Here is a 57,331-nt window from a genome sequence, read left to right on the forward strand (position 1 = left end):
AATGAAAAAGATCATGAAATGCTCATNNTTTTTTTTATGCATTATTTTTTCTATTGATCCATGTTATAAAAATACTGTTCGCTAGCAATTTTGCCATCTTTTACTTCATATACACAAACCTCTTCCATTTGTTGTCTTCCACCTTCTTTAAAGGTACAATCAAAGCTCATTTTTGCAGTAAAAAAGTTTCCTGCAACTATTGGTTCTCCAATCTCACTTGAATGAAGGTTTTCAACGTTCTCATACCATTGTTTACTTTTATTCCAAACGTTTTCTTTCCCAGAAACAATTTCTCCTGGCATTCCTGGCATTTCTCTGCTAACTACATTATCAGCGTAAAGTTCTGTAACGCAGTCTAAGTTTTTACCTTCTCTGCACATATTAGCCCATTTTTGAGCAACTTCTTGTGTGTTCATAATATTTAGTTATTTGTTTCATTAAATATAGTAAAATTTTGATTTACAAAGTGTTAGCTTAGTGTTATTCTGGTGTTAAACAAAAAAGCATCCATTAAAACTTAATGGATGCTTTTATTTAAACTATATTTTATATTACGGATTAGTAGACCATAAAGCTGCACTTTTTAGCATAGCTCGTCTAGGTAATTTTAATCCAGCAACAACTAATTCTGCAAAATCTTCAGGCTGTAAGACACTGTCTTCTGAGTCTCTATTAGCAATACCAAGATCTATAGACATGTCTGATGCTATTGTACTTGGTGTTAATGTACATACTCTAATATTGTTTTTACGGACTTCTTTCATTAAAGATTCTGACATACCAATAACTGCAAATTTTGAAGCAGAATAGGCAGACGTACTAGCGTTTCCGTTTAATCCTGCAGTTGATGATACGTTAATTATATCACCTTCATTTTTATTAATTAAAATAGGCAATACTTCTTTAGTAACATAATACATACCTAAAAGGTTAGTTTGTATAATTTTTGTCCATTGGCTAACTTCCATATCATTAAAAGTTCCAAAAGCAGCAATACCTGCATTATTAACTAAAATATCTATAGTACCAAAGGTTTCAATAATTTTAGCAATACCAGTTTTAACTTCGTCATAATTACCAACATCAAAAATTGAATATGTGGCTTTCACTCCATAAGTTTCTAACTCAGTAACTGTCTCTTTTAGTGTGCTTTCTGTACGTCCAGTAATGGCTACGTCAATACCTTCTTTGGCAAATGCAATAGCTGTTGCTTTACCTAATCCTTTACCACCACCTGTGATTATTGCTTTTTTATTTTTTAAACTACTCATTGTATTTGTTTTATTGAGTCAAAATTAAACTAGTTTAAATGTACAGAAATCTAAAAACCGAAGCTAAGTTTTAATCAAGGTTAACATATAATTAATATTAAGGTTAATTAAAACTTTTGAGAAAAGTAAGCAATTAAAAATATCCAAGATAAGTATAGTGTAGTATAAAAGGTCGCATACATTAAAGAAAGGCCTAAGTTGTTTTTTGTAGTTTTAGATTTAGAAAACACTAATTTTAAAGCTCTAAAAAAGACCCAATATAACATAGCTAAAAGGATAAAAATAGAAAACCAAAATATAGCTTCTATTAAAATTAAAAACAGAAAAAGTAAAACTGAAGTTACTATCCAGAATAAAAACGATACGACAATACCAATAATAACATCTTCGGTATCAATAGTTGGTACTTGTATATCTGGAAACGAACCTGCTGAAGATATATAATCTCCGGATTTAAGTGTTTTAATTTTTGGGTAATTATCTTTTAGTTTGACGCCAGTATAAAGTCCATATGTCATAAATAAGATTAATACTGTTCCAATAATTGATAATGATAAATATAGGTTTAAAGTTACAGATCTGTTATAATTAATACCAGTTAGATATACTGTAAGAGCTGTAATAGTAATAACTATTAATGATACAATAAATACAGATTTACCTTTAAGATAGGTTTGTTTTGCTTTCAAGTATTAAATTTTTATTTAGTTGTTCTATAACTTCATTTCAAGATTTTGCCCCATAAAACATAAGTTCAATATATTATTCAAGATTAAATATAGGAAATAAAAAAAGAGGAATTTTACTTCCTCTTTAATATTGTTAAGCAACAGCTTCTTTATAAACCTTTAAGCAACGTTCTCTAGCTTCTTTATGATCTACTATAGGTTTGGGGTAAGTTAACTCTTGATAATCCGGAACCCATTGTTTAATATATTCATGTTGTTTGTCAAATTTGTCAATTTGTGTTGTAGGATTAAATATTCTGAAATAAGGAGAGGCATCAACACCAGACCCAGCAATCCATTGCCAGTTTCCAACATTACTGGACATGTCATAATCATGAAGTTTTTCGGCAAAATAAGCTTCTCCCCAACGCCAATCAATTAATAGGTGTTTACATAAAAAACTTCCAACCAACATACGTACACGATTGTGCATAAAACCAGTTTTATTAAGTTGTCGCATACCAGCATCAACTAAAGGGTAGCCTGTTTCACCTTTACACCAAGCTTTAAATTCGGTTTCATTATTTCTCCATTCGATTCTATCATATTTAGCTTTAAAAGCATCTTTATGAGTGTCTGGAAAATGCCAAAGTATTTGCATAAAAAATTCTCTCCAAATTAATTCTTGCCAGAAAATTTCATTGTCTTCAGCAATAGCTTTTTTAACCATTTTACGTACACTTACAGTCCCGAAACGTAAATGAGGTCCTAGTTTAGAGGTCGCATCTTTAGCAGGAAAATTACGTTTGTCTTCATATTCTTGGATTAATGTTGGTGTTACATTGTAATCCTCAATGTTTTGTGATGCGCTTTTAAAACCAATGTCACTTAACGTCAGATTTGGTAGTCTTGTATGCTCAATTAAATTATCTAAATGACGATTGGTGTAGTAAATAGTTAAATCATGAGATTTAAAAGTTTCTTTCCATAACCGCATGTATGGTGTATAAACCACATAAGGTTTTCCGTCTTTTTTAACGACCTCATCCTTTTCAAAAATGACTTGATCTTTATACGTTTTAAAGCTAATGTTATTTTTATCTAATAATTGTTTTATGTTTTTGTCTCTTTTAGTCGCATAAGGTTCATAGTCATGATTAGTAAAAACAGTGTCAATCGTAAACTGTTCTATTATGGTTTTAAAAGCGTCTTCTGGTGTATCATAATATATTGCTAAACTACTATTATGTTCACTTTGCAATGTATCACGCATGGTTTGTAGAGTATCAAAAATAAAATTGACTCTAGCATCATCCTCAGGTAATTGCTCTAAAATATTTTTATCAAAAATAAAAATAGGCAATACAGGAAGGTCTGATTTTAAAGCATTAAAAAAACCAACATTATCATCCAATCTTAAATCGCGTCTAAACCAAAAAATATTTACTGTAGTTGCCATGTATTAATATTTACCAAAAAGTTGTTCTAATTTTTCTGTTCTATATTTAAAAATCTCTTCTAATTTTGGTTTAACCAAAATAGGATGTGCCAATTGACCTAAAATGCCTAACGGAATTTTGTAGTCTATAATGTCTTCCATTTCTACACCACCATCAATTTCTTTAATAAAATGTTTATGATGCCATAGTGCATAAGGTCCAAAGCGTTGCTCGTCTACAAAATACTCGCCTTCTTTTATGTGTGTGATTTCAGTAACCCATTTTGTTTTAATGCCCAAAACAGGTGTAACAATGTATTGTATAATTTGTCCAGCAAACATTGGTCTATCTGCACCTGGTAAGATATCAAAACTCATGTAATCAGGAGTAATTGCTTTTAAATTTTTAGGATCAGATAAAAAATCCCAAGCTTGAGCTTTTGTAATTGGTAAATTCTGTTTTTTATGTAATCTGTAAATTTTCATGATACTACTGTTTAATTATTTATAAGAATATAGGCATTAAGAGAAGTTGCAATTAGCATCCAAATCATGTATGGTAAAAGTAAATAGCTTCGTTTTTTTAAATCTTTCTTATAATTGAAAAAGAAGAAAAATATAAGCACTGTAAGTAAACTTATGATTATTAACCCAACCAAAACCATATGCTGATTAAAAAATACGTAATTCCAGCTAACATTAAGTATAAATTGAATTACAAATAACAGTATTGGTAAATTAGTTTTTTTAGTGTTGAATAAATACGCAAGATATACCGAAAAACAGATCATTATTAGCGTCCAAGCTACACCAAACACCCAACCTGGAGGTGTCCAAGGTGCTTGGTTTAAATTAATATACCAATCTGTTAATGGACCATTACCCATTAACCAACTGCCAATAGCTAATCCACTAAAGTTGATAATTAAAAATAATACTAAGGCTTTAAATATTTTCATTTTAGATACTTAGTTATCTTAGAACTATTTGGTTTTGTAGTAGAGTAGTAGTAGTCCAACCATTGTCCTTCTGGACTTACTAAATACTTTTGAAAGTTCCATTTAACTGTAGAGCTCTTTTTTCCATTTTTTTCCTTTTTAGTTAACCAACTGTATAAAGAATGTTGTTGTCTACCTTTTACTGCTATCTTTTCTGTTATTAAAAAAGAAACACCATAATTTACTTGACAAAATGACTCAATAGTATCGGCAGTTCCAGGTTCTTGGCTTCCAAATTGGTTACAAGGAACACCAATAATTTGCAACTTGTTTTTGTGCAGGTCATAAAGGTCTTGCAAATCTTTATATTGTGGCGTAAAACCACACTTTGAAGCAACATTTACAAATAAAATATACTTGTCTTTAAACTGGTTCAAATCTATAGCTTTGCCTTGTAGGTTATTGATTTTTATATCGTAAATACTAGGTAGATTGTTATAGTCTATAGTTACTGAATTTTTGCTAAATAAGGTAGCAGCAAATGCTTTTAAAGGATTCATAAACAACTATATTTTAAAGCTTACTATCCCACAATCCATTTCAAATATTTGTCCTGATATTGAAGCTGATTTTTCTGAAGTTAAAAACTGAGCCATATCTGCTACCTCCTGTGGATTTAAAAACTTTTTAAGCGGATGTCTTTCCGTCATGTTTTCAATCATTTTATCATTACGAAGTAGTTTTGATGCTAAATCAGTATCTGTAACTGTTGGTGCAATAGCATTAATCCTAACTGTTGGCGCTAATTCTGCACCTACAGATTTTACTAAACCTTCAACAGCACTTTTAGAAGCAGCAACACTAGCATGAAAAGGCATACCTAATTTTGAAGCCACAGTACTAAATAATACTACAGATGGGTTTTGACCTTTTTTTAAAGGGTCGACATATTTTTGAATTGCTTTGACAGCACCAATAACATTAATTTCAAAATCCGCTCTAAAATCATCTAGTTTTAAACGACCAATAGGTTTTAAGTTTATGCTTCCTGGACAATAAATTAACGTGTCTACTTGATCAATCTCAGGTAAATTATCTGTTAAAATATCGCAAGAGTGATGTGCTAAGTTTTTATGACTAAAATCTGGAGCAGTACGACTAATGTTAGTGACTTTGTGAGTCTCTAAAAAAGTGTTAGTAATTGCTTTTCCTATGCCTTTACTACCACCAATAATGACTAAATGTTTCATAGCTTTTTTTTTAAATTAGGTATAAAAAAAGTGGTATTAATAAGATTGCTCTTATTAAATAATACCACTTAATATGTAATTTAATAGTTATCTACAACTTATGCAGCAGATGGTCTTCCTTTTAAACGCTTTTCAATTTTTTGTTTGATAGCGGTTAAATCTTTCATAATATCCATTAACTTAGGATCTTTGTTTTCTTTGTAAAGTTCATTTACTCCAAGGATTAAATCCTTAGCTTCTCTTGATGCAAGAATACGATCGCTAGTAGTGATAAATTTGTGCTTTCTTTCTGAAAATTCGATTGCTTTTTCTACGATACTCATAATGCTACTCTTTTAAATAATTTTGTAATTCGGCTATTTTTTCTGGTGTATTAAATTGTCCACCATAAAACGTCGTCACTGTTGCAGAAGATTCATCTTTAATACCTCGTGACGATACACATAAGTGTTTGGCATCAATAATAACCGCAACATCTTCTGTATTTAATGTTGCTTTTAGGTCTTCTGCTATTTGATTTGTTAACCGTTCTTGTACCTGAGGACGCTTAGCATAATACTGTACAATTCTGTTTAATTTTGATAAGCCTATAACTTTTCCTGAAGAAATATAAGCTACGTGAGCTTTACCTATAATGGGTACAAAGTGATGCTCGCAGTTGGAGTAGAAAGTGATATTTTTCTCCACCAACATTTGATTGTATTGGTATTTGTTGTCAAATAACGCAATTTTTGGTCTATTTTGAGGGTTTAATCCAGAAAATATTTCATCAACATACATTTTGGCAACTCGTTTTGGTGTTCCTTTTAACGAATCATCTGTTAAATCTAGTCCCAAAACATCCATTATTTCTTCAAAGAGAATAGCAATTCTTTCTTTTTTATCACTGTCTGAAAGCTTGAAAGCATCTGCTTTCATTGGTGTTTCAAGTCCAGTGTAAAGGTGATCGTCACCTATATCTTCATGATCAAAACCATTAAGGCTGTATTTGTCATGATCTACTACTGTGTTTTGTTTGTTCATTTTGTCTTTTTAATTGCTGTATTTGGTTTAACATGCCAAATCAAAGCAGGTTGTTTATTTATCTAACGTTTAGATATTTTGTTATGTGTAATCTGTTTTTGTCTAGAGCATTTAAAACGACCCTCTTCAAAAGGTCTTTTTTTACTATGTTTTGTGCTTCTACCTTGTACGCGTTGTCTCCACATTTTAAAGCTGCTCAATTTCATTTCACGACGCATTAATTTAATAACGTCTTGTTCTTTTAAACCAAATTGAAACTTGATAGCATCAAAAGTAGTACGGTCTTCCCAAGCCATTTCAATTATTCTGTCGGTTTCTTCTATTGTAAATTCTTTTTTCATTTAAAATGGCGAAAAATTGTATTGTTCGTCAAATTTCACTTTTTCATTCATCAATTTATTAAAAAACTTCTTATTTTCTCTAAAAGTTTTGTTATTTCTGAAATGAATAAATTTTCCATTTGAATGTATACTAGATCCGTTGGTCTTGTAAATTACTAATTTATAATACGGAATTGCCCAAGTAAAATTTTTTAATCCTTTGGTAATATGTATTAAAATACCTTTTGGTCTTAACTCTATATTACCATAATTAGTATCACTAACTGTATTCAAAATTGATGCCATATTTGGACTGACATCGTCCACAATCATTCTTTTAGATCCAATACCTTTTAATTTTATTATTTGTAAAAATGAAAATGGCTTACCAACTAAATTATTTATTAACTTGTTGTTATCTTTATTGTTATGTGTTGTGTTTAAAAGCAATTAATGTAATGTTATTTTTTATATATATCAAATATATAAAATGTTTAACCTTTATTCTAATTAGTTAAACAAAAATTAACATATTATTTGTTTATACAATTATAACAGTTACTTATTGTTAGGTATTAGGCGTTTACGGTCGTTAAGAGTATGTCGTAATAGTATGCGTTTACTTTCTTTTTTTACTAAAGTATTGTCTTTCATGTTCCAAAGTGTATCACTAGCAAATTTTCTTGTTTTTTTTTCGTTTACTATTGGAAAAGGATAATCTCTTCCTAATTGAAAATCTGTTAGTTGCTGATCAAAATATGTCATTGTACTTGGGTCATGTACAAACGCAGTGTCCAAATTTGCTAATTCGGGTACCCATTGTTTAATAAACAAACCTTCAGGATCATGCTCTAAGCTGTTTTTTAACGGATTATAAATACGTAACATATTTATACCAGTTTCGCCAGCTTGCATTTGTATTTGTGGATAATGTATGCCTGGTTCAAAATCTAAGAATAGACTTGCTAGATGTTCGCTCATGTCTTGCCAAGGTTGCCATAAGTTATGTGTGAAAAATGAAACGACTAAAGCACGCATTCTAAAATTTAAATAGCCAGTTTCTTGTAAACATCGCATGCAAGCATCTACTAACGGAAAACCTGTTTGTCCAGTTTTCCAGGCTTCTTGATGTTTTAAATTAACGGGTTTGTTAAGTTGATGATAGCCTTTGTTTACACTTTTAAACTCCATTTGATGTTCCATTTCAAACTTTTGTATAAAGTGTGCTTGCCAACGTAGTCTAGATACAAATGCGTTTAAGTGTCTTTTGTGTGTTTTGTGTTTTACAACGTCTGACGCACCATTTATAACTTGTTTAATGGATAAATTTCCCCAAGCGATGTAAGGAGATAGTCTACTACAACCTGTTCTGGCATCTAAGGGTTTTGAGATATGATACATGTAATTATGGTAACGACCATTATAAAACGATTTCATGTATTTTAATCCTGTTGTTGTGCCTCCTTTTTGAAATGTTTTTGAATATTTCGTTGTCACGGAAACAGTGTTTAGGCTGTCTTCAAGTGTTTCAATTTGATTGATGGTTAGTAGCTGGCTAGGTTTCGGTTGAAACTGAAACTCGGCTTGCATCATAAAATCATTCCATCGCTCGTACCAATTGTGCCTATTAGTTAGTCCACGTTGTACACCATTATTGTCGTTTTCTGTCCAAGTAATATTGTGCTTGGCTAGAAATTCCGCGAAAGCGATATCACGACTAAAAGTAGATAAAATACCAGTTTCTTTATGAGAAAAGATTTGGGTAATTGTGTAGTGGTTTTGTAGTTGCTTAATTAAGCTAATTATTGAGCTGTTGACTACTAAAATTTTAGAATTATAGGGTTGTAATTGTGTGTTTAAATCCTGTAAAGATTGTTTTACAAAATCCCAGTGACGTTGGCTGTAATGTTTGTCTTGCAATAAAAAATCTTCAAAAGTATAGAGTAGGAGCGTGTGCTGACCTGAGTTTAAAGCATTAGCAATGGCTTCGTTATCTTGTAGTCGAAGATCGCGTTTTAGCCATACGATGCTTAGGTTTTGTTTCATTTTTATTGATTTCTCTTTATTACTTCTCGATACAATTTGCTCGAACCTCACAAATCACTCGAAGTGACGTTGCGTTTTTAATGTTATTTTTATAAATATTTTTATGCAATTGTCACATCGCCTGATTTTTAGTTTTTCTCTAAAAATTGTATCGAGATGATTTTTAAAAACTATCAGGATTTTCAATAATTTGTTGTGCTTTGTCTTTAATTGCGCTTATTTGTTTTGCATCCATTTTATCTAATAGACTGTACATCATTTTCATCCTGAAATTATTGCCCAATTGTGGGCGTTTATCGTCAAGAAAATTCCAATACAAACTATTAAAAGGACAGGCTTTGTCGCCTAATTTTTCTTTTTTATTATAATAACAAGAGTCACAATAATTACTCATTTTATTAATATAGCTTCCGCTAGAGACATAAGGTTTGGTAGCTATTTTTCCGCCATCAGCAAACTGACTCATTCCTCTTGTGTTTGGTAATTGAACCCACTCTACAGCATCTACATAAATACCCAAATACCATGCGTCAACATCATCAGGATTAATTTGCGCTAGTAAAGCAAAATTACCTGTTACCATTAACCGTTGGATATGGTGTGCGTAACCATTATCTAAACTATTGGTTATGGCTTGTTTTAGGCAATTCATTTTTGTATTTCCTGTCCAGAAAAAAGCTGGTAAAGTATTAGTGTTTTCTAGATGGTTAAGTGTTTTGTATTCTGGCATTAAAGCCCAATACATGCCACGCATATATTCTCTCCAACCAATAATTTGTCTAATAAAACCTTCTACTTGGCTAATTGCTATGTCTTGACCATGTTTGCGCCAATAATTTAATACAGTATCGACTACGTTTTTAGGAGAAATTATTTTAAGGTTAATTGCAAACGATAATCTAGAGTGAAATAAATAGACTTGGTCTGTGTGCATAGCATCTTGGTAGTCGCCAAAATGAATCAATAGTTCTTCGCAGAAATATTTTAATTGGTCTAAGGCTTGTTCTCGGTTTATAGGATAGCTAAACGTTTTTGTTTCAAATTTACCAATGGTTTTAACCTCTTGCTTGTTTAGCAAAGTAACGATATCGTCTACCTTATTTTTATAATATTTATAACTTGGTATAGCATGCTCTCCTTTCCATTTATTACGGTTACTTTTATCGTAATTCCATTTGCCACCTTCAGGTTGGTCTGCAACCATTAGTATATCGTGTTTTTTACGCATGTCACGATAAAAGTTTTCCATTAAGTATTGTTTTTTACCTTTAAAAAACTGTTTTAAATCATGACGTTTGGTATAAAAATGCTCTGTTGAAACCGATTTAGTTTTAATGTCTAATGAGTTACTGAAATTTGATAATTGTTGATCGAAACGATACTCATCTGGTAATTGATACTCAAAGTTTGTAATGCTATGTTGTTTTATTAAGTAGTTAAGATTACTTGTTAAATCTTGCGTATTGTTTTTATCGTCAAGCTTAAAATATATCACTTCAAACCCACTGTTTTTTAAGTGGTTTGCAAAATTACGCATGGCAGCAAAAAAGCCAATTACTTTTTGGATGTGGTGTTTAACGTAGTCGGTTTCTTGACGCATTTCAAATAAACAATACGTGATGTTGTCAGGATTATCTTTATACCAACTGTGTTTGCTGTTAAGTTGGTCGCCAAGTATTAGTCTTAGTGTTTTCAAATGGTAAGTGTGTGTTTATTAATGATTACAGCTTGAGTAAAATACAATAACTAAAACAGCGTATCCTGTAACCATAAGCGTTGGTATTTTCCATTGGCATCGTAACGTTGGGCTTGAAGCTTGACATTAAAAACACGATCTCTTGGATCGTTACCAACACCTGCTACGTATATCCAATTTCCGTAGTTGCTGTGTACATCATAATCTATAAGTAAACTTTCAAAATAACTAGCTCCAATGCGCCAATCCAGTTGTAAAGTTTTAGCAAAATAGCTAGCCACATTTTGACGACCACGATTACTCATCCAGCCTGTTTTTTTAAGTTCAATCATATTGGCATTTACAAAAGGTTCTGGTGTATTGCCATCAATCCATTGTTGTATTTTACTTGAGTTAGAAGACCAAGAGTATTGTTTTTGTAATATGCCTTCTAATTTAAATATATGGTTGCCATGTTTTAAAGAGACGTATTTAAAATAGTCACGCCAAATCAGTTCAAAAATTAACCAATACGTTGATTGATTTTTAAAATGAAGTTGCTCAAAGCGCATGACTTCAAAATAAATTTGCTTAGCAGATAAACTTCCATTAGCTAACCAAGGCGAAAATTTGCTACTAAAATCTGTACCAATCAATCCGTTTCGCGTTTTTTTATAAAAGCCTAATTTTTTAGTTTTAAAAAAATAATGATTTAAACGCTTTAACGCTTCGGTTTGTCCTCCTTTAAACGGAAATGCACTGTTAGGTTGTGATGTAATGGACTCCAATCCTAAATCGTTTAAATCAGGAATAGTAGTGTTGTTGGTAATGTTTGTATTTTTCGCTTTCGCTGAAATTACCTCAGTTATAGGTCTGACCTTACAATGTTTTTCGCACTGTTTTCTAAATTGTGTAAAAACATTTGGCAAAGCTTCCGTTTGAAACGGAATATCTTCTGGATGAAATAAAAATTGATCAAAATCATCATTAAAAGTTACCGATTTTGGACAAGACCCTTTGACTTGGTTTATAACCGAAACTTCTTCTGAAGTCCATTCTTTCTGATAATAAACATCAGTAATAGTATAGTCTTTAATTAAGTTTGAAATGGCACGTTCTGGAGTTTCCGTGTAAACGAATAAAGGAATATTTAATTTGTTTAATTGTATTTTTAAATCTTTTACAGTTTCAATTAAAAATTGAGCTCTAAAACGCTCTGTTTTTTTAAAACCATAAGTTGTAGTTGCAAAATCTCTTGGATCAAAACAATAAATTGCCAGTACAGTTTCGCTATTATTTAAAGCTTTTGTTACCGAAATGTTATCGTGAGTTCTTAAATTATTTTTAAACCAAATTAGACTGGTTTTGTCTTGTTTGTTCTGCATTTTTGACTACAATATTTTACGTTCTCCCAATTCTTTTCCCATTTTTTTCTCCAACTAAATGGAAGCCCACAGGTTATACAGTTTTTAGATGGTAAATGTTGTTTTTTTACTCCTTTAGGCATTAGCTATTTTGTTAATCATACCTTTAAAAATAAAACCATGAAACGGTAAAACACTATACCAATACAATCTTCCTGCTAATCCACGAGGTCTGAATGTGGCACGTTGGTAGACTTTACCTTTTGCAACTTGAAACTCTAACCAAGCTTCTCCAGGTAATTTCATTTCGGCAAAAAGGATTAACCTTTTTTGGTCTTTATCTGCTAATAATACACGCCAAAAATCTAATGCATCACCAGTTTTAATATCTGTTTTATTAGTGCGTCCACGACGTAAACCAATACCACCAACAAGTTTGTCTAAAAAGCCTCTAATTTTCCATAAAAATGTACCATAATACCAACCGTTTTCTCCACCAATAGCCCAAATTTTTTCCAGAGTACGTTGTTCGTCAAGGACCTTTTGCTCTTTGATATCTTTAAAGCAACCATGTTTTGGTACTTTAAGGTATTTGGTTGAAGCACGTTTTTTAAATCGACTATTAATTAGTGCATCTTTCCAGCTTGAGATAATCTCATTACCTTCAATTTTAGCAAAAGCATATTTTATGGCTTTTTTGTAGCTTACAGGTTGAATATCTAAAATAGAATTGATATTACTTTTTTGACCAATTATTTCAATTCCCATACTATTTACCAATGACGATGCTAGTTTGTATGATGTTGAGGTCACAAAATACAACCAATAACTAGATAATTTTGGTGTCATTACAGGAACCGTTAATATGTATCGTTTAAGCTTTCTAGCTTCAGCAAATTGTAGTAGCATTTGCTTATAAGTCATGACTTCTGGTCCAAAAATATCGTGAGAGGTGTTATATAATTCGGTTTTACCTAAACCTTTAGTTAAAAAAGCTAATACATCTCTGACACCAATAGGTTGTGTTTTTGTGTTTAGCCATTTTGGAGCAATCATTACAGGTAGTTTTTCGACTAAATCTCTAATAATTTCAAAACTAGCACTACCAGATCCAACAATTATACCTGCTTTAAAAACGGTTAAAGCATAATGCTTGGATTGTAAAGTAGTTTCGACATTTTTTCTGGATAATAAATGTTTAGATAGTTTAGTGTCGTTTGTAATTCCGCTTAAGTAAATAACTTGTTTAACATTAGTCGTTTTAATATAATTTTTGAAATTTACAGCACAATCTTCTTCCATTTTATGAAACTGATCTACAGAATTTGACATAGAATGTATCAAATAATAAGCTGCATCAATATCTTTAGGAATATTAGTAAGTGTTTCTGGTTTTAAGAAATCAGCCTCAACAATATGAAGATTGTCTTCTTCAGGATATTGACGTTCGGTTCTTAATTTTCCTCTTACTGCACAAACAACAGTGTGACCTTGCTCTAGTAGTAACGGAATAATGCGCTTACCAATGTAGCCTGTTGCTCCTGTTACTAATATTCTCATGGTTTTAATTTTATATGGTTTGTTGTTCTTGATGTAATTTTTTATTCTTTAAAAATTACTAGAACTGACGTTGTGTCTTTCTATAGTTTTTCTTTCTTTTTTGGTCTTTGGTATTCTAAACGTTTTTCAAGTTTTGGTATGGCATAACCATCTAAACCATTAATTGCAGCAATATTGGCTTTAGATAAGTTTACAAAACCATCATCTTCCAATAGATCATCCTTAATATACACTCCGTTTATTTTACCTATAACAAGTATGGTATTATTTGCTTTAATAATGTAGTCTTCAACAAAACTCATATCAAGTTGTAAAGGTGAATTCTTTACAAAAGGAGCAGGACAATCATCTTTATATTCTGCTTGTAAATTGGTAACATCAAATTCAGAAATAGTACTATCATATTTAGCTGAGGTATGATGTGCATCTTCAAAATTATTTAACTGGATAGGGTTTATTGTGTATTTACCAGTCGTTTTAATATTATCATAGGTATTTCTAGTTACAGTTGTTGGTCTACAAAAAAAACCAAGCAAAGGTGGATTGCTGCCAACATGTGTTACAGAACTAAAAACAGCTACATTTTCTTGACCATCTGCAGATTTTGTGCCAATTAAATTAGCGCTTTTAAACCCTGAGCAGCTATTTATTAAATTTATTTTAAATAAATGCTCAAGGTTATCGATGTCTTGTCTGCTAAAATATGCCATTTAAAGATTTTTGAAATTGTTAATTTTTATGTCTTTTGCTTTTAAATCAAACATTAAATTGTACAATCCAAAAAAGGTTCTGTTTATATAAATGAAATGCTTAGACCCTCTGTTTCCGTTCATTTTTTTAAGTTCAGTACTTTTACTGTAGCGTTGTCCCATTTCTGAAATAGCATTGAAAAATTCTGGATCAGAAAAATCAAAGGTTTTTTCATGAAATGGTTTAGTGAACAAGCTTAATAACTCATGAAACATTGCCGAGAAAAACGCTAGTTCTTCTTCAGAATCGTCTTTTCTTAATATTTCTAATTCGTTCATTGTGTCTGTAAACAACGTTTTGTTGTTAATAACATTTGGCTTAGCAAGTTCAAAATAAGGAACGTAAAACTCTTCCGGAACAGTTTTCATGCAACCAAAATCTAAAGCAATTAAATCGCCTGATTTTGACACCAAAAAGTTTCCAGGATGAGGATCTGCATGTACTTTTTTAATAACATGCATTTGATACATATAAAAGTCCCAAAGCGCTTGCCCCAAAATATTCGCTTTGTTTTGATCTGTATTGTAGGCAGTAAATTCTGATAAATGCTCACCTTCCATCCAATCCATTGTGATGATTCTTTCTGAAGATAAATCTTCATAATACTCAGGAAATTTAAGATTAGGTATGTGCTTGCAAGCCTCTACAATTGCTTTACTTTGTTGAACTTCTAGAATGTAATTGGTTTCTTCAACTAATTTATTTTCAACTTCTTGGAAGTATTTATCCGAGTCTTTACCTTTAATATTAAACATTTTAATAGCTATAGGTTTTACCAAAGCCAAATCTGTAGCAATGCTATCTGCAACACCTGGATATTGAATTTTCACAGCAAGTTTTTTCCCATCCTTTTCGGCTAAATGCACTTGGCCAATACTGGCTGCATTTACAGAATTAAGATTAAAGGTGTCGTAAATTTGGCTTGGTAGTTTCCCGAAATATTTTTTAAATGTTTTGCTAACTAAAGGAGCTGATAATGGCGGAACAGAAAATTGTGCTAAAGAAAACTTCTCCACGTAAGCTTGTGGTAAAATACTTTTTTCCATGCTTAGCATTTGAGCAACTTTTAATGCACTTCCTTTAAGCTGTTTTAAACTATCATAAATGTCTTCAGCATTATTTTTGTTGAGTCTATCTTTAGCTTCAGCTTCAGTTTTGGTGATTTTGTCACCATAATATTTTATATAATTAACACCAACTTTTGCACCTGTAGTTACCAGCTTGGTCGCTCTAGATATTTTTGATGTTGGTATTTTGTCTATTGTTTTCAATAGTTTTAAATTTAAATGGGTTGATACTTAAAATAGTATCCTACAACACACTCTAATTATGAGTGTTATAATTAACTTGTTTTTACCTTTTCTTTAAAAATGAATTTCCCGAAGTCAATTAAACTTTTTAAAGGAGCAATGTTTAATACATCAAAGCTTGTGTTAACAGATTTTTCTATAAATATGTCTGTTTTTTCAAATGAAGCAGAAGTGTCATCCATCCAAAACTTTAAAGTTAATAGCAATTGAAGCCAAGCAGTTTCGGTTAAACCTCTGTCTTGTATTTTGTTTAATTGCTCTTGTTTAACATCAATTAATTCTATATCTAAATCTTTAATGTAATGTGTGAAACTTGTTTTTAGACCTGATAATACTTTATAATTTTTCAAGCTGTTTTTATGTTGATGTAATGCATAAATCACATAACTTCTGTTGGCTGTTAGGTTTTCAAAAAAAGTGAAGTAGAAGCTTAATAGTTTATTTCTTGGCTCAAAATTAGCATAATCCTCGCTTGCTTCAAGCGCTTTGTGTGTATTATCAAAAAAGGCTTGAAAGATACCTTTTTCAATAGCTTCAAAATTACCAAAGTATTCATAAAACTTAGCTTCGTCAAAATTATTTTGCTTCGCAAAAGCATAAATACTTTTAGGTTTATGATTGTGTTCAAGGACGTAATCCATGTAAAATGAGATAATGTCGTTTGAGCTAATTGTCTTTTTTTTTGCCATCATATAAAATTTTGATGGCATAAAGATACAAAATGTTTAACGATATTTTAATATGGTTAAACAAAATTTAACAAGACTTTGTGTGACCTTCAATTTGAGAGGTGAATTTTTGATATAAAAAACATCCTAAAGTAGCTTGTAAGAAGCTATTTTAGGATGCTAATGTAGATTTATATAAATAATATGTTTTAGGCGATTGCTTTATTAAAAATGTATTTCATTTCAGTAGCAATTTGTGTAGATCGCTCTAGATATTTTTCATCCTGTAACTCTGTATTATCGTATGCTTTAGGATCTTCAAATGTAATTGGTATGCGTTTTTCTGCTCCAGCAATAAATGGACAGCCACCATCTGCTTGAGAGCACGTCATTATTGCAGCAAAATTAGAGGTTGGATTAAATGTATCGTCATATGTTTTAGAAAATCCTATAATTGGCAGGCTATTATCATCAAATTTAATACTGTAAACAGGATTGTTGCTTTCGGCAATTATTTTAATATCAAAGCCTGTTTTAGCCAATGTATCTGCTACTTTAGGAAACAATGCTGTCGCTTCTGTACCTCCAGAATAACAAGCCACTTGGTTAATCTTAAAATAGTCTGCCATGACTTGTGCCCAAACTTGAGATAAATGACTACGTCTTGAGTTGTGCGTACAAATAAAATTAATGTTTATGGGTTGTTTATTCGCTTTTTTATCTTTAATAAAATCTATTAACGGTTGTAAAACAGCTTTACGTTGATCTGCTATAGTTTCAATAGTTAACGTGCTTATATAATCTTTGATTTTTGTGTTCATTTTAAATGAATTTTAGATACCAATAATTTTATTTCGTCTTTCTAATATGATGTTATCAAGCCAAACACCATTTAATTGTCCTATTTTTCTTTGTAGCCAATTTGTCTAAAATTATTATTTGTGTGCAATTTTAAACTAGCTATGTTATTAGGCATTATAATGGCTTGTAAGCTCCAGATGTAACAGTGTTAAGCCTACTATTTTAAATGGTTTATTTACTTGTGTAGTTTAACAACATCCAGATCCAGGCGCACAAGAGTTACCTGCTTGTATTTCAGAAAATTGTAATTTTTGTTTTGGCTCAGGTATACCACATTTGTCTTTAGCTAAACAGTCTGTTACTAATGACGTTAACTTAAATGTATTGTCTTGAAACTCTATTCCGAATTTTTGAATTGTTTGTTCGCCTTGAAATTCTACTTCAATATCTAAACCTTCTAGATTAAAAATGTTTTCTGATAATTGAATGATATTAACCAATTTTTCAGGATGTAATCTATGATCATAATCATCTGCATTCCATAACTGAAAATTAACCTTCTTTTCTTGTCTTACAGTACCACCACAGTCGATAAAATTTTTAGTTACTAGTCCCACTTCCGTGACATGAAAATGATTTGGTACTAAGCTGCCATCAGGTAATGTAAATGAAATAGTGTCTAATTTTGATAAGTGTGTTTTAATTTCTGATAATGTCATAATTTGTGTTTTTATTATGATTAATATATTTGTATTAGCAACAAGTATTGCTGTTTAAATCGTTGTCCAAAAATCCGTTTAATATGGTTTTCATTGCAGTCCAATTGTCTGTGTCAATACAATAACAAACACTTGTACCTTCAATAGTACCCTGAATTAAACCTAATTTTTTTAATTCTTTTAAATGCTGAGAGATTGTAGGTTGTGCCAAACCTATTTCTTCCACTAAATCACCACAAACGCAAGTATTAATTTTAAATAAATGCTGAATGATTGCAACTCTTGCTGGATGCCCAAAAGCTTTTGCAAATAGAGCAATTTGATTTTGTGAATCTGAAAATTTTTCGGTTTTAACTAATCCCATTTTTCTTTTATTAATTTGTACATCGCAATATTACGATTAATATATTAATTAGAAAAATTGTCTACTATTATTTTAAGATTTTATTAACAAACAAGGTTGTAGTTATGCTTAATTTTACGTTAATAAAAAATCAAAATATAACCATGAAAAAATTATTTACATTAATTATGGTATTGACGGTATCTTTTGCTGTTAATGCACAAATTGAGACGCCTCAACCCAGTCCGTTTCAAAAAATAGAACAAAAAGTTGGTCTTACAGATGTAACTTTAGAATATTCAAGACCATCTATGAGAGGTCGTGAAATATTTGGAAACCTAGTTCCTTTTGGAAAATTATGGAGAACAGGAGCAAATAATAATACAATAATTAACTTTGGTAGTGATGTTACAATAGGAGGAAAGGCCCTAAAAGCTGGATCTTATGCTGTATTTACAGTTCCTAACAAATCTAGTTGGGATGTTATTTTTTATAGTGATACAAATAATTGGGGAACACCAAAGACATTAGACGAATCTAAAGTTGTTGCAAAAGTATCTGCAGAAGTTTATAACTTACCTATGGATATTGAAACGTTTACAATATCATTTGACGATTTAACTAACGATTCTGCAATGTTAGGTATCATGTGGGAAAAAGCATATGTTGCTGTTAAAATTGATGTAGCAACTGATAAAACTGTTACAGATGCTATTAATAAAACCATGAATGGACCAAGTGCTAACGATTATTATGCTTCTGCACGTTACTATTTAGAATCTGGTAAAGATATTAAGCAAGCGGTTACTTGGATGAACAAGGCTATTGATATGTCTAAAGATTCTCCTAAGTTTTGGTGGTTACGTCAACAGTCTTTAATTAACGCTAAAGCTGGCGATAAAAAAGGTGCGATTAAAGCTGCAAAGCAGTCTTTAGAGTTGGCAACTAAAGCAGGTAATGCTGATTATGTAAAAATGAATACAGACTCATTAAAAGAATGGGGAGGAATGTAATCTATAGATTATAAAATATAAAAAGTGCAATCCATTGGGTTGCACTTTTTTTTTAATCTATTTCTTCAAGTTCAAAAATATCATGAACAGAAACGTTAAATACTTTAGATAATTTTAAAGCTAAAACTGTAGACGGTACGTATTTGTTTTTTTCCATAGCATTTATGGTTTGTCTACTAACGCCTATTTTATTTGCTAAATCTGCTTGTGTTAAATTATGAATAGCACGATGTACTTTAATTTTATTCGTCATAATTTCTAGATTTATATTTAAGAAAATTAAAACGTATTATAAAAAAAAATAAAGGTGTAAACATGTTAAAAATTAAAACTTCAAAAAAGGTCATATTGTATACTAATACAATTGCAAACATTAAAACTATATAATTAAATATAATAGCCCAAACTAAAGATGTTTTTCTTAATTGAAAAATAAATTCATCTTCTATTTTCTCTTTACTAAATCCTACCATTAAACCACCAACAATAATTAGTATTGCAACAATTTCATCTAAAATACCATTTTCGATTATTTTAAAGAAACCATTGTTACTGTCAAATAAGCTATCAGAATTATACAAAACCAATACATTAGTTTGTAATAATTCACCATCTAAAATAGTTTTGTAAAATACAATTCCTGTTAGTAAGCCTAATATTAAAATTACCCATCCTATAACTTTATAGTTGTTTGATAAAAGATAATGTGTTTTCATGTCTAAATTTTTTCACGTTTCAACAAATGTAAAGTTTATTTTACATTTAGATAAGTTTACATGTCTTTTTTGCAGTCTTAACAGTTTAATAATTTCAATTTTGAGCATAAAAAAACTGTAAAAATTAATTTACAGTTTTAAATTGTCATACTTAAATAGCTAATTAACTATTCCTGTTTTTATTGATTTCATCTTGAAGTTGACGTCTAACTTTTTGTTCTCGCTCTAGCGCATTACGTCTGTGTTCTTCAAATTCGTTTTCTGTTTCTTCTAATTTTAACTTAGCTTCTTTAGTAACAGAATTACTGTTTTTAAATTTATAAATAAAGAAGAATAAAAATGCTAATAAACCACCAATAATAGACCAAAGTAAAGTATTGTAACCAGTTTTACTCATTTGTAAACCTAGTAAAGACATATTGTCTTTTTCAATATTGGTTTCTTTTAAGTCTGTTTTTGTATTTGATAAGTTACTTTTTAATTTGTCAATTTCTTGATTTTGAGATAGTACTTTATTTTGAGTGTCTAATAATTCTTTTTTTAATGCGTTTACAGAGTCTAATGTGTGTGATTTTATTTTGGCAACCCACTCGTTTCTTATAACTTCAAAGGATTGTCCGCGTTGATCTCTCCAATTAGTAGACTTTTTAGTAAGGTATTCAAATTGATTTTCAAGCGTACCAGAGTCTAAAGATAGTTTGTCATCATCTTCATTAGTTTGTGCTTGTGTTGTAATAGTAAATGAAAATAAGAAGATAAAAACTGTTGCTAATAATAATTGTGTGTGGCGCATTGTATTGTATTTGTTGTCTTTCGCTTTGCGAAAATATAAAAAATAGGGTTTAAAAATAACAAAAAGCCTCACAAATGCGAGGCTTTTATATATACGACTGTAAATACTATTTAGATGTTAATAGTAAGTAAAACGTCTAACTTTAGCAATATATTTTGCTAACCTAATGACTTGATGACTGTAACCATACTCATTATCATACCAAACGTAAACGATTGCATTTTTACCATCTTTTCTAACTAAAGTAGCTTTACTATCATAAATAGAAGGAGCAGAGCTACCAATAATATCACTTGATACTAGCTCATCACTCATTTCGTATTTAATTTGCTCGACTAAATCACCTTCTAAAGCATACTTTTTAATAGTAGCATTTATACTGTCTAAAGATGTTTTGGTGCTAAGTTCTAAATTTAAAATAGCTAAAGATCCATTTGGTACTGGTACACGTATTGCGTTTGATGTTAATTTACCTTCAAAACTTGGTAATGCTTTAGAGACTGCTTGTCCAGCTCCAGTTTCGGTAATAACCATATTTAAAGCAGCAGCACGTCCACGTCTGTATTTTTTATGGAAATTATCTACTAAATTTTGGTCATTAGTGTAAGCATGTATAGTTTCTAGGTGTCCACTTTTAACACCATAAGTATCTTCCATTGCTTTTAAAACAGGTGTAATAGCATTGGTTGTACATGATGCGGCAGAGAAAATATCTATTTTGTCAGGATCGTTTTGTAAATGGTTGACACCATAAACAATATTAGGTATTCCTTTTCCAGGTGCTGTTAATAAAACTTTGTCTGCTCCAGCAGAATTTTTTAAACGTGTTAAAGCTTCTTTATCTCTAAAGACACCAGTGTTATCAATAATTAAAGCGTTGTTAATACCATACTTTGTATAGTCAATATCTTCCGGTTGGTTGGCCGAAATAATTTTAACCGTTGTACCGTTAATAATTAAAGCTTCGTTTTTTAAATCTGTAGTTACAGTTCCAGAAAAATCACCATGTACAGAGTCATTACGTAATAATGCAGCACGTTTTTCTAAAACAGTAGCATCGACTTTACCACGTGTTACAATTGCACGTAAACGTAATTGACTACCTTTTCCAGTACGTGTCATTAACTCTCTTGCAACCAAACGTCCAATACGTCCAAAACCATAAAGTACTACGTCTTTTGGTTTAATATCTTTAGTCTGACTAGCTCCTTTTAATTTAGTCGAAACAAATGCTAATGCATTGCTGTATTTTTTTTCTTCTAAATGATACTCGTAAGTTAATTTACCAATATCCAATTTAGCAGGTGGAACATCTAAAGTTTGAATAGCTTGTGCAATTTCAACCGAATCGAATATAGAGATTGGTTTTTGAACAAATTCTCCAGCATATTCATGAAGGTTTAAAATTTCGGAAACATTTCTATCAATTAACTGATTTCTAAAAATCACTAATTCTATAGATTTGTCATACCACAAATCGCTAACAATTTTAATAAATTCGACTGTAGCACGTCGTCTGTCTGCTTGAAACGCTAATTCGTTTTCGTAAGTTTCGTTTATGGACATTTTAAATTATTTAGTATGTGTTGTTAATTTAGACTTCTAAATTTTCGGCAAAAGTATATATTTCAAACGATTTCGTAAAGTAAAAAGTGTAAAAAATAAAAAAGCTCTTAATTTTCAAAATTAAGAGCTTTTTCTAGCAAAGCAATCAAGGATTATCTTAGTCCATAACGATTAGTTTCTCCTTTTGAGTTTATAAGCTCAATACTTAAAGGTTGATAGGTATCTCTATTGTTTAATATAGCTTCTACATCTTCAATACTATTAACTTTTTTGTTATTAATAGCAGTAATAATATTGCCTTCTTCTATACCTTCACTTCTTAAATATTGACCATAACTACCGTTTATCCTCAAAATTTTTACACCATTATCCGTTTTATATTTTTTTAAATCTTCGGGTTTAGCCTCTTTAATAACACCTATAAATGGTAAAACAAAGGTATTGTTTTTAAGTAATGTGACTTGTACATTTTTAAGTTGGTCATCACGAAGTAAAGTAATGTTTACAACATCATTTGGACGTTTAGAGTCTAAAAAACCTCTAAGATCACTAAATTTTCTGATTTTAATATTATCTATTTTCTTAATAATATCTCCACTTTTTATACCTGCAACTTCTGCACCTGTATCTTCCTCTACATCATCAACATAAAAACCTTCTGTTTCACCAATGCCCAGTTTTTCCGCGAAAGCGCTATTTAAAGAACCTCCAGAGACACCTAAAATTCCATTTTGGACATTACCAAACTCCATAATATCTTGCACTACCTTTTTAGCAATATTACTTGGTACAGCAAAAGAGTAACCAATATAAGATCCCGTTTGAGACGATATAGCAGTATTAATACCAATTAACTGACCAGCAGTATTAACTAAAGCACCACCAGAATTTCCTGGGTTAACAGCAGCATCAGTCTGAATAAAAGACTGCGTGCTACGACCACTTAAGTCTCTAGATTTGGCACTTATAATTCCTGCTGTTACTGTAGACGTAAGGTTAAACGGATTTCCGACAGCCAAAACCCATTCGCCAATTTTAGCAGTATCACTATCGCCAAAAGTGGTATATGGTAATTGCTCATCACTTTCTACTTTAAGCAAAGCAATGTCTGTTTTTGGATCTGTACCAACAATTTTGGCTTCTAATGTACGGTTGTCATTAAGTGTAATGCTTAATTGTTCAGAGTCTTCAATAACATGATTATTAGTAATAATATAACCATCTGGCGATATTATAACTCCGCTTCCAGTACCTAACTGTCTTTTTTGTGGTACACGACCATAAAACAAGTCTTGTAAAGTGGGTTGTGCAGTATTTAAAGCCACGTTTTTAACGTGTACTACAGCATGCACAGTTTGATCTGCAGCAGTGGTAAAATCTATACCTTCAGCAGCAGCTAAAGTAGTGGTTGTTGTGTTGTAATTGGTAGGTAAAAAAACAGGATCATCCTGTGTGTTTGTATTTGCAATTTTCGGTTCTTCTTTTTCAAGAAAGGTTTTGTATGTTCCTAGGGTAATTGCACCTCCTAATACCGAAACTAAAACCAAAGTTAACATCTTCTTCATAAAAAACTTAGTTTAGATTTATTAGATAACGATTAAAATTAATTAATTATTGAATGTCAATTTCAACTTTAACGACGTTTTAACAACTGAAAAAACTTATATTTGTCATTCAATTTAGTACACCAATGACATTAACTTTTTATAAATATCAAGGCACAGGTAACGACTTTGTCATGATTGATAATAGACAGCAAATTTTTGATAAAGACGACACCAAATTGGTCGCATTTTTATGTGATCGTAAATTTGGAATAGGAGCAGATGGTCTGATTTTACTAGAAAATCATCCTGAAGTTGACTTTAAAATGGTGTATTATAATGCAGACGGAAACCAAAGTACTATGTGTGGTAATGGAGGACGTTGTTTAGTCGCATTCGCGGAATTTTTGCAAGTTGTTAAACATGAGACTACTTTTGAAGCCATTGATGGATTACATTATGCCAAAATCCAAGACAATTTAGTCCATTTACAAATGAAAGATGTAGAGAGCATAGATACCTTTGATACACATCAATTTTTAGATACAGGATCACCACATCACGTTCAGTTTGTTAAAGATATTGCTAATTTTGATGTTAAAACCGAAGGTGCAAAAATTAGATACGGACAACCTTATAATCAAGCAGGAACCAACGTTAACTTTGTCCAGCAAGAAAATGAGGATACATTTACTGTTAGAACTTACGAAAGAGGAGTAGAGGACGAAACCTTATCCTGTGGTACAGGTGCAACTGCAGTTGCAATAGCTATGCATGATTCTGGAAAAAGTACAGCTTCACAATTAAATTTAAATGTACCAGGAGGACAATTAAAAGTATCTTTTAAAAAAGATAATGATACCTATAAAAAAGTCATGTTAATTGGACCAGCAACACAAGTTTTTAAAGGTACAATAACATGTTAACATTAACAGGTAAACAGATATATTTACGTGCTTTAGAGCCCGAAGATTTAGCATTTATCCATACTATTGAAAATGACGAGTCTATTTGGCAAATAAGCAATACCATAACACCTTACTCTAAGTATCTAATAAAACAATATTTAGATAATGCTCATAAAGATATTTTTGAAGTTAAGCAATTACGTTTAGTCATTTGTAATAACAATCATGAAGCTTTAGGTATGATTGATGTCTTTGATTTTGATTATAAAAACAGAAGAGCAGGTATTGGTATTTTAATTAAACAAACGCAAGACAGAGCTAAAGGTTATGGTAAAGAAGCGGTACAATTACTTTGTAATTATTGCTTTAAGCATTTAGATTTACACCAATTATATTGTAATATTAGTGAAGATAATACTGCAAGCTTAGCCTTGTTTAAAAATCAGGGATTTAAAGAAATAGGTTTAAAAAAGGATTGGAATTTTTTAAACGGACAATACAAAAACGAATATTTATTTCAATTAATTAATACCAATGTATATTAAAAAAATTTTAGTAGCTATAGCATTAATTGGCTTAGTGGTAGCTGCCTATTTTGCCTACTTTATTTACGGAGCCATGTTTAAACAAAACACAGCTTTTAATAACGATCAAGCATTTATATATGTGCCAACTAATGCAAGTTATGATATGGTAAGAGCACAATTAGAACCATTATTAAAGGATATAGACAGTTTTGATGCTTTAGCCGAACGTAAAAAATACACTACTAATATTAAAGCAGGTCGTTTTGCAATTGATAAAAACATGAGCAATAATGACATTATAAACTCTATTAGAAGTAAAAACTTACCATTAAAATTAAGTTTTAATAATCAAGAGCGTATTCAGAATTTAGCTGGTCGTATTGCTCAACAAATAGAACCAGATAGCCTAAGTTTACTTCAAGCTATGACAGATAAAGCGTTTATGGATAAGCATAAGTTTACTAAGCAAACGGTTTTAAATATGTATGTGCCTAATAGCTATGAAGTGTTTTGGAATACTTCAGCTGAAGGATTTAGAGATAAAATGTTAAAAGAATATTTCCGATTTTGGAATCCTTCCAGACAAGCCAAACGCAAAGCTTTAGATTTATCGGTTAATGAGGTTGTAACCATTGCATCTATAGTTCAAAAAGAAACTGCAAAAGTGGACGAAAGACCAAGAGTTGCAGGCGTTTACTTAAACCGAATCAAAAAAGGCATGCCTTTACAAGCGGATCCAACGGTTATATATTCAAAAAAATTAAAAGAAAACGATTTTGATCAAATCATAAAACGTGTATTATATAAAGATCTTGAAATAGATTCGCCTTACAACACTTATAAATACGCAAGTATTCCTCCAGGACCTATAACAATGCCAGATGTTTCTGCTATTGATGCAGTCTTGAATGCAGAAGATCATGACTACTTTTATTTTGTTGCTAATGTTAAAAACTTTGGTTACCATAAGTTTGCCAAAACACTTAGCCAACATAATGCAAATAAAAACGAATATGTACGTTGGATCAATAGCCAAGGTGTAAATAGATAATTGATTGATTAAATTTTTCACACTTGCTTTTTGTCTTTGTTTTATTTTTACTGCTGCAGCACAAACCAAAACAGCGTCTTTTTTTAAACCAAGTGATACATTACATACTAAAAGGCGTAAATCCGTTATAATAACAGAGGTTAGTTTAGCCTCATTATCTATTATAGGTTTAAATACATTATGGTATTCTGACTATAAACGCTCTAAATTTCATACAACTAATGATAATTCTGAGTGGTTTAAAATGGATAAATTAGGTCATAGTTTTACTGCTTATCAATTAGGACGTTTTAGTGCTCAAACTTTAAATTGGAGTGGTGTTTCCAAAAAAAATCAATTGATTTATGGTGCAACTTTAGGTTTTTCTTTTTTGACTGCAGTCGAAATTTTAGATGGTTTTTCATCAGAATGGGGATTTTCTTGGGGAGATTTTACTGCTAATGCAGCAGGTGTAGGCTTGTTTATTGGACAAGAACTGTTATGGGATGAGCAACGATTGCAATTAAAGTATTCGTTTAGTCAAAGTCCATATGCAAATCAAAATCCAAATAAATTAGGGAATGGTTTATTAGAAGAAATTTTAAAAGATTATAATGGTCAAACCTATTGGCTAAGTGCTAATTTACAGTCATTTTATAAAGACAGTAAGATACCTAAATGGTTAAATTTAGCAGTTGGTTACGGAGTCGATGGACTACTATATGGCAATGAAAATTTACAGAATGTGAGTTTTCCTAATCAAAAAAGAACCAAACAATTCTATTTAAGCTTAGATTTGGATTTAACAAAAATAAAGACTAATTCTGTCTTTTTTAAGCAGTTTTTTAACATAATTAATGTGATAAAAATACCTTTTCCAACACTTCAAATTAATAGTAAAGGTAAGCTAAAAGGACACTTAATTTACTTTTAACATAAGTTAACATATTGATTTTCAGTATTATTAAAATTGTTGTATATTTGCACGCTGAAATTTAAGTCTATAGATTATTAAAAAACAGACTTTTAAATCAATACAAATGAAAAAAAATATTGGAAAGTTATTATCCCTAGCATTTACAATATCAATTTTACTAATCGTTGTATTTTATAATACAACTGAAAATGTTAAATTAATAGATAAAATTGAAACTGACAAGGTTGACTTTGAAAATATAGAACACAAAGAGATTGCTTCTAATTTACAATCTTACCAGTTACCAGAGTTTAGTCCTGAATTAGGAAAAACGTTTACTGGTTTTAAAGAAGCCTTAGGTTTTAAAGAATCGCAAAACGATTACTTTAGAGTTAACCAATTTGGATATTTAGGTAAATATCAATTTGGAAAAGGTACGTTAAGATTGATAGGTATTTATCATCCACAGTACTTTTTAAGCAATCCAGAATTACAAGAAAAAGCATTTATAGCTAATGCACAACGTAATAAATGGGTTTTAAGACGTGATATTAAGCGTTTTAAAGGAAGTTATATCAATGGTATTAAAGTAACCGAGTCTGGAATATTAGCTGCAGCGCATTTAGCAGGTCCAGGAAATGTAAAAAAATACTTAAGAAGTTACGGTCAAAATGGTTTTGCTGATGCTAATGGTACAACTATTAGACATTACTTAAAAAAGTTTTCTGGCTATGATACGTCTTTGATTAAAGCTTCAAAACGAGTAAAAGTAGAGTACGACAGAGCTTAAAAGCTAGGTTTATGAATTATAAATAGTGTTGGTCTTTTATGTAGGTCAACACTATTTTTTTTCCATTGACTGGCTGTTTTTGTTTTAATTAATTCAGTTGGCAAGGTAATGTCGCAAGCGACGCATATTTCTGTACTATCACTTAAAGTGTTACATAAATCTTCCAAAAATTTATTATTTCTGTAAGGTGTTTCAATAAAAGATTGTGTTTGATTATGCTCAAAACTTAAACGTTCTAGACGTTTTATTTCAGATTTTCTTTCATTTTTATCAATTGGCAGATACCCATTAAAAGCAAAGCTTTGTCCATTCATCCCAGAAGCCATCATAGCTAATAGGATAGAGGATGGTCCAACTAAAGGTACAACTTGGATGTTGTTTTTATGGGCTAAACTAACAATGTCAGCTCCTGGATCAGCTATACCAGGACAACCAGCGTCAGATAATAATCCCATATTTTGTCCTTCTAAACAAGGTGTAATAAAATTTGGTAAATCTTGTGGCTCAGTATGTTTATTTAACTCAAAAATGGTAAGGCTTGATTGTTGTTTTTCTGGAGCAATGCTTTTTATAAACTTTCGACCTGCTTTAGAGTTTTCTACAACAAATGTATCTAAACTGTCTACAATAGTCTTGACTTGAGCTGGTAATACTAAAAACGGATTAGAGTCTCCTAAGGTGTTTGGTATTAAGTATAATTTACCTTTAGTCATGGTCGTTTAAAGTATTTAATTAGGTGTTACTATTTAGACTTGTGCTTATTTTTTGGCAAGCATCATTTAATAAAGTATACACTTTTTCAAAACCATTGTTTCCTCCATAATAAGGATCAGGAACATCAAGGTTTTTATTAGGAAAGCTTTCGTTTAAAATTAGCTTTACTTTTGATTTGTCTGTTTCGTTTTCAGCTAAAGCTAAAATATTATCATAGTTTGAGTTATCCATAGCATAGATAATATCAAAATCTAAAAAATCTTGTTTTGTAAACTGTCTAGCACGTTGTTTGGTAATGTCTATATTATGTTTTTTTGCAGTAGTAATAGATCTAGGATCTGGTTTGTTACCAATATGATAGCTACTTGTGCCTGCTGAATCTACAATGTATGTATTGTCTAACTTTGATTTTAAGATACCTTCAGCTAGAGGAGAACGACAAATGTTTCCTAAGCATACCATTAAAATTTTAGTCATTTTGTAATATATTTATACTGTAAGCTTCTTAGTTAAATCCTCAACGTATTTTTTAAATTGCTTGTCTGTAGCTGATAAGTTGTCTACAGTTTTACAAGCGTGTAATACAGTTGCATGATCACGTTTACCAATTTGAGATCCAATACTAGCTAATGATGCCTTGGTTAGTTTTTTTGCAAAAAACATAGCCAATTGTCTAGCTTGAACAATGTGACGCTTTCTAGTTTTAGATTGTAGTGTGTCTACATCCATTTGGAAATAATCAGAGACTATTTTTTGAATGTAATCTATAGAAACTTCACGTTTAGTGTTTTTAACAAATTTTTCTACAACCTGTTTTGCTAACTCAATATTAACTTCTTTTTTATTGAAAGACGATTGGGCAATAAGCGATATAATAGCACCTTCAAGCTCTCTAATATTAGATTTAATGTTTTTAGCAACATAGTTGATAATATCTTCAGGCATCTCTACACCATCACGATATAATTTGTTTTTTAAAATAGAAACTCTGGTTTCAAAATCAGGAGTTTGTAACTCGGCTGAAAGTCCCCATTTAAATCTCGATAATAAACGTTGTTCAATATCTTGCATGTCCACAGGAGCTTTGTCACTAGTTAAAATAACTTGTTTTCCATTTTGGTGCAAGTGGTTAAAAATATGGAAAAACACATCTTGTGTTCCTGATTTTCCTGATAAAAATTGTACATCATCAATAACCAATACATCTATTAATTGATAAAAATGTATAAAGTCATTACGGTTGTTCTTTTTAACAGAGTCTATATATTGTTGCGTAAATTTTTCAGCAGAAATATATAATACTGTTTTTTCAGGATATTTGTCTTTGATATCCACACCTATAGCATGCGCTAAGTGTGTTTTACCTAATCCAACACCACCAAATATTAATAACGGATTAAAAGAAGTTCCACCAGGTTTTGCAGATACAGCTAAACCAGCACTACGTGCTAAACGGTTAGAGTCACCTTCTAAAAAGTTATCAAAATTATAGTTAGGATTAAGTTGAGATTCTATTTTTACGTTTCTAATTCCAGGAATTATAAACGGATTTCGTAATTCGCGATTTTTGTTATTAAGTGGTACGTCTACATCCTGAGACTTTACAGCACTTCTATTAGAACTCGGAATTTTTTCTGTAAACGGTTGTTTGTTGCCATACGTGTTTTCCATTTTAATAATGTAAACCAGTTTAGCAGTATCGCCTAACTCTTTAGTTAAAGACACTTTTAACAATTTTACGTAATGCTCTTCTAGCCATTCGTAAAAAAATTTACTTGGGACCTGAATGCTTAAAGCATTATCTGCAAGTTTTACCGCTACAATAGGTTCAAACCATGTTTTGTAAGCTTGTGGTTGGATATTATCCTTTATAAAAAGTAGACAGTTATTCCAGACCGATTGCGCAGTTATACTCATGTTAATTTTAAAATATATTAAATGTTAGTTATTTTTGCCTGTATAGCGATTAAGACAACTTAGTTTCTAAGCGTGGCAAATATGTGAACAAAAAACGTAAAAAAAAATGATTTACTATTGAATATTCAGTTTTTTTTCCTCATGTTAGTTTAGTCAATCAAGCTACAAAAAATAATTAGATAAATGAGTATAAAACAAGATGAAATTGAAATAAGAGTGCGATATTCTGAAACCGATCAAATGGGTGTCGTTCATCATGCGAATTACGCATTATATCTAGAATTAGCTAGAATTGAGTGGTTAAGAAAATTAGGAATTTCTTATAAAAAAATGGAAGAGGAAGGTGTTGGTTTACCAGTGGTATCTTTATCCGTAAATTATAAAATTCCTATCCTTTATGATGACGTAATTACGGTAAAAACCAAGCTGAAACAAATGCCTACAGCACTGGTAGAGTTTGAATATGAAATTGTTAATAAATCAGGTCAAATTTTAAGCACAGCAAGTGTGATTTTGGCATTTTTAAATATGAAAACAAAACGACCAACTAGACCTCCAAAATATTTTTTAGAAGCTTTAAAAAATTAATATTACAAAGTTTTGATGTCAACTTTGTAAATCGAGTCAAATATTGATTTTATAGATTCGGCCTCTTTTTTTCTAACCGAAATTGTTATTTCACAGTTTAATTCTAATTTTTGATTGATAATATTTAAGTTTTTTTCTTTAATAACCCTCATGACTTTGTTCATTAAATCATATTCGCAAGTAATTAAATAATCAATATTAATAGTACGCTCAATTATATTTGATGCTTCTAAGGCTAATTGTGCACCTGTGCGATAAGCATTAATTAAACCACCAACGCCAAGTTTAACACCTCCAAAATAGCGTACTACTACAATTAAAACGTTTGTAACTTCAAAAGATTGTATTTGACCATAAATTGGCATTCCAGCACTATTGCTAGGCTCACCATCATCATTAGCTCTGTAAGCAATGGTTTCGGTCCCGATTTGATAGGCATAACACCAATGTCTAGCTTGATGGTGTTGTTTTTTTAAATCCTCTAGATGCTGTTTAATTTTATCTTCTGTAGTGACAGGGTAGGCATAGCCAAAAAACTTAGAATTTTTGTCTTTAAATAAAACCTCTTCACTAGGTTTAGTAATAGTTTTATAAACGTCTGCTTCCATAAATTAAGCTAAAGTTACCAAAAGTATAGCAATTACAGCAACACCAATGCCTATCCAGTTTTTAAGCAATAAACGTTCTTTAAAAAAGAGTAGACCTAATAAGGTAGATAACATTACAATTGATACATTATTAACTGTAAATATTGTCGAACTTTCAAAATTATCAGCATTTAATGCTTTAAGTAAAGTGTAGATGGAGTAGTAGTTAACTATTCCTAAAATAAAACCAGATATTAAACTTTTAGGATCAAATGTAAATTGTTTTTGTATCGCTTTCGCGGAAAGCATGCCTATACCAATTAATCCTGCAATTAAAAAAATTGAGGCAGAGAAGATTGGAATACCATTTTCTGGCACAAAAGTAGTTTCGACATATTTTATTGTGGTATCTATAGTACCAGATCCCAAAAATAGTAACAACGGAAGCCATAGGCTTTTAATCGAAAATTTTTCGTTGGATTTAGCTTTTAATGAGGCTAGATAAACAGCCACTAAAGCTAATAATATACCCAATGCTTTTTGTAAGCCTAAGTTTTCATTGTAGGCAAATAGTCCAAAAATAATAGGAATAACGACACTCATTTTACTTGCAACTGAAGCTACAGATAAACCTAAGCGTTGCGCTGTTAATGCCATAACATTAAATATTGTAACAAATAAAAAACCTAAAAAAATGGCTCCAAAAAACCATTTAGATTGTATTACATCTGTAACAACAATTGGTGCGTCGTAACTTAATATTCCACAGGCAAATGCTGTAAAATAATTGAAGACAATAGTTTGTAAAGTGTTTATGTTTTGCTTTCCTACAACTTTAAAAATGACAAAAATTAGTGTCGATGCACAAATACTAAGAATTAGAAACATTAAAACAATTCTTTTTTAATAGTGAATAGATCTAGGATATCTTCGGTTTTTGGGTCGTTATTCCAAACATTAATTCCTAATTTACTTGCAGTTACTGTATTTTCTTTTGTATCGTCAATAAACAAACATTCTTCAGGTTTTAATTTGTTTTCGTTTAAAACAAAGTTAAAAATATCTGTATTTGGTTTTCGTAACATGATTTGGTGTGATAAATAGAATTTATCAAAGCATGCTTTAAAATCTTCGTAAAACGGAATGTGTTTTTTAATACAGTCTATATGCAACTCATTGGTGTTGCTTAATAGTATTAGTTTGTAATTTTTGTCTTTGGCTAATTGTTGTATAAATTCTAATCGTTTTGATGGAAAATCACAAATAATATAATTCCAAGCATCAATTAATTCTTTTTTTGAAAGTTTTGGAAAGTTGTTTAAATAAAAATCTAAAAACTCGGTAGTCTCCATTAAACCTTGTTCATAAAGTGCATTTATAGCAACAAGTTCTTCTGACAGTTCATTGATCTTAAAAAGCTCTAAGGCGTTTTTCATTGCGCCTTCTTTATCAAGATTGATAAAGACATCTCCAAAATCGAATATAATTGTTTTGATCATTTACTTTAGTTTTAAACAAATGCAAATATCTTATTTTTATATTCAATCAGTCGTGTATTTTTGAGAATAGTTTGTTTAAGAGTTTTATTAATAGTTAATCTGAAAGTTTTTTTGGTAATTAAATTGTGATTGTTTTAATTTCCTATGCTTAGTATTAATTAATATGTAGTTTATCTAACTTAATTATTAACAGTTCTCCAAATAAATATTTATTGTAATTAACTTAATTTGTTTTAGAAAAGCAATTGGATGAAAATGATAAATACTAGAACTATCAACAGGAAAAGTTCTTTTTTCTTCTGGTTTTTCTTTTCCGTTATAATGTTGGTCAGCTTCTGCTACATCACCATCAGTGATTTGATCCCAAAAGCAAAGGTTGTTAATTTTTTCTTCTAACAAAACTTTTTTTGCATCACGCGCTTCTTCTAATTTTGTTTTTTAGCTTCTGAAGCTAAATTTACTCCTTTTTCGTAAACTTTGTCTATTTCTGTGTTGAATAGAGTTTATTGTAGCTAAAAGATATACTTTTTTAATTGTGGCTTATACGTTATTTTTTATATATTTAAGTTGCGCTTACATCTTCAGGTAGAAAATAAAAATTTCGTGTTTATAATGATTAATATGGAGTTATAAAACGTTAAAACTAAACAGGCCTTTATCTCATGGAAAAAAATCTACAACCTATAGCAAGCTGTGGTTTTTTATATACTTTTATTCTCTTTATAGGGTGTTAGTTGTAAACTAGAACCAGCGTGAGAGCTAACCAGCCCCTCCAGAACTTAAAATTTTCACTTTACCATCTTTCTTGACAATGTCATACCAATAAGTAGATTCTACAAAGTGCTCTTCTTCTCCATCATCAAATATCTCACTACAGTCAAAGAAATACAATAATGTATCACAAGATTTCTTTTTCAGATTTTCCCTAGCTTGACAGGTCCTATCCAAATATCGTTTTTTTAATTCTACTCTGAATTCTTTTGGTAATTCGATTAATGTTTGATCTACGTTATTTATATTTTTTTCTAAACCTTTAAAAAAGGAGTTGAGCTTAGTGATTTCTGCTTCATTAAAGCATGGAGAAATGCTTTCTTTTTTAATAACATTGTTTTCTTTCTCTAAAGTTGCAACACTTTTTATTTTAACACTATTCTTCCCTGTCGATTGATTAGAATTCCTGCAACTAACAGACCCTACTAATAATATAGCTAAGATTACTTTTTTTATCATTTTATCTACTTGATTTATAACTTCCGTCCGCATTTTTATTCATTTCAGGAAGAGTAAAAGATTGAACTTTATATTTCTTGGGCTTCATAATTGCAAATTCTTGACCTATTTTGACTGTCCCATATTTTATTTGTTGTTCTCCTGCAACCCTACTACCCTGATTACCTCCAATGTAAACATATCTATTTGTCATTGAGTTTTTTCCAACAATAAATGCGCAATGTGAATAACTCAATACAATTACAGCTCCTACAAAGGCTTCAGTTTCTTCTCCTTCTTTCCAACCATCTGCAGCTTTGCTTTTTGCCGCAGCTTTTAAATTACCATGTGGCCCCCAATCGAATGCATATGAGTTAGCTCCAGAATTAATTTTTTTGTAACTCTTTGTTTGATCAAAGCACCAACTGACAAATGATGCACACCAAGCTATTTTATAATTATGTCCCTTGGCTGTACCTGCATTATGATACTCTGATATTTTCTCTTTCAACGGACTCTCTTTCTCTTTAATTCCTTTGTAAGTTTCAAACTCCTGCAATATATATATTCTACCCAAGGTGCTTGTGTTGGCGCAGTAATCAACTTCATATGCTCCACAAAAGCAATTGGATGGAAATGATAAATACTAGAACTATCAACAGGAAAAGTTCTTTTTTCTTCTGGTTTTTCTTTTCCGTTATAATGTTGGTCAGCTTCTGCTACATCACCATCAGTAATTTGATCCCAAAAACAAAGATTATTTATTTTTTCTTCTAACAAAACTTTTTTTCATCACGTGCTTCTTCTAGTTTTGTTTTTTTAGTAGCTTACGCTTTTAGTTCCATTAATTATCCTAGTCTAAAAGCTGTTTAAAATTTTTATTGATAGCATACATTGAAAAAGAGGAGTCTATTTTTTTATCATACACATAATCCCATCTACCTATTTTTTTAGATTTATCTACCCAATAAAATTGATAAGTCCAGCCAGCTCCTTTTACGTGTAATATAATTTTATCTTTTGTTACTTGAATACTATCTAATTTATATTCCACAGGCTCCATAAGAACTATTTTTGCTTTGTCTTTACTTATGATTTTAACAAAACTTAACTATTCTTCTTTTACTTTGGAGTTTTTAAAAGTGCTTTTCGATTTTTCAATTTCTATCCACTCTGAAGTTATAAATTGATTTTTATCTAATAATCCCTTCAGTTTTGCTTTATGCTCAACAGGTTTATTCGTTTCTTGTATTGTAATTATTTCTTTTTTATCCTTTTCACTATTTTGCTTACAATTAGATAAAAGAATAAAAGAATAAACTACTATAAATAATCTACTAAAAATCTTCATAATTAATTATTTTCTCTTACTTGTGTTACTGTATAAAAATGTGAATTATAAAAGGTCGAACCTTTTAAACTGTAGTCGTCTTGAAGATAAAGTTTATTATTATCATTAGTACCTTTATTTTTATATGATGTACCTACTTCATAAAACAGATAATAATCACCTTTATTATCTGATTTTCTACCAATAATAACTATAAAGTGGTCTGTAGTCAAATCATTATTAAAGCCACCTTTATATTTATAAGTATGGTCAACACCTACAAGTATAGGATTGCCTTATTCTAGTTGAGTATCTAAATAAGTAACAGACTTCTTTGCCACATCAGTATTTACAACAAGTTGATTGTTTTTTTCTATGGCTATTTGAAATAAGGCTTTATTATTTTTAAGATTACCTACTACAACATTATAATTTGAAAGAACTATCTGGCAAGCTCTCCAGCAAGCAACGTTTTGTTTTTTCTTATTCCCAAATCTAGAGTCGAATTGAGTTTGCCATTTTGAATTATCACCTCGTAGGTCAATATGCTCTTTCCCAACAATCAACTTCATATGCTCCACAAAAGCAATTGGATGAAAATGATAAATACTAGAACTATCAACAGAAAAAGTTCTTTTTTCTTCTGGTTTTTCTTTTCCGTTATAATGTTGGTCAGCTTCTGCTACATCACCATCAGTAATTTTATCCCAAAACACAGGTTGTTAATTTTTCAAGAAATAGTTTTTGTATAGTAAATTTTGTTTTTCAACAACTTAATTTTTAAGATTATAAAAGCATAGAATAGACGAAGTAAAGATGTTTTTATTTTAATATTTCTTCCAGCCTAGCAACGTTCTTAGTTTTTTCAATTTCTTTCCAGTATTCTTGTCCTTTAGCTGATTTATAAATTATAACCGTTCTGTCTTTTTTATAATATTCGCATGGATTATCAATCAGTTCGTTATAGGGCATAAAAAAATCTTTATGCGTAATTTGAGCCCATAATATAAATTTTTCATGTATTTCTTTGTTAGAAAATATATTATTAATAGAATCTATGATTACTTCCCTATAGTCTGACTTTTTCCATTTATTTAATTCTAAAGGACTTGGTATTAGATATATTTTACCTGAAAACTTCATTTCATTTTTATCACCATGACATACAAAAGCATATGCAGAATGATCATTAGTTAAAGATTCTTGAAAAACAAGACTCTCGTCTATAAAATTTAAAAATTCAATTTGCTTTTTTTTTGGTTTTTTATTTAAATTAGAGATATCACTTTTAATCAAGCTATCTTTCAAAAAAATCGAGGTACTCTCATTATTTTTTAAAGATTGGTTTGATTTGTCTTCCGATTTATTTTTACAACTTATAAAAATAAATGTTAATAGTAAAAAAGTTATTTTTTTCATTGTTTGCATTTGAAAAACATAATATTTTGATTTTTTATACTCTTCCTTTTTAATAGCTATTGGTTTTTGTTATAAGTCTCGCTAATGAATTTTTTGCAAAAGAAAAACAGAAACAAGCACAATAAATATATCTTATTATCTAGAACTTTCTCCATTTTTTGAATTTTTAATAACTGATATAACACATATTTGGATTTGATTCCAAAAACACAGGTTGTTAATTTTTTCTTCTAACAAAACTTTTTTTGCATCACGTGCTTCTTCTATTTTTTTTTAAAGCTTCTGAAGCTAAATTTATTCCTTTTTCGTAAACTTTGTTTATTACTTTGTTAAATAGTGATGTATTATGACCAAAAGACTGAAGCTTTTTAATTGTGACTTATTTGTTATTTAATATATTTAAGCGTGACGCTTGCATCAGCAGGGAGAAAATAAAAACTTCGTGTTTAAAATGATTGATAAGGTTTTACAAAAAAATAAAACCATACAAGCTTTTTCTTCTTAAACTCTTATAAAATAAAAAACCACAGCTTTTATTTAGACTGTGGCTTTATAATATCTTGTTTTTTGACGCTTACTCGTTAACATCACTAGTTACAAACTAGCAGAAGTAGGGAAGGTTGATTATTTCAATTTTTGAATTTCAATTTTAATATTCTCTGGTGTAGTAAGAGATGTATTTACATAATATTTACTACCTTTCTTATAAATTTTTATAAGAGGTAAATAATCTTTTAAAAATTCATCTGTGTGAGAAACACCTTTGTAATAATACAAAGCCAACGTATCAGCAACTTGATTTGAAATCAATTCATATTCATCATAATGTTGTCTTGCTACGGATTTATATCGAATATTTTTATCTGTAATAAAAATTTGCTTGCCTATATCTCTATTCTCAAAATAATATTCTCCCAACCAATTAGAAGTTGGCGAAATAAAACCATTCGGATATTCGTATAAATTAATAACCTTTTTATCGTTACATGTGTTCTTAAATGGTTTAGCATTGTACGATATACCATTATAAAAAGACCATTTTACTAACTTACTGTTAAAATCAATAATTTCAATATTAAAAGTATTTCCATAATTACAATTCTCTTCTATCTTAATTTCTAATTTTTTAGAATTTACTTTCTTTATACTTTCAATTTTACATTTACTAGGCTCCATGCCGTCATATTCTAAAAGATAACCGCCACTTATTTCAATAGTTCTACTTTCAGAGCAAGAAACGTCTCCTTCTATACTTATCCATTTTGTGTTAATAAACTTTTTAAATTCTTCTGTATTAGTAAAATATTCTTGTTTAGCGATTGATTTATTTGTTACTTCACTTGAAACAAGATTTTCAGTTTCTTTTTTTAGTTCTGAATTAGTTCCTTTTTTTGCTTTAAAACAAGAAATTAATAGAACAGTTAAACAAAATGTTATTACTTTTATTTTCATTCTTTTTAGTTTTTTCTAACCTGACTAACAAAATATTCTTCACTTCTATGACTAGCTTTACCTTTCAAAGAAAAATCAGCCCCTAAAAACAACTTGTTCTTAGAATTTTTACCATGATGTGGCCAACTAGTACCTACTTCATAAAATCTATAATAAACCTTATCATCTTCACAACCTCTTCCTACAATAACAACATAATGATCTGTAGTACCTTCGTTTATTATTTTTCCATTGTGTCTATAATTAAGTGTGTGATTTAAACCAACCAATACTGGTTTTCCCTTTTCCAATTCAGCATCAATATAATCGACACCTGCTTTTGCTTCAGTTGTTACAGCTATAGAAGTATTAGTATCATTCTCTTTTGCTGTAATAATCATTCCTCCTTTAAAACCTGAAGTTTTACCTAGGCCAGCACTCATTAATAGTTTTTGAGAAGTTCTCCAACAGGCATCTGTTTGCATATATAATTTGCCTTCACTATTTCTCTTCCGTTCAGACTTATTAAATTGAGTTATCCAAGAAACTTTATCTTTTACATCTATGCATTTTTTATTACAAGAACAATTATTATTACATTCACAATTAATAGAAGTATTTTTAAATTCTAATCCTTTATCATATACTTCTTTTATTTTTTGTGTCATTTCCCAGACATATGTTTTTCCATTTTTATTACCTTTTTTATCTGTTTCCTCTTTAAAAAAGGTGGGATTTGCATCATAACCATATTTTCTGTAATAGGTTACATCTTTTTTTACTTCTCCATTGGTTTTATAATTAAGTGTTAATGAGCTATTAAAAACAGCATGATCTTTTTGATCTCCTTTACCTACATCTGCTGGAAAAATTACAGCTAAATAAAAGTCTGTCAGAGTTTTTAACTTTCCTTTATGACGTAACAGAAAACATTCAACATAACATAATTGTTCTTCTGCTGTCATACCTACTAAAGCAGTTTTTGAAAGTTTGGCTTTATGTAAAAAATATCTGCTGTTAATATCATCAACAGCACTTCTTCCAAATTGAATTAATCCTACGTACCCCTTTTTTTCTGAATCTTTATCTTTACCTACTTCATTGTCTATACTTGGATCGAATGATTCGGCTGTTTCGAGAGCCATTATAGACATTAAATGATTCGGGTCACATTCTAAACGTTTTGAAATTTGTACTACTCGTTTTCTGAATTCACAAGATACCTTTTTACCCCAAACAAGTTCTGGACAGTCTTCGTTAATTCCACCACTACCAAAAATAAGTTTCATATGGTTGATAAAAGCAATAGGGTGGAAGTGTGTAACCTCATCTGTATTTGGCATGATACGTTCAGGTAGTTTTACTTTATCCTCTTCTGTAGTTGTGTTATTTTCTACAGGATTAGTTACAGGTTGTTGTTCTTCATTACTAGTTGTGTTATCATCAGCAGTCTTCTTTTTTTCATACTTTGCAGCTCTTAAATCAGTCCAAAAAGCTAAGTTTTCAACTTTTACTTTTAAACCTTCCAATTTTTCATCTTTGGCTTTGTGTAAGTCCTTATGTAACTCTTTATCATATAGTGTTTCAATTGCATAGTTATAAAACTCTGTTGCTTCTGCTTTTATTTCTTCAAAAATATATGACCATTCTATTTTATGCTTACAAACCATTTTTGAAACTTCGTCCTGTATTTCTAAAAACCGATAGGCATGTTCTAATTCAGCGTTAGTAATAACACTATCTTTTTTAATTACATCTATTTTATCCCAAAGTGTTTTTATAAAATGACTATCTGTACTAGGTTTACCTAATACATTTTGTATGTCATACATATATTCAATACCAGCATTAAAATGCTTGAAACCAAATTTATTTAAATTATAAGCACTAAAATAATCTTTTTCTTTAATATTAGTTATTTCTACCCAACCTGTTTCGGTATGAGGAGTATTTCCTTTAAAACTTTTAAAACTTAATTTACGGTATATTTTACTATCATGTTTAATATCCTTTATTATAGTAGGTCTTGCTTTAACTGCAGTAGCTTTTTCTAGTTCTTTATCAAGTATATCATTAGACTTTTCAGGTACTGCTAAATAACCTTTTTTTAAATTAGATAATACTTCTGTTTTATCTCCTGCTGCTACTTTGCGACATCCTTTAAAATGAGCTTTGTCTTTAAAGTTTAATTTTTTGTCGTGTTCTTTTTGTTTGTATAGTATTTTTTCTCTTACCTTATTGTTGTTTTTTTTCTTTGTAATACCACTTACATAATATAATTTAGCATCTAAGCCTAATAGTTTTCCGCCAAAAGCATTATTAACCTCATCAAAATGTTTAGGCTTTATGGTGTAGATAACTCCGTGATCAACCAAATGGCTGTAGTTAATGTCTGAGCTATATATTTTATCTTCTAAATCTTCTTCAGCAATTATATTGTCATTTTCATTTGGCAAAAGCCATTTAAGATTAGGACGATTATAGGTGATTTGTTCATATCTATTATCGTAGTTTGTAACATACTCGTTAAATGTAGGTGTACTAGCTATACTTTTTGGATCTAATATTCTTTCAGGTATCATTTCAATAACTGCTTTTTCATCTAGGTGATTAATTTCTATCCAAAATTCTTTTGGGTTTTTAGTTTTTTCCTCTTTAGGGACAGGAGTATATTCTAAACTACGATATGCTTTTTTACCACTAGTAATTATTTCATTCTCTTTATTTTTCCTTGCTGTTGAACCTCTACCAGGCAAAGGTGTGCCATCTTTATAACATCGTTTATACCATTCTAGTCTAACATCTGCATTAGGTAGTTTGTTATTGAAGTAAGCATTTATTTTAGGAAATAACGTTTTGTCAACAATGGTATAATGAGCTCCACCAGAATCTGAATAAGACATGTTTTTGGAATCTCTCAAAAATGAAGTCTCAAAAACAGCTCTGACTGGTTTCTCTTTTGGTTTAGGAGGTATTTTTACTTTAGCGTAAATATCTTTAACATCTAAAACTTGTACTATAGTATCTTGTTTTAAATCGATATCAACTTCTATTCTCTTTTTAATTTTAGTACATTCTGGAAAGGATAAATATTTTTTATCTTCTTTGCTTCCAGCTCCATAACAATTATCTATAAAATCTTCAGCACCTTCTGCCATGAATACATCTACTTGGCAGGTGTTATACTCTTTTCTACCAGCAGCTCCATGTTCATAAGCTCCTGTAAAACCAATTAAGTCATTTGCTTTTATAGGAATATCACAAGCTGTAATATCATCTGCAATTATTTTACTCTCGTCTAGATAAACTTTTGTTTCAAAATCATTTTTATAACAATAACCTTTTTTGCCTTCTATTTGGTACCAATTTTTATCTTTTTTAGCTATAATTACAGGGTTTCCATTAGCTATTATGCCTTTTTGATTACTTTCTTTTGATGTTGATTCGTAAATTATAGCTCCTTCTTTATTTTTATCCGTTTCGGAAACGGATGATTGGTCTATAAACTCACCTTCATCTTCTGTAGTTGTTATTTGATAACTATTACCAAGGTCTTCAACCCTTTTTGTATCATCTCCTTTAAGATTAGTACTTATATAAGCATCTTCATACACTTTTCCATTAGGGTCAGTATACTTTACTTTAGCCCAATTTCCTATTTTTTCTTCAATTCCTTCTTTTTTTACTTTTTCGACTAACGTTCCGTTAGGTATGACAACTTTTATAGTATAATTATAACTTTTTGTCCATTTTATTTTTCCTTTAACAGGAACTCTAGCATTTAAACCTTCAACTTTAGTAGTAGCACCTAATTTGTTATTTGCAATGACCTTAGTTTCTTCTTTTTGTAGAAATATGGGGATTTCTTCTTTTTTGGTTTTCTTTTTTAGCTCATCTAAACACATTAAGTGATTATATAAACTATAAAAAGTAACATATTTTTTCTCTATTTTTTCTACATCATTACCTTTATTGTCTTTTTCAACAGTAGTTCTTGAAAGAGGGATATCATGTTGCAATAACATGAATGAATTTGAGTAGTTAAACCCTTTTTTTTCTTTACAATTATCATTTTCAGAAGATGCCTCATTCTCCTTGGTACTTACCATGCTATTGGTCTCTTCTTCAAAAAGATATTGTTTTTTTAAACGATATCCAATAATTCTCCCATCAGCAATAGCTCTAATTTGTTTATTTGCTCCTTCTAAATGAATACCACCATGCCATGTGTTAAAGTTGGTTATTAGATATCGCCCAAAACTGTTTCTAAATTTTAAATCAGTTTTTTTACCATTTTTTTCGGGATAACTTACTTTCATAATACTTTTTTAAACGAATTAAATACTAAAGCCAAAATCATTTAAGAATCCTCTTTTGATAACTTCCTTTTTTAGCGCCTCTTGCTGTGCTATAGCCTCATTTAATTGGCTTCTGCGACCTGTTATAGACGCCATGACTTTTAGTGTAGGATTAATTGTTGGAAATGGTATTTTATGAATAGGCATTACTGATGTGGTTGGGCTAATACCTGTGCCAATTAATACGGTTGGTTCGCCTTGAGTTATTTGTCCACCATGTGCAGTTAAGCTACCTACGGTTGCTGCAGGTTTTCCGCCAATTAAAACGGTACCTTCACCCATAACTATTGTGTCTGGAGGTCCAATACACGTACATAAATCACCCATTACTGCTGCAGATTTACCACCAATTAATACTGTTGGTACACCTGGTCCAACTACTGGTCCACCGACATGAGGTGGAGGAGGAGTTCCTGGGTTTAACATTGGGCATACATGCATGCTTCCTATTGTTGCTGCTGGTCCTGGCATAATTTTTAGGGTTTAATTTATTTTTACAATTGCTCCTGAAACTTCTGTCATTGCGCTACCTGATACTTTGGTTTGTGCACTATTAACTTCTGCAGAGGCTTGACCTTCTATAATTACATTTATACCTGTTATTGTAGCGTCACTTGAGGTTTCAATAGCTACGGAAGCATCACTATTAATTGTGGTGTCTGAAGTAGATTGTAATGCCAATGCACTTTCTGAAATAATATTTGTGTCACCTTCTGATGAGGCATTAATATCGCCTTGAGCTTGAATATCAATATTTTCTTCAGCAATCATTTTAATGTTCTTGGCTTGAAACTCTATATTTTCGGCAGCAGTTATATATAATGATTTTGCTTGTGTGTCAAACGTTATGACACTACCTTCATTATCATAAATATTTATTTTTTCTTCACCATCAGTATCATTTAGCTCTATGGTGTGGCCACTTCTTGTACGTATGGCTTTTATGTCGTTATTACTGCTTTCAAATGTGCTAGCTTTATTGTTTCCGTTATATAAACTACCTAGCATGTATGGGTGTTCAGCATTTCCACCTTCAAAACCAATCAAAACTTCTTCGTTAACTTCTGGTATAAAATGAAAGCCTTTGTCTACACCAGCATGTGGTGTTACTATACGTATCCAAGGTGTCATCTCACCTGTAATGGTTTGCCAAGGGAACTGTACTCTGATTCTACCTAAACCTTCCGGATCAACATTTTCTAATACAATTGCTGTTTGTGTTTCGCTTTTAGGAAATGCACTTATATTGGTATTTGGATAAGCATCAAACTCTGCTGTAATCGCTTCAAATTCGTTTAAATAATTTCCATTTTCTGAGTTAGAGTGTGTAACGCGTGTTACTCGGTAATTATTACCTTCAATTTTTATAATGTTTCCTAATTTGACTCCTGGATTGTCACTAACACCATTAAGCATGACTTGTTTGATTTCGATAGCTTTTTTTTGTAGCTCAATACTAGTGTCTAAACGTTGTTTTGCTTGTGGATCGTTATAGTGGTTATGCCAAACTTTGGTTTCTTTATTAAAAATACTATTAGATTTATTGGTTACAAAACCATTATATCCATTAACTCCAGAGGTAATGTCTTTGGCGTCTTTTTCGTGTATTTCGTTTAGTAAATAATCGTTAGCATAATATTTATAGTTGTGCGATTGCGGTAATAGTGATAAATGGTATTCTTTTAAATCAAAACCATAGATTAGTTCAAGCTCGTTGGTTTCTGGTGCACCAAAAATAAGTTGAGATCCATTATAATAAAACCATTCTGAGTGCTGTGCAGCAAGTCTGCTTATATAATTATAAGCACTTTCGTTATGTTGTACAGTATAATGTATAGATACGTTGTTTTGTGGTTGTACTACAACTTCTAATTGCGATTGATCATAATCTATTAACGTATTTTGTATAATTTCAGAAAGCTGTTTGTCACTGTGTGAGGCATAATGTGGGCCATCATCTGTTATAAAAGTAGGACTTTGTGCTACTACTTGTATAGTATCACCAGTACTAGTTTCATGACCTTTAATAGTTTTTACCTGTGTGACTATACCTTTAAATTCTAATTGTTGGTAATTGTCAATATCGTCTATTGGTGCTATTTGGATAGAAATAGTTTCGCCTAGATAGTTTTTAGTCGTTTCGCCTAAAGTCATTTCTAAATCTTCAAGTACATCCATTCTAAAATGTAAGACTAGATAATGGTGTGCATCAATTTGCTGATTAAGTGTTAGTTTTTTAAAAGCTGTAATTTCTTGACCATTTATAAAAATGGTAGTATTGCTTTGTAAAGCCATGATTTGGTTGTTGTTTGGCTGAATTTTAAACTATTTTTTAACAGTTTAAACATCAAGCTATTGTAAAAAAAACGATACTATCAAATAGACGTTTAATTACTAATAATCTTGTTGATAGTGGCTTAAAATTAGTTTTAAAATATATATTATCATAATTTAATTAAACAAAATTTAATTAAAAATGACGTTATAAATTAGAGTAGATGAATAGTTTATCGTCTAAAACCGAATGTTTTTCGATAAGTTTCCCTTTAAAATTAGGAGCTGACACGCCTTCAGAAAATAATATATCTCCTTTAAAAATTCTTGCTTCGTCCCAAAGGTTTTTATCAATAAAAGCTTGTAACGTTTTTGATCCGCCTTCAATTATTACAGAATTGATGTTATTTTTAAATAAATAATCACAGATAGCAGTAACAGATTGCTCTTTAAAAGTTAGGGTTTCTGCTTCAGTGTTAAAAATAGTATAGTCATTAGACAATAAGTTGTTTTTGTCTAAAACGACACGTGTTGGGTTGCTTCCTGTCCAATCTCTAACCGTTAAGCTTGGATTGTCCATGATAACTGTGTTTGTACCAACTAAAATGGCTTGCTCTTCAGCTCTCCATTTATGGACTAGTTGCCTTGATATTGGATTGGTTATCCAAACGGGTTGTAATTGATCTCTGTTTTTTGGAGCTATAAAACCATCAACGGATTCTGCCCATTTTAATATGATGTAAGGTCTTTTTTTATTGTGAAATGTAAAAAAACGCTTATGATGTGCCTTACATTCAGTTTCTAATACGCCAACTTTAACATTGCGTCCAGCATCTAATAATTTTTTAATGCCTTTTCCTGCTACCTCAGGATTATCATCTACACAACCAATAACAATGTTAGGTATCTGGTGATGGATAATTAAATCGCTACAAGGTGGAGTTTTTCCATAATGACTGCAAGGTTCAAGCGTAACATAAATGGTGGCTTGTTTTAAAAGCGATTTATCTGTAACGCTGTTAATGGCATTAACTTCGGCATGATTACCTCCATATTTACTAGTATAACCTTCACCAATTATACGATTGTTAACTACAATTACACTACCAACCATTGGATTTGGACGTGTTTGTCCTAATCCGTTTTTACCAATTTGCAAAGCGCGTTGTATGTAATATTGGTCTGTCAAATTATAGTTTGATTTTTACATCCTCTGTTCGGTCCACATTGTAAGTATGTGAGAAGCCTAAAATTTTATACTTAATTTCACCAAGGTATTGTACTTTCATTTTTTTGCTAAACAAACTACCTAATAAGCTACTTAAATTTTTATTACTAAGTAAACTATCTGTTGGGATTTTGGCTTGTAGTGGTATGCTAAATTCTTTTCTAGAAGGGACTTTAAAACTTTCGCTTGTTACAGATGCAAGTTCGTTGTTGTTAACAATAACCCTAATTCCATCTGTTTTTAATTGTCCACTAATGTGATTTGGGTTTAAGAAAAAAGCATCAGCTGTTAATGTAATAAATTTAGAATTAGAGTGTGACACTTTAATGTTTTCAACTTTAATAAATTCTGGTCTTTCAGTCACTTTGCAACTTAAAAAGCAGAATAGTATTGTTAATAAAATTAGTGTTTTTCTCATGGTTCTATTTTTAGATTTACCGTATCTTTCACCTTTAAATCAAAGACAAAAATAACATTTAAAAGTGAGTAATACTACTATTGAAATAAGAGAAATCCAACCACAGGATAATCCTCAAATAGAGGCAGTTATACGTGAGGTTTTTATCGAGTATAATTTACCTTTAGTTGGTACTGCTTATGAAGATGCTGAAACCCCTAAAATGTTTCAGGCTTATGCAGATCCAAAATCTGTGTATTATGTTGTTGTCATTGATGGCAAAGTTGAAGGAGGAGGAGGTTTAAAACCTTTAAGAGGAATGGAAGAGGAGGTATTTGAAATACAAAAAATGTATTTTTCAAATCGCTTACGCGGAAAAGGCTTTGGTAAAAAGCTATTCTTAAAATGTTTAGAAAAAGGAAAGTCTTTAGGTTTTAAAAAGGCCTATTTAGAAACTATTCCTGTTTTAAAAGAAGCGATCCATATTTACGAAGCTAATGGTTTTAAGCATCTTGATGGACCTTTAGGTCGTACAGGACATTTTAGTTGTGGAATTTGGATGTCAAAAAACATATAAAGTAGATGTTGGTAAACGATTTAAAAGCGTTGTTTCATAATCAATTGGATGCCATTTATGGCAAGGATGAGGTGTTTACTTTTTTCTTTATGTTAACGGAAGCGTATAGTAATATTTCAAGATTAGATGTTGCTTTAGATATTAATTTAAGTATCACAAAAGCTGAGCAGCAGCCTTTTTTTGACGCTTTAGAGCAATTAAAAAAACAGCAACCAATACAATATATAATAGGTGAGACCGAGTTTTTTGGACTGCCTTTTAAAGTTAATTCCAATACTTTAATTCCGCGTCCAGAAACCGAAGAATTGGTACAACTGATTATAGATAGTTATATTAACAAAGCTTCAGTAAATAACGCTTCAATTTTAGATGTTGGTACAGGCAGTGGTTGTATTGCTATTAGTTTGGCCAAAAACATACCTAAAAGTACTGTTCATGCGCTTGATGTTTCCGCGAAAGCGATACAAACCGCATCAGAAAACGCAATGTTAAACCAAGTAAATGTTAACTTTTTAGAATCTAGTATTTTAGAGAATACGACTTGGGATAGTGTTTTTAAGGATTTAAAATTTGATACCATTGTATCCAACCCACCTTATGTAAGACAGCTTGAAAAACAAGCCATGTCTGCTAATGTGTTAGAAAACGAACCGCATTTAGCCTTATTTGTAGACGATGATAAACCTTTAATTTTTTATAAAGCCATTACAAATTTTGCATTACAATATTTAAAGCCTAAAGGCGAATTGTTTTTTGAAATAAATGAATATTTAGGTCGTGAAACAGTAGATTTATTAATCCATAGTGGTTTTGAAAACGTACAACTAAAACAAGATTTTTTTGGAAAAGACCGTATGGTTTTTGGAAGAAAAAAATAATACAATAAGCAGTTAACAATTGCTAATAGTCACATTATATGAGCATACAATTAAAAATAAACGCATTAAGAGAACAGTTAAGAGAACATAATTATAATTATTATGTTTTAGACAGTCCAACTATTAGCGATTATGATTTTGATATACAATTAAAAGAATTGCAAGCTTTAGAAGAGGCTCATCCAGAGTTTTTTGACGCTACATCACCAACGTTACGTGTTGGAGGTGCTGTTACAAAAAACTTTAATACAGTGGTGCATAAACACAGGATGTATAGTTTAGATAATTCGTATTCTTTAGAAGATTTAAAAGATTGGGAAACACGTATTAAAAAAATGGTGGATGGTCCAGTTGAATATGTTTGCGAGCTAAAATATGATGGAGCGTCTATTAACTTAACTTATCAAAATGGAACCTTGTTTAATGCGGTAACACGTGGAGATGGGATTCAAGGTGATGATGTTACAGCAAATATAAAAACCATTAATTCTGTGCCTTTACAATTAAAAGGAGAAGATGTGCCTGAGCAATTTGAAATTAGAGGAGAAATAGTATTGCCTTTTGATGGGTTTAATGCTATGAATGAAATACGAATTGCTAATGGAGAAGAACCTTATAAAAACCCACGTAACACAGCATCTGGTAGTTTAAAACTACAAGATAGTGCTGAGGTTGCAAAACGACCTTTAGATTGTTTATTATATGGTTTAGTTGGTGGAGCTTTTGATTATAAAACGCATTTTGAAAGCTTAGATAAAGCTCGTCAAATGGGGTTTAAAGTGCCTAATGAAGCTAAATTGTGTCAAAATATTGATCAAGTTTTTGAGTTTATTAATCATTGGGATGTTGCTAGACACGATTTACCGTATGAGACTGATGGAGTAGTGGTCAAGGTTAATAATTTACACCAGCAAGATGAGCTTGGTTTTACATCCAAAGCACCACGATGGGCTATGGCATATAAGTTTAAAGCAGAGCAGGTTAGTACTGTTTTAAATAGTATTTCCTATCAAGTTGGTCGCACAGGTGCAATTACACCTGTCGCTAATTTAGAACCTGTTGAACTTGCAGGAACAGTGGTAAAACGTGCTTCGTTACATAATGCAGATCAAATTGAAAAATTAGATATTAGAGAAGGTGATACGGTTTTTGTAGAAAAAGGAGGAGAAATTATACCAAAAATTATTGCTGTTAATTTAGCAGAAAGACCAGAACATTCAATGCCAACTAAATATATTACAGAATGTCCAGAGTGTCATACACCTTTACAAAGAGAAGTTGGAGAAGCGAAACATTTCTGTCCAAATTATAATGGTTGTAATCCTCAAATCATTGGACGTATTCAGCATTTTATTTCTAGAAAAGCAATGGATATTGATGGCTTAGGTGGAGAGACCGTTGCGCTTTTAGTTAATGCAGGATTAATTAAAAATTATGCAGATTTATACGAGTTAACCAAAGCACAAGTTTTACCTCTAGAACGCATGGCAGAGAAAAGTGCTGACAATTTAATTGCAGGTATTGAAGCTTCAAAGCAAATACCATTTGAACGTGTTTTATTTGCTTTAGGTATTAGGTTTGTTGGTGAAACTGTTGCAAAAACATTAGTTAAACATTATAAAACGATTGATGCATTGGCTTTTGCTTCGGTTTTAGATTTAGAACAAGTTAACGAGATTGGTATTAGAATAGCCGAAAGTGTTGTTGACTTTTTTGCTGATCCAGAAAACCAAGACATGATTAGTAGATTAAAATCTTATGGTTTACAATTAGAGATTTCGGCTGAAAAATTAGCAGGTCAAACCGACAAATTAAAAGGACAAGTTATAGTAGTTTCTGGTGTATTCCATTCGGTATCAAGAACTGAGCTTAAAAAACTGATAGAAGATAATGGAGGAAAGGTAAGTAGTTCAATTTCATCTAAAACTAGTTATATTGTAGCTGGAGATAATATGGGACCAAGCAAAAAAGAGAAGGCTGAGAAGCTGAAAGTAGAATTAATTTCTGAGCAGGATTTCTTACAAAAAATTCAGTAGTCGTTATATTAATCCGTTAAAAGGCGTTTATTTTCGTCTAATAACAAAATTAATGTATATTTGCTGCTCAAATCAAAATGATGAAGTTATCAAGGTTTAATGTTGTATCCATAATATTGGTTATACTTGTGCTGCTTGTTGCGGTTGGTAGAATATTTGTTTGTCCTACTTTATCAAATTATTCTTGGATAGCCATTTTTCCACTATTTGTTTATTTGTACTACAGTCATGTAAAGGACAAAAATCATTTGTTTGGCTTTTTTCTTATAGCTTTTTCAATTGCAGAGTTTTTAAAAATAGTCTTTGACACTAGTAACGCTATGGCTTACTATTTTGCAAATATCTTAGTAATTATAGCCTACATTGCATTAATAGTCTTTTTTGTTAAAGACATTAAATTGAAACCATTATTAAAAGAATTTAAAATACATATTATTGTATTGTTAGTGTTTAATGCTTACATTATATATGTATTAAATCAAATGATCATGCAAGATGAAGATATATCTGTATATTCATTAGATTTTTTAATCGAGGTAACCTATAATGTATTAATATTACTAGTATTATCATTATCGTTAATACATTATTTATATCACGAGACTAAACCTGGTTTATTCCTGTTTTTAGCTAGTGTTTGTATTGTTTTTTCAGAAATGGTTCAGGTGGCTTATTTGTTTATTTCGTCTCAACAATTACTACAAGTTATATATTCTTCACTAATGGCAGTTGGATTTTATTTTTTATACGAGTATATCAAAATAAAAAACAATCCACCATTAAGTTCACCACAAGCTTTAAGACGTTAAACAATTATTGATGTTCCTTCAGCTTTTTTAGTGTTATCAGATTCAAAATAAAAATCAATTTTACCAAGATTAATTCCGTAGCAACCAACTTGGTTTACTAATACATTTTTGCCATCAATATTTTGTGCAACTGTAGGTTTTGGTAAAAAAGTATGTGTGTGACCACCAATAATTAAGTCTATGTCTTTAGTGTTTTTGGCTAAGTTAAGATCACTTATTTTGTTTGGATTTTTCTTGTAGTTATATCCTAAGTGAGACAAGCAAATAATTAAATCGCATTGTTCATCCTTTTTAAGGATTCTTGTCATTTCTTGCGCAGTTTCAATAGGATCTAAATAGTCTGTTTCTTTGTACATAGACTTATCAACAAGACCATCTAATTGTATTCCTAACCCAAATACACCTATTTTCAAACCTTCTTTTTTAAATATTTGATAGGGCTTAACATGTGTATCCATAACAGTATTTTTAAAGTCGTAGTTTGCAGATACAAAACCAAATTTAGCATGTGGTAATTGTGCATATAAACCATCAATACCATTATCAAAATCATGATTACCAATAGTAGCTAAGTCGTATTTTAAGCGACTCATTAGTTTAAATTCTAATTCTCCTCCATAATAATTAAAGTATGGTGTACCTTGAAAAATGTCACCAGCATCAAGTAATAGGGTATTAGGGTTTTCTTTTCTAATATTTTCAATTAAAGTAGCACGCCTAGCTACACCACCTTTGTTAGCATTTCGTCCATCTTCAGGACCAAAAGCATCAATGTGACTATGCACATCGTTAGTGTGTAAAATGGTGATTTTTTTAGTATTGGCAGTTGTTGCAAAAGATTGTAATCCATAACCACCAACTGTAATTAAAGCAGTAGCTGCTGTTGCTTGTTGTATAAAGTCTCTACGTTTCATGTTTAGTTATTTAGTTTGGATAAATCTATTGTCAATTACAGGTTTGATAGTGTCTACACTTTTAAAGTAGTCTATCATAGCGTTTCTTATTTTATAATCTAAAACATAAAGACTATCATTGGTTTTAAAAAATCGCATTCGGTCACCACCATTATATAAATAGTCGTTAGTAGCAACATAATAGGTCTTATCCTTTTGGATAGGTTCATTATTTAATAAAGCTTCAGTAATAGCATAGTTTTTGTCTAAAGTTAATTGCAATCCACTAATTGGATGTGGACGCTTAGATTTACTTAAGTAGTCTGTTAGGCTATCAATTTGTTGTCCTTTTAATGCAACAACAACAATACTGTTTTCAAAAGGCATAATCTGAAAAGCAGTTCTAGTCGTTACATTTCCTTTAGATATAATAGATCGTATACCACCATGATTTAGTAAAACCATATCTATATTATGACCAGTGCGTTTGTTAAAAATTGGGTCACTTTGCGTCAATACAGCATCAGCCATTAAGTTACCAATAGCTGTGTTTAAGTCTCCATCATTTTTGCTATATGTTTCAGGTGCGTAAGACAATATAGCATTCATGTCTTTATTAACGCTTTCGCGGAAAGGTTTAATTATCGAGTCTATGCCTTTATCAATAGCAATAGAGTCCGTAATTGGGATCTGTTTTCCTTCAATTTTAGTTAAACTGAAAGTCTCTTGCTTACAGGATGCTAAAGACATAATAGCAAGCAAAAATAAAAGTGGTCTTAAATTCATATTTAAAGTTGAATAATTTAAAGTCAATATTTAGTTACAATCATTACATTTGTAACAAAGGAATAAAGATAGATGATTTTAAAAAGATTTATAGACAAATCTAATAAAAAGTATGTTAAGAAATCTGTACTAAACAGAGTAGTACAGCCTAATGACAACAAAATTAATAGCATTGGTGTACTGGTAGATAATAATGAGTTTACTGATATAGAGTGGATTAATAATTTAGCACAAAGCCTAAAAGTCAATCAAAATCAATTAAAAATTTTATCATATTTTAATCCTAAAAAAGAGGAAATTTCTGTCTTTACAAATACCTTTGCAAAAAAGGATTTGAGCTGGAATGGTCAATTTAAATCGCAAATAGCTAAGGGTTTTGTAAATACATCTTTTGATTTGTTAATTAACTTGTATCAAACCAATGATTTAGCATTGCAAGTTGCAACAGCAGCTACAAATGCAACCCTAAAAGTTGGTTTAAATAACACTAATCCAGAATTAAACGATTTAATTATTAATGTAAATATTAATGATAAATCCGTTTTCAAAACCGAATTAATAAAATACCTAAACATATTAAATAAATTAAAGTAATGAATAACCCTTTTTTAGGCACAGGAGTAGCAATTGTAACACCTTTTAATGATGACTTAACGGTCGATTACAAAGCGCTAGAAAATATTGTAGAATATAACATTACCAATGGTACAGATTACATAGTAATAAGTGGTACAACAGGTGAAAGCGTTACAGTTACCAAACAAGAAAAAAAAGATATAGTTACAGCAATAATTAAATACAATAAAGGACGTGTACCTTTAGTTTTAGGTATTGGAGGTAATAATACAGTAGCAGTTGTAGAAGAAATCGAAAATACAGATTTGTCTGCTTTCGCAGGAATTTTATCCGTTGCTCCATATTACAGTAAACCAACACAAGAAGGATTTTACCAGCATTTTAAAGCAGTAGCAGAAGCTTGTCCAGTACCAGTTATACTATATAATGTACCTGGACGTACAGCAAAAAACATGTCTCCAGAGACGACGTTGCGTTTAGCAAAAGATTTTGACAATGTTGTGGCTGTAAAAGAAGCAGGAAACAATATGGGACAATATTTAGAGTTATTAAGAGATAAACCTGAGAATTTTTCAGTTATTTCAGGAGATGACGATTTAGCTCTAGGAGTTGTTTTAGCAGGAGGAGCAGGAGTAATATCTGTAATAGGTCAAGCCTTACCAAAAGCATTTTCTACAATGATAAACCTAGGTTTAGAAGGTAAAGCAAAAGAAGCTTATGATTTGCATTTTAAAATGATGGACATTGTAAATTTAATTTTTGCTGAAAACAATCCAGCAGGAGTCAAAGCTGTGTTAAGCCAATTAAATTTATGTGCTACCACAGTTAGATTGCCATTAGTTCCTGCAACAGATCAGTTAGAAAATAGTATTGAGGCATTCCTTTCAAATTTTGATAAAAGTTAAATTATACTTAAACCTATATCAAACTTGATATCTTCAATTAATTTAGCAACTAAATTATATTTTTAAAATCCATTTAAATAGCGTATTTTTGCGCTTCGTTAAAATTTTATGAAGAATTTATTTTACATCTTAATTACATTTTTAGTTTTTACTTCTTGTAGTGATTATCAAAAGGCTTTAAAGTCTGAAGACGTTGCTGTTAAGTTTAAAATGGGAGAACAACTATATAATGAAGGAAAATTTAATAAAGCTAGTCGCTTATTTGAACAAATTTTACCAGCATATAGAGGTAAGCCTCAAGCAGAAAAATTAATGTTTTTAGATGCAGATTGCTATTTTCAAACAGGTCAAGAATACTTAGCAGGTTATAAGTTTGAGCGTTTTGCTTCATCATATCCTAAAAGTGAAAAGGTGGAAGAAGCCTATTATAAAAGCGCAATTAGTTATGCAGATTTAGCACCTGTATATTCTAAAGAACAACACGATACAAATCACGCATTAGAAAAATTACAATTATTCGCAAACCTGTATCCAACGTCAGAGCACATGCCAAAAATTAACGAATTGGTAAAAGATTTAGAATACAGACTAGAATTTAAAGCTTACAGTATTGCAAAACAATACAATCATATTTCTGACTTTAAAGCATCAATAAGTGCTTTTAATAACTTTATAGCAGATTTTCCTGGAACAACCTTACGCGAAAAAGCGTTGTTTTATAGATTTGATTCTGCTTATCAGTTAGCAATGAAAAGTGTAGAAAGTAAAAAAGAAGAAAGGTTAAATACAGCAATTACATATTATAATAGCTACAAAAAATCCAAAGGTGAATTAGAATTTTTGGAAGAAGCAGATAGTATGGCTGAAGATTTAAACGAACAATTACAACAATATAGTACCAAAAGCTAATATATATTATGGATTTAAAAAAAATCGACGCTCCGTTATCAACGACTACTTATAACAGAAATGCAATTGATGCTCCAACAAACAACATTTATGAAGCAATTTCAGTTATTTCTAGAAGAGCAGAGCAAATTAATTCTGAAATTAAAAAGGAATTAATTGAAAAGCTTGAAGAGTTTGCTACTTATAATGACAGTTTAGAAGAAATTTTTGAAAACAAAGAACAAATTGAAGTCTCTAAGTTTTACGAAAAATTACCTAAACCTCATGCTTTAGCAGTTCAAGAATGGTTAGATGACAAAATCTACCACAGAAATACAGAGCAAGATAAAAAAGACTAAAACTATGTCTATATTAAGTGGCAAAAACATACTATTAGGCGTCAGTGCTGGTATTGCTGCTTATAAGACTGCTACATTAGTCAGAGCATTCATAAAAGCAGGTGCCAACGTAAAAGTCGTTATGACACCTGCTTCTAAAGATTTTGTTACTCCGTTAACACTATCTACACTATCCAAAAACCCTGTTCATTCAACATTTACTAACGATGATGATGACAATGCTATGTGGAATAACCATGTAGAATTAGGACTTTGGGCAGATTATTTTGTTGTTGCTCCTGCAACAGCAAATACATTGTCAAAAATGGCAAATGGTACTTGTGACAATCTTTTATTAGCAACCTATTTATCGGCAAAATGTAAAGTGTATTTTGCACCAGCAATGGATTTGGATATGTATATTCATCCATCCTCAGTGCATTCTTTTGAAACACTTAAAAGCTATGGTAATGTTATGATTCCTGCTACTTCAGGAGAATTAGCTAGTGGACTTGTTGGTCAAGGTCGTATGGCAGAACCAGAAGATATTGTTTCGTTTATAGAAAAAGATATCATTAACGGTTTGCCTTTAAAAAATAAAACCGTTTTAATAACAGCAGGACCAACCTATGAAGCTATAGATCCTGTAAGATTTATTGGTAATCATTCCTCTGGAAAAATGGGGTTTGAAATTGCAAAAGCAGCAGCTAATTTAGGAGCAAATGTTGTTTTAATTTCTGGTCCAACGCATCAAACGGTTAATCATAACTTAATTAAAGTTATTCCTGTGGTAAGTGCACAACAAATGTATGATGCTGCTCACCTTCATTTTAATAAATCTGATATTGCTATATTGTCTGCTGCGGTTGCAGACTATAGACCAAAAAATATCGCTACTCAAAAAATAAAAAAGAAAACTTCAACGTTAACTTTAGAGTTAGAAAAAACAAAAGATATTTTAGCCTCATTAGGTCAAATTAAAACCAAGCAGTTTCTTGTAGGTTTTGCTTTAGAAACTAATAACGAGCTTGAGCATGCAAAATTGAAGCTTAAAAAGAAGAATTTAGATTTAATTGTTTTAAATTCGTTAAACGATAAAGGTGCAGGATTTAAGTCTGATACAAATAAAGTAACTTTAATTAATAAAGACGAAGAAGCTACTGTTTACCAGTTGAAATATAAAGCTGAAGTTGCTAAAGACCTTTTTAATACTATAATAAATACACTAAATGCGTAATTTTTTATTCTTATTTTTATTTTGTTTTAGTGTTTCAATCAACGCACAAGAGTTAAATGCTACTGTCGTTGTAAATGCACAGCAAACAGGTAATGAAAACTTACAACAATTTAAAACACTTGAAAAACAACTGAAAGAATTTATATCTAATACACAATGGACAGATATAAAGGTTAAACCTCAAGAGCGTATAGATTGTAATTTTGTAATAAATATTAGTGAGTATTCAGGTAACAACTATAAAGCAACATTGCAAATACAATCGTCAAGACCAGTTTTTGGTTCAAGTTATACAACTCCATTATATAATATTAACGATAAAAATTTTACGTTTGAGTATATCGAGTTTCAAAACCTTATATATAATGAAACACAGTATGCCTCTAATTTAATATCTGTTTTAGCTTTTCATGTTAATATGATTTTAGGTATGGATGCAGAAACCTTTAAAAAACAAGGCGGAAGTAAGTATTTTGAGCAAGCGCAAAACATTGTTAACTTTTCTCAGCA

The 57,331-nt window shown here is 30.6% G+C and carries 68 protein-coding genes (1 of these 68 cut by a window edge); 17 read left to right on the plus strand and 51 right to left on the minus strand.

The window, feature by feature from the left end; all coding sequences use genetic code 11:
* Positions 1-50: 50 nt before the first annotated feature.
* From ITB9_RS00255 to ITB9_RS00360, 23 genes are all read right to left on the minus strand, one after another.
* Positions 51-416 (minus strand): nuclear transport factor 2 family protein, encoded by a 366-nt coding sequence (locus tag ITB9_RS00255; protein ID WP_028607094.1) that lies wholly within the window; start codon positions 414-416, stop codon positions 51-53.
* A 135-nt stretch (positions 417-551) separates the two neighbouring features.
* The gene (locus ITB9_RS00260; RefSeq protein WP_054850654.1) at positions 552-1,271 is read right to left on the minus strand and encodes a 3-ketoacyl-ACP reductase; all 720 of its coding nucleotides are present in this window, start codon (positions 1,269-1,271) and stop codon (positions 552-554) included.
* Positions 1,272-1,378: 107 nt separating this feature from the next.
* The gene (locus ITB9_RS00265) at positions 1,379-1,960 is read right to left on the minus strand and encodes a hypothetical protein (protein WP_028607096.1); all 582 of its coding nucleotides are present in this window, start codon (positions 1,958-1,960) and stop codon (positions 1,379-1,381) included.
* A gap of 133 nt (positions 1,961-2,093) precedes the next feature.
* A complete protein-coding gene (locus tag ITB9_RS00270) occupies positions 2,094-3,398 on the minus strand; it encodes a deoxyribodipyrimidine photo-lyase (protein WP_054850655.1) in 1,305 nt (434 codons plus the stop codon).
* A 3-nt stretch (positions 3,399-3,401) separates the two neighbouring features.
* Positions 3,402-3,863, minus strand: a complete 462-nt coding sequence (locus tag ITB9_RS00275; RefSeq protein WP_054850656.1) for an SRPBCC family protein — start codon at positions 3,861-3,863, stop codon at positions 3,402-3,404.
* Between the two features lie 11 nt (positions 3,864-3,874).
* Positions 3,875-4,336: a TspO/MBR family protein gene (locus ITB9_RS00280; RefSeq protein WP_054850657.1), complete on the minus strand. Its 462-nt coding sequence runs from the start codon at positions 4,334-4,336 to the stop codon at positions 3,875-3,877.
* On the minus strand, positions 4,333-4,875 hold the full coding sequence (locus ITB9_RS00285; RefSeq protein ID WP_082395964.1) for a glutathione peroxidase: 543 nt from the start codon (positions 4,873-4,875) through the stop codon (positions 4,333-4,335). The genes ITB9_RS00280 and ITB9_RS00285 overlap by 4 nt, the downstream gene beginning before the upstream one ends.
* Before the next feature lie 6 nt (positions 4,876-4,881).
* On the minus strand, positions 4,882-5,565 hold the full coding sequence (locus ITB9_RS00290; protein ID WP_054850658.1) for an SDR family NAD(P)-dependent oxidoreductase: 684 nt from the start codon (positions 5,563-5,565) through the stop codon (positions 4,882-4,884).
* 98 nt (positions 5,566-5,663) lie between these two features.
* Complete coding sequence (locus tag ITB9_RS00295; RefSeq protein WP_028291359.1) at positions 5,664-5,888, minus strand: hypothetical protein; 225 nt, start codon at positions 5,886-5,888, stop codon at positions 5,664-5,666.
* 4 nt (positions 5,889-5,892) lie between these two features.
* A complete protein-coding gene (gene folE / locus ITB9_RS00300; RefSeq protein ID WP_028291360.1) occupies positions 5,893-6,588 on the minus strand; it encodes a GTP cyclohydrolase I FolE in 696 nt (231 codons plus the stop codon).
* Between the two features lie 62 nt (positions 6,589-6,650).
* Positions 6,651-6,929 carry a TIGR03643 family protein gene (locus ITB9_RS00305; protein ID WP_054850659.1) on the minus strand — a complete coding sequence of 93 codons (279 nt, stop codon included), beginning with the start codon at positions 6,927-6,929 and terminating at the stop codon, positions 6,651-6,653.
* Complete coding sequence (locus ITB9_RS00310) at positions 6,930-7,358, minus strand: hypothetical protein (protein ID WP_054850660.1); 429 nt, start codon at positions 7,356-7,358, stop codon at positions 6,930-6,932.
* Between the two features lie 108 nt (positions 7,359-7,466).
* Positions 7,467-8,954 (minus strand): cryptochrome/deoxyribodipyrimidine photo-lyase family protein, encoded by a 1,488-nt coding sequence (locus ITB9_RS00315; protein ID WP_054850661.1) that lies wholly within the window; start codon positions 8,952-8,954, stop codon positions 7,467-7,469.
* Positions 8,955-9,117: 163 nt separating this feature from the next.
* Positions 9,118-10,650 carry a cryptochrome/photolyase family protein gene (locus ITB9_RS00320; RefSeq protein ID WP_054850662.1) on the minus strand — a complete coding sequence of 511 codons (1,533 nt, stop codon included), beginning with the start codon at positions 10,648-10,650 and terminating at the stop codon, positions 9,118-9,120.
* Positions 10,651-10,700: 50 nt separating this feature from the next.
* On the minus strand, positions 10,701-12,014 hold the full coding sequence (locus ITB9_RS00325) for a DASH family cryptochrome (protein ID WP_054850663.1): 1,314 nt from the start codon (positions 12,012-12,014) through the stop codon (positions 10,701-10,703).
* Positions 11,984-12,136 (minus strand): DUF2256 domain-containing protein, encoded by a 153-nt coding sequence (locus ITB9_RS15255; RefSeq protein ID WP_082395967.1) that lies wholly within the window; start codon positions 12,134-12,136, stop codon positions 11,984-11,986. The genes ITB9_RS00325 and ITB9_RS15255 overlap by 31 nt, the downstream gene beginning before the upstream one ends.
* Positions 12,129-13,553 (minus strand): SDR family oxidoreductase, encoded by a 1,425-nt coding sequence (locus ITB9_RS00330; RefSeq protein WP_054850664.1) that lies wholly within the window; start codon positions 13,551-13,553, stop codon positions 12,129-12,131. Before ITB9_RS00330 ends, ITB9_RS15255 begins: the two co-directional genes overlap by 8 nt.
* Before the next feature lie 80 nt (positions 13,554-13,633).
* Positions 13,634-14,263 (minus strand): flavin reductase family protein, encoded by a 630-nt coding sequence (locus ITB9_RS00335; protein ID WP_028291367.1) that lies wholly within the window; start codon positions 14,261-14,263, stop codon positions 13,634-13,636.
* Positions 14,264-15,574 (minus strand): AarF/ABC1/UbiB kinase family protein, encoded by a 1,311-nt coding sequence (locus ITB9_RS00340; protein WP_054850665.1) that lies wholly within the window; start codon positions 15,572-15,574, stop codon positions 14,264-14,266.
* A gap of 71 nt (positions 15,575-15,645) precedes the next feature.
* Positions 15,646-16,302: a TetR family transcriptional regulator C-terminal domain-containing protein gene (locus tag ITB9_RS00345; RefSeq protein WP_054850666.1), complete on the minus strand. Its 657-nt coding sequence runs from the start codon at positions 16,300-16,302 to the stop codon at positions 15,646-15,648.
* 188 nt (positions 16,303-16,490) lie between these two features.
* The gene (locus tag ITB9_RS00350) at positions 16,491-17,102 is read right to left on the minus strand and encodes a low molecular weight phosphatase family protein (protein ID WP_054850667.1); all 612 of its coding nucleotides are present in this window, start codon (positions 17,100-17,102) and stop codon (positions 16,491-16,493) included.
* Between the two features lie 228 nt (positions 17,103-17,330).
* Positions 17,331-17,801 (minus strand): DUF6428 family protein, encoded by a 471-nt coding sequence (locus ITB9_RS00355; protein WP_054850668.1) that lies wholly within the window; start codon positions 17,799-17,801, stop codon positions 17,331-17,333.
* A gap of 34 nt (positions 17,802-17,835) precedes the next feature.
* Complete coding sequence (locus ITB9_RS00360; RefSeq protein ID WP_054850669.1) at positions 17,836-18,165, minus strand: helix-turn-helix transcriptional regulator; 330 nt, start codon at positions 18,163-18,165, stop codon at positions 17,836-17,838.
* A gap of 143 nt (positions 18,166-18,308) precedes the next feature.
* On the opposite strand from ITB9_RS00360, the gene ITB9_RS00365 reads away from it, so the two are divergent.
* Complete coding sequence (locus ITB9_RS00365) at positions 18,309-19,157, plus strand: DUF2911 domain-containing protein (protein ID WP_054850670.1); 849 nt, start codon at positions 18,309-18,311, stop codon at positions 19,155-19,157.
* A gap of 52 nt (positions 19,158-19,209) precedes the next feature.
* Here the strand turns inward: ITB9_RS00365 and ITB9_RS00370 are convergent, their stop codons facing one another.
* The 5 genes from ITB9_RS00370 to ITB9_RS00390 form a co-directional block, all read right to left on the minus strand.
* Positions 19,210-19,410 (minus strand): helix-turn-helix transcriptional regulator, encoded by a 201-nt coding sequence (locus ITB9_RS00370; protein ID WP_028291374.1) that lies wholly within the window; start codon positions 19,408-19,410, stop codon positions 19,210-19,212.
* Positions 19,400-19,873 (minus strand): hypothetical protein, encoded by a 474-nt coding sequence (locus tag ITB9_RS00375; protein ID WP_054850671.1) that lies wholly within the window; start codon positions 19,871-19,873, stop codon positions 19,400-19,402. The genes ITB9_RS00370 and ITB9_RS00375 overlap by 11 nt, the downstream gene beginning before the upstream one ends.
* A gap of 163 nt (positions 19,874-20,036) precedes the next feature.
* A complete protein-coding gene (locus tag ITB9_RS00380; protein ID WP_054850672.1) occupies positions 20,037-20,666 on the minus strand; it encodes a hypothetical protein in 630 nt (209 codons plus the stop codon).
* A gap of 117 nt (positions 20,667-20,783) precedes the next feature.
* Positions 20,784-22,232: a glyceraldehyde-3-phosphate dehydrogenase gene (locus ITB9_RS00385; protein WP_028291376.1), complete on the minus strand. Its 1,449-nt coding sequence runs from the start codon at positions 22,230-22,232 to the stop codon at positions 20,784-20,786.
* A 152-nt stretch (positions 22,233-22,384) separates the two neighbouring features.
* A complete protein-coding gene (locus ITB9_RS00390) occupies positions 22,385-23,797 on the minus strand; it encodes a trypsin-like peptidase domain-containing protein (protein ID WP_028607114.1) in 1,413 nt (470 codons plus the stop codon).
* A 125-nt stretch (positions 23,798-23,922) separates the two neighbouring features.
* Here ITB9_RS00390 and dapF point away from each other — a divergent pair, with 125 nt between their 5' ends.
* The 5 genes from dapF (at position 23,923) to ITB9_RS00415 (ending at position 27,947) form a co-directional block, all read left to right on the plus strand.
* Positions 23,923-24,702 carry a diaminopimelate epimerase gene (gene dapF / locus ITB9_RS00395; RefSeq protein ID WP_054850673.1) on the plus strand — a complete coding sequence of 260 codons (780 nt, stop codon included), beginning with the start codon at positions 23,923-23,925 and terminating at the stop codon, positions 24,700-24,702.
* The gene (locus ITB9_RS00400) at positions 24,696-25,229 is read left to right on the plus strand and encodes a GNAT family N-acetyltransferase (protein WP_054850674.1); all 534 of its coding nucleotides are present in this window, start codon (positions 24,696-24,698) and stop codon (positions 25,227-25,229) included. Before dapF ends, ITB9_RS00400 begins: the two co-directional genes overlap by 7 nt.
* Positions 25,219-26,262, plus strand: a complete 1,044-nt coding sequence (gene mltG, locus ITB9_RS00405) for an endolytic transglycosylase MltG (protein WP_028291380.1) — start codon at positions 25,219-25,221, stop codon at positions 26,260-26,262. The genes ITB9_RS00400 and mltG overlap by 11 nt, the downstream gene beginning before the upstream one ends.
* Before the next feature lie 4 nt (positions 26,263-26,266).
* Positions 26,267-27,175, plus strand: coding sequence for a DUF2279 domain-containing protein (locus tag ITB9_RS00410; RefSeq protein WP_054850675.1), 909 nt, complete (start codon positions 26,267-26,269; stop codon positions 27,173-27,175).
* A gap of 106 nt (positions 27,176-27,281) precedes the next feature.
* Complete coding sequence (locus ITB9_RS00415) at positions 27,282-27,947, plus strand: hypothetical protein (protein ID WP_028291382.1); 666 nt, start codon at positions 27,282-27,284, stop codon at positions 27,945-27,947.
* Here ITB9_RS00415 and ITB9_RS00420 read toward each other — a convergent pair.
* From ITB9_RS00420 to dnaA, 3 genes are read right to left on the minus strand one after another with little or no spacing between them, the layout of a single operon-like run.
* A complete protein-coding gene (locus tag ITB9_RS00420) occupies positions 27,944-28,660 on the minus strand; it encodes an SAM-dependent methyltransferase (RefSeq protein WP_028291383.1) in 717 nt (238 codons plus the stop codon). The two genes, ITB9_RS00415 and ITB9_RS00420, sit on opposite strands and share 4 nt — an antisense overlap.
* A 19-nt stretch (positions 28,661-28,679) precedes the next feature.
* Complete coding sequence (locus ITB9_RS00425; RefSeq protein WP_054850676.1) at positions 28,680-29,138, minus strand: low molecular weight protein-tyrosine-phosphatase; 459 nt, start codon at positions 29,136-29,138, stop codon at positions 28,680-28,682.
* A gap of 12 nt (positions 29,139-29,150) precedes the next feature.
* On the minus strand, positions 29,151-30,578 hold the full coding sequence (gene dnaA / locus ITB9_RS00430) for a chromosomal replication initiator protein DnaA (protein WP_028291385.1): 1,428 nt from the start codon (positions 30,576-30,578) through the stop codon (positions 29,151-29,153).
* Positions 30,579-30,767: 189 nt separating this feature from the next.
* On the opposite strand from dnaA, the gene ITB9_RS00435 reads away from it, so the two are divergent.
* Positions 30,768-31,166, plus strand: a complete 399-nt coding sequence (locus tag ITB9_RS00435) for a thioesterase family protein (protein ID WP_028291386.1) — start codon at positions 30,768-30,770, stop codon at positions 31,164-31,166.
* A 2-nt stretch (positions 31,167-31,168) separates the two neighbouring features.
* Here the strand turns inward: ITB9_RS00435 and ITB9_RS00440 are convergent, their stop codons facing one another.
* From ITB9_RS00440 to ITB9_RS00525, 18 genes are all read right to left on the minus strand, one after another.
* A complete protein-coding gene (locus ITB9_RS00440) occupies positions 31,169-31,774 on the minus strand; it encodes a YigZ family protein (RefSeq protein ID WP_054850677.1) in 606 nt (201 codons plus the stop codon).
* Between the two features lie 3 nt (positions 31,775-31,777).
* A complete protein-coding gene (locus ITB9_RS00445; RefSeq protein WP_036600535.1) occupies positions 31,778-32,641 on the minus strand; it encodes a DMT family transporter in 864 nt (287 codons plus the stop codon).
* A complete protein-coding gene (locus tag ITB9_RS00450; RefSeq protein WP_054850678.1) occupies positions 32,641-33,252 on the minus strand; it encodes an HAD family phosphatase in 612 nt (203 codons plus the stop codon). The genes ITB9_RS00445 and ITB9_RS00450 overlap by 1 nt, the downstream gene beginning before the upstream one ends.
* A 186-nt stretch (positions 33,253-33,438) precedes the next feature.
* Positions 33,439-33,651, minus strand: a complete 213-nt coding sequence (locus ITB9_RS00455; protein ID WP_054850679.1) for a hypothetical protein — start codon at positions 33,649-33,651, stop codon at positions 33,439-33,441.
* A gap of 360 nt (positions 33,652-34,011) precedes the next feature.
* Positions 34,012-34,515: a hypothetical protein gene (locus ITB9_RS00460; RefSeq protein ID WP_054850680.1), complete on the minus strand. Its 504-nt coding sequence runs from the start codon at positions 34,513-34,515 to the stop codon at positions 34,012-34,014.
* Positions 34,484-34,972 carry a CHAP domain-containing protein gene (locus ITB9_RS00465; RefSeq protein ID WP_054850681.1) on the minus strand — a complete coding sequence of 163 codons (489 nt, stop codon included), beginning with the start codon at positions 34,970-34,972 and terminating at the stop codon, positions 34,484-34,486. The genes ITB9_RS00460 and ITB9_RS00465 overlap by 32 nt, the downstream gene beginning before the upstream one ends.
* On the minus strand, positions 34,969-35,241 hold the full coding sequence (locus ITB9_RS00470) for a hypothetical protein (protein ID WP_054850682.1): 273 nt from the start codon (positions 35,239-35,241) through the stop codon (positions 34,969-34,971). The genes ITB9_RS00465 and ITB9_RS00470 overlap by 4 nt, the downstream gene beginning before the upstream one ends.
* A 73-nt stretch (positions 35,242-35,314) precedes the next feature.
* Complete coding sequence (locus ITB9_RS00475) at positions 35,315-35,524, minus strand: hypothetical protein (RefSeq protein ID WP_054850683.1); 210 nt, start codon at positions 35,522-35,524, stop codon at positions 35,315-35,317.
* Between the two features lie 48 nt (positions 35,525-35,572).
* The gene (locus tag ITB9_RS00480; RefSeq protein WP_054850684.1) at positions 35,573-35,812 is read right to left on the minus strand and encodes a hypothetical protein; all 240 of its coding nucleotides are present in this window, start codon (positions 35,810-35,812) and stop codon (positions 35,573-35,575) included.
* Between the two features lie 2 nt (positions 35,813-35,814).
* Positions 35,815-36,024 carry a hypothetical protein gene (locus tag ITB9_RS00485; protein ID WP_054850685.1) on the minus strand — a complete coding sequence of 70 codons (210 nt, stop codon included), beginning with the start codon at positions 36,022-36,024 and terminating at the stop codon, positions 35,815-35,817.
* Between the two features lie 63 nt (positions 36,025-36,087).
* Complete coding sequence (locus ITB9_RS00490; RefSeq protein ID WP_054850686.1) at positions 36,088-36,507, minus strand: hypothetical protein; 420 nt, start codon at positions 36,505-36,507, stop codon at positions 36,088-36,090.
* Between the two features lie 106 nt (positions 36,508-36,613).
* Positions 36,614-37,210 carry a hypothetical protein gene (locus ITB9_RS00495; protein ID WP_148638289.1) on the minus strand — a complete coding sequence of 199 codons (597 nt, stop codon included), beginning with the start codon at positions 37,208-37,210 and terminating at the stop codon, positions 36,614-36,616.
* 624 nt (positions 37,211-37,834) lie between these two features.
* Positions 37,835-38,662 (minus strand): hypothetical protein, encoded by an 828-nt coding sequence (locus ITB9_RS00500; RefSeq protein WP_054850688.1) that lies wholly within the window; start codon positions 38,660-38,662, stop codon positions 37,835-37,837.
* 5 nt (positions 38,663-38,667) lie between these two features.
* Positions 38,668-42,960, minus strand: coding sequence for a hypothetical protein (locus ITB9_RS00505; RefSeq protein WP_054850689.1), 4,293 nt, complete (start codon positions 42,958-42,960; stop codon positions 38,668-38,670).
* An 18-nt stretch (positions 42,961-42,978) separates the two neighbouring features.
* Positions 42,979-43,470 (minus strand): PAAR domain-containing protein, encoded by a 492-nt coding sequence (locus ITB9_RS15885; protein ID WP_054850690.1) that lies wholly within the window; start codon positions 43,468-43,470, stop codon positions 42,979-42,981.
* A 12-nt stretch (positions 43,471-43,482) separates the two neighbouring features.
* Complete coding sequence (locus tag ITB9_RS00515; protein WP_054850691.1) at positions 43,483-45,294, minus strand: type VI secretion system Vgr family protein; 1,812 nt, start codon at positions 45,292-45,294, stop codon at positions 43,483-43,485.
* A 187-nt stretch (positions 45,295-45,481) separates the two neighbouring features.
* Positions 45,482-46,462: a bifunctional diaminohydroxyphosphoribosylaminopyrimidine deaminase/5-amino-6-(5-phosphoribosylamino)uracil reductase RibD gene (gene ribD / locus ITB9_RS00520; RefSeq protein ID WP_261975529.1), complete on the minus strand. Its 981-nt coding sequence runs from the start codon at positions 46,460-46,462 to the stop codon at positions 45,482-45,484.
* 1 nt (position 46,463) lies between these two features.
* Complete coding sequence (locus tag ITB9_RS00525) at positions 46,464-46,919, minus strand: LEA type 2 family protein (RefSeq protein ID WP_054850692.1); 456 nt, start codon at positions 46,917-46,919, stop codon at positions 46,464-46,466.
* A gap of 64 nt (positions 46,920-46,983) precedes the next feature.
* Between ITB9_RS00525 and ITB9_RS00530 the strand changes: the two genes are divergently transcribed.
* The 4 genes from ITB9_RS00530 (at position 46,984) to ITB9_RS00545 (ending at position 51,198) form a co-directional block, all read left to right on the plus strand.
* Positions 46,984-47,475, plus strand: coding sequence for a GNAT family N-acetyltransferase (locus tag ITB9_RS00530; protein WP_054850693.1), 492 nt, complete (start codon positions 46,984-46,986; stop codon positions 47,473-47,475).
* A gap of 5 nt (positions 47,476-47,480) precedes the next feature.
* The gene (prmC, locus tag ITB9_RS00535) at positions 47,481-48,353 is read left to right on the plus strand and encodes a peptide chain release factor N(5)-glutamine methyltransferase (RefSeq protein ID WP_054850694.1); all 873 of its coding nucleotides are present in this window, start codon (positions 47,481-47,483) and stop codon (positions 48,351-48,353) included.
* Between the two features lie 38 nt (positions 48,354-48,391).
* Positions 48,392-50,389, plus strand: a complete 1,998-nt coding sequence (ligA, locus tag ITB9_RS00540) for an NAD-dependent DNA ligase LigA (protein ID WP_054850695.1) — start codon at positions 48,392-48,394, stop codon at positions 50,387-50,389.
* Positions 50,390-50,466: 77 nt separating this feature from the next.
* Complete coding sequence (locus ITB9_RS00545) at positions 50,467-51,198, plus strand: hypothetical protein (protein WP_148638291.1); 732 nt, start codon at positions 50,467-50,469, stop codon at positions 51,196-51,198.
* Here ITB9_RS00545 and ITB9_RS00550 read toward each other — a convergent pair.
* Together ITB9_RS00550 and ITB9_RS00555 are read right to left on the minus strand one after the other, a co-directional pair.
* A complete protein-coding gene (locus ITB9_RS00550) occupies positions 51,195-52,112 on the minus strand; it encodes a bifunctional UDP-sugar hydrolase/5'-nucleotidase (protein ID WP_054850697.1) in 918 nt (305 codons plus the stop codon). The two genes, ITB9_RS00545 and ITB9_RS00550, sit on opposite strands and share 4 nt — an antisense overlap.
* A gap of 6 nt (positions 52,113-52,118) precedes the next feature.
* Positions 52,119-52,877, minus strand: a complete 759-nt coding sequence (locus ITB9_RS00555) for a 5'-nucleotidase C-terminal domain-containing protein (RefSeq protein WP_028607140.1) — start codon at positions 52,875-52,877, stop codon at positions 52,119-52,121.
* 72 nt (positions 52,878-52,949) lie between these two features.
* On the opposite strand from ITB9_RS00555, the gene ITB9_RS00560 reads away from it, so the two are divergent.
* The 6 genes from ITB9_RS00560 to ITB9_RS00585 all read left to right on the plus strand — a co-directional run.
* A complete protein-coding gene (locus tag ITB9_RS00560; RefSeq protein WP_054850698.1) occupies positions 52,950-53,471 on the plus strand; it encodes a hypothetical protein in 522 nt (173 codons plus the stop codon).
* Positions 53,471-54,358, plus strand: a complete 888-nt coding sequence (dapA, locus tag ITB9_RS00565) for a 4-hydroxy-tetrahydrodipicolinate synthase (protein ID WP_054850699.1) — start codon at positions 53,471-53,473, stop codon at positions 54,356-54,358. Before ITB9_RS00560 ends, dapA begins: the two co-directional genes overlap by 1 nt.
* 108 nt (positions 54,359-54,466) lie before the next feature.
* Entirely contained in the window at positions 54,467-55,267 is an 801-nt protein-coding gene (locus ITB9_RS00570) for an outer membrane protein assembly factor BamD (RefSeq protein WP_054850700.1), read from the plus strand.
* An 8-nt stretch (positions 55,268-55,275) separates the two neighbouring features.
* A complete protein-coding gene (locus ITB9_RS00575; protein WP_054850701.1) occupies positions 55,276-55,605 on the plus strand; it encodes a DNA-directed RNA polymerase subunit omega in 330 nt (109 codons plus the stop codon).
* A 4-nt stretch (positions 55,606-55,609) separates the two neighbouring features.
* Positions 55,610-56,821, plus strand: a complete 1,212-nt coding sequence (coaBC, locus tag ITB9_RS00580) for a bifunctional phosphopantothenoylcysteine decarboxylase/phosphopantothenate--cysteine ligase CoaBC (RefSeq protein WP_054850727.1) — start codon at positions 55,610-55,612, stop codon at positions 56,819-56,821.
* A protein-coding gene (locus tag ITB9_RS00585) for a DUF4835 family protein (protein ID WP_054850702.1) crosses the window boundary here: on the plus strand, positions 56,814-57,331 show its 5' portion. The gene runs 370 nt beyond the window's last position; 518 of the gene's 888 nt are visible here — the first part of the coding sequence; it begins with the start codon at positions 56,814-56,816; its stop codon lies beyond the right edge, outside the window. The genes coaBC and ITB9_RS00585 overlap by 8 nt, the downstream gene beginning before the upstream one ends.

This window comes from Olleya sp. ITB9 (assembly GCF_001315805.1).
GTDB classification, from domain to species: Bacteria; Bacteroidota; Bacteroidia; order Flavobacteriales; family Flavobacteriaceae; genus Olleya; species Olleya sediminilitoris.

Excerpts from the sequence above, each read along its gene's own strand:
- ITB9_RS00375 (WP_054850671.1), bottom strand. The coding sequence starts at position 19,873 with ATGAAAACACATTATCTTTTATCAAACAACTATAAAGTTATAGGATGG.
- ITB9_RS00525 (WP_054850692.1), bottom strand. The coding sequence starts at position 46,919 with ATGAGAAAAACACTAATTTTATTAACAATACTATTCTGCTTTTTAAGT.
- ITB9_RS00345 (WP_054850666.1), bottom strand. The coding sequence starts at position 16,302 with ATGGCAAAAAAAAAGACAATTAGCTCAAACGACATTATCTCATTTTAC.
- ITB9_RS00330 (WP_054850664.1), bottom strand. The coding sequence starts at position 13,553 with ATGAGAATATTAGTAACAGGAGCAACAGGCTACATTGGTAAGCGCATT.
- ITB9_RS00280 (WP_054850657.1), bottom strand. The coding sequence starts at position 4,336 with ATGAAAATATTTAAAGCCTTAGTATTATTTTTAATTATCAACTTTAGT.
- ITB9_RS00370 (WP_028291374.1), bottom strand. The coding sequence starts at position 19,410 with ATGACGAATAAAATTAAAGTACATCGTGCTATTCATAATTTAACACAA.
- ITB9_RS00560 (WP_054850698.1), top strand. The coding sequence starts at position 52,950 with ATGATTTTAAAAAGATTTATAGACAAATCTAATAAAAAGTATGTTAAG.
- ITB9_RS00460 (WP_054850680.1), bottom strand. The coding sequence starts at position 34,515 with ATGCGGACGGAAGTTATAAATCAAGTAGATAAAATGATAAAAAAAGTA.
- ITB9_RS15255 (WP_082395967.1), bottom strand. The coding sequence starts at position 12,136 with ATGCCTAAAGGAGTAAAAAAACAACATTTACCATCTAAAAACTGTATA.
- ITB9_RS00275 (WP_054850656.1), bottom strand. The coding sequence starts at position 3,863 with ATGAAAATTTACAGATTACATAAAAAACAGAATTTACCAATTACAAAA.
- ITB9_RS00380 (WP_054850672.1), bottom strand. The coding sequence starts at position 20,666 with ATGCGCCACACACAATTATTATTAGCAACAGTTTTTATCTTCTTATTT.
- ITB9_RS00390 (WP_028607114.1), bottom strand. The coding sequence starts at position 23,797 with ATGAAGAAGATGTTAACTTTGGTTTTAGTTTCGGTATTAGGAGGTGCA.
- ITB9_RS00445 (WP_036600535.1), bottom strand. The coding sequence starts at position 32,641 with ATGTTTCTAATTCTTAGTATTTGTGCATCGACACTAATTTTTGTCATT.
- ITB9_RS00505 (WP_054850689.1), bottom strand. The coding sequence starts at position 42,960 with ATGAAAGTAAGTTATCCCGAAAAAAATGGTAAAAAAACTGATTTAAAA.
- ITB9_RS00550 (WP_054850697.1), bottom strand. The coding sequence starts at position 52,112 with ATGAAACGTAGAGACTTTATACAACAAGCAACAGCAGCTACTGCTTTA.
- ITB9_RS00545 (WP_148638291.1), top strand. The coding sequence starts at position 50,467 with ATGATGAAGTTATCAAGGTTTAATGTTGTATCCATAATATTGGTTATA.
- ITB9_RS00400 (WP_054850674.1), top strand. The coding sequence starts at position 24,696 with ATGTTAACATTAACAGGTAAACAGATATATTTACGTGCTTTAGAGCCC.
- ITB9_RS00575 (WP_054850701.1), top strand. The coding sequence starts at position 55,276 with ATGGATTTAAAAAAAATCGACGCTCCGTTATCAACGACTACTTATAAC.
- ITB9_RS00335 (WP_028291367.1), bottom strand. The coding sequence starts at position 14,263 with ATGGCATATTTTAGCAGACAAGACATCGATAACCTTGAGCATTTATTT.
- dnaA (WP_028291385.1), bottom strand. The coding sequence starts at position 30,578 with ATGAGTATAACTGCGCAATCGGTCTGGAATAACTGTCTACTTTTTATA.
- ITB9_RS00325 (WP_054850663.1), bottom strand. The coding sequence starts at position 12,014 with ATGCAGAACAAACAAGACAAAACCAGTCTAATTTGGTTTAAAAATAAT.
- folE (WP_028291360.1), bottom strand. The coding sequence starts at position 6,588 with ATGAACAAACAAAACACAGTAGTAGATCATGACAAATACAGCCTTAAT.
- ITB9_RS00270 (WP_054850655.1), bottom strand. The coding sequence starts at position 3,398 with ATGGCAACTACAGTAAATATTTTTTGGTTTAGACGCGATTTAAGATTG.
- ITB9_RS00555 (WP_028607140.1), bottom strand. The coding sequence starts at position 52,877 with ATGAATTTAAGACCACTTTTATTTTTGCTTGCTATTATGTCTTTAGCA.
- prmC (WP_054850694.1), top strand. The coding sequence starts at position 47,481 with ATGTTGGTAAACGATTTAAAAGCGTTGTTTCATAATCAATTGGATGCC.
- ITB9_RS00360 (WP_054850669.1), bottom strand. The coding sequence starts at position 18,165 with ATGGGATTAGTTAAAACCGAAAAATTTTCAGATTCACAAAATCAAATT.
- ITB9_RS00475 (WP_054850683.1), bottom strand. The coding sequence starts at position 35,524 with ATGGAGCCTGTGGAATATAAATTAGATAGTATTCAAGTAACAAAAGAT.
- ITB9_RS00315 (WP_054850661.1), bottom strand. The coding sequence starts at position 8,954 with ATGAAACAAAACCTAAGCATCGTATGGCTAAAACGCGATCTTCGACTA.
- ITB9_RS00420 (WP_028291383.1), bottom strand. The coding sequence starts at position 28,660 with ATGACTAAAGGTAAATTATACTTAATACCAAACACCTTAGGAGACTCT.
- ITB9_RS00355 (WP_054850668.1), bottom strand. The coding sequence starts at position 17,801 with ATGACATTATCAGAAATTAAAACACACTTATCAAAATTAGACACTATT.
- ITB9_RS00480 (WP_054850684.1), bottom strand. The coding sequence starts at position 35,812 with ATGAAGATTTTTAGTAGATTATTTATAGTAGTTTATTCTTTTATTCTT.
- ITB9_RS00385 (WP_028291376.1), bottom strand. The coding sequence starts at position 22,232 with ATGTCCATAAACGAAACTTACGAAAACGAATTAGCGTTTCAAGCAGAC.
- ITB9_RS00305 (WP_054850659.1), bottom strand. The coding sequence starts at position 6,929 with ATGAAAAAAGAATTTACAATAGAAGAAACCGACAGAATAATTGAAATG.
- ITB9_RS00500 (WP_054850688.1), bottom strand. The coding sequence starts at position 38,662 with ATGAAAATAAAAGTAATAACATTTTGTTTAACTGTTCTATTAATTTCT.
- ITB9_RS00515 (WP_054850691.1), bottom strand. The coding sequence starts at position 45,294 with ATGGCTTTACAAAGCAATACTACCATTTTTATAAATGGTCAAGAAATT.
- ITB9_RS00495 (WP_148638289.1), bottom strand. The coding sequence starts at position 37,210 with ATGAAAAAAATAACTTTTTTACTATTAACATTTATTTTTATAAGTTGT.
- ITB9_RS00440 (WP_054850677.1), bottom strand. The coding sequence starts at position 31,774 with ATGGAAGCAGACGTTTATAAAACTATTACTAAACCTAGTGAAGAGGTT.
- coaBC (WP_054850727.1), top strand. The coding sequence starts at position 55,610 with ATGTCTATATTAAGTGGCAAAAACATACTATTAGGCGTCAGTGCTGGT.
- dapF (WP_054850673.1), top strand. The coding sequence starts at position 23,923 with ATGACATTAACTTTTTATAAATATCAAGGCACAGGTAACGACTTTGTC.
- ITB9_RS00260 (WP_054850654.1), bottom strand. The coding sequence starts at position 1,271 with ATGAGTAGTTTAAAAAATAAAAAAGCAATAATCACAGGTGGTGGTAAA.
- ITB9_RS00350 (WP_054850667.1), bottom strand. The coding sequence starts at position 17,102 with ATGAACACAAAAATCAAAGATTATATAAGCACGTTAACTATTGAAACT.
- ITB9_RS00415 (WP_028291382.1), top strand. The coding sequence starts at position 27,282 with ATGAAAAAAAATATTGGAAAGTTATTATCCCTAGCATTTACAATATCA.
- ITB9_RS00295 (WP_028291359.1), bottom strand. The coding sequence starts at position 5,888 with ATGAGTATCGTAGAAAAAGCAATCGAATTTTCAGAAAGAAAGCACAAA.
- ITB9_RS00255 (WP_028607094.1), bottom strand. The coding sequence starts at position 416 with ATGAACACACAAGAAGTTGCTCAAAAATGGGCTAATATGTGCAGAGAA.
- ligA (WP_054850695.1), top strand. The coding sequence starts at position 48,392 with ATGAGCATACAATTAAAAATAAACGCATTAAGAGAACAGTTAAGAGAA.
- mltG (WP_028291380.1), top strand. The coding sequence starts at position 25,219 with ATGTATATTAAAAAAATTTTAGTAGCTATAGCATTAATTGGCTTAGTG.
- ITB9_RS00450 (WP_054850678.1), bottom strand. The coding sequence starts at position 33,252 with ATGATCAAAACAATTATATTCGATTTTGGAGATGTCTTTATCAATCTT.
- ITB9_RS00365 (WP_054850670.1), top strand. The coding sequence starts at position 18,309 with ATGAAAAAATTATTTACATTAATTATGGTATTGACGGTATCTTTTGCT.
- ITB9_RS00285 (WP_082395964.1), bottom strand. The coding sequence starts at position 4,875 with ATGAATCCTTTAAAAGCATTTGCTGCTACCTTATTTAGCAAAAATTCA.
- ITB9_RS00425 (WP_054850676.1), bottom strand. The coding sequence starts at position 29,138 with ATGACTAAAATTTTAATGGTATGCTTAGGAAACATTTGTCGTTCTCCT.
- dapA (WP_054850699.1), top strand. The coding sequence starts at position 53,471 with ATGAATAACCCTTTTTTAGGCACAGGAGTAGCAATTGTAACACCTTTT.
- ITB9_RS15885 (WP_054850690.1), bottom strand. The coding sequence starts at position 43,470 with ATGCCAGGACCAGCAGCAACAATAGGAAGCATGCATGTATGCCCAATG.
- ITB9_RS00290 (WP_054850658.1), bottom strand. The coding sequence starts at position 5,565 with ATGAAACATTTAGTCATTATTGGTGGTAGTAAAGGCATAGGAAAAGCA.
- ITB9_RS00570 (WP_054850700.1), top strand. The coding sequence starts at position 54,467 with ATGAAGAATTTATTTTACATCTTAATTACATTTTTAGTTTTTACTTCT.